General features: G+C 71.8%; 51 protein-coding genes and 3 pseudogenes (2 of these 54 only partly in view). 25 read left to right on the top strand and 29 right to left on the bottom strand.

The annotated features are described in order from the left end of the window. The 5 genes and pseudogenes from DK412_RS14175 to DK412_RS30200 form a co-directional block, all read right to left on the bottom strand. Positions 1–437, bottom strand: a pseudogene (locus DK412_RS14175) (ABC transporter ATP-binding protein) (it extends 273 nt beyond the left edge of the window). Further along, positions 434–1,216 carry an ABC transporter ATP-binding protein gene (locus DK412_RS14170; RefSeq protein ID WP_109972468.1) on the bottom strand — a complete coding sequence of 261 codons (783 nt, stop codon included), beginning with the start codon at positions 1,214–1,216 and terminating at the stop codon, positions 434–436. The pseudogene DK412_RS14175 and the gene DK412_RS14170 overlap by 4 nt, the downstream one beginning before the upstream one ends. Continuing rightward, on the bottom strand, positions 1,213–3,099 hold the full coding sequence (locus DK412_RS14165) for an ABC transporter permease (RefSeq protein ID WP_109972467.1): 1,887 nt from the start codon (positions 3,097–3,099) through the stop codon (positions 1,213–1,215). Before DK412_RS14165 ends, DK412_RS14170 begins: the two co-directional genes overlap by 4 nt. Positions 3,100–3,127: 28 nt before the next feature. Continuing rightward, positions 3,128–4,372: an ABC transporter substrate-binding protein gene (locus tag DK412_RS14160; RefSeq protein WP_109972466.1), complete on the bottom strand. Its 1,245-nt coding sequence runs from the start codon at positions 4,370–4,372 to the stop codon at positions 3,128–3,130. A gap of 156 nt (positions 4,373–4,528) precedes the next feature. Continuing rightward, positions 4,529–4,666 carry a hypothetical protein gene (locus DK412_RS30200; RefSeq protein WP_162596200.1) on the bottom strand — a complete coding sequence of 46 codons (138 nt, stop codon included), beginning with the start codon at positions 4,664–4,666 and terminating at the stop codon, positions 4,529–4,531. A 148-nt stretch (positions 4,667–4,814) separates the two neighbouring features. Between DK412_RS30200 and DK412_RS14155 the strand changes: the two genes are divergently transcribed. Further along, positions 4,815–5,075, top strand: a complete 261-nt coding sequence (locus DK412_RS14155) for a hypothetical protein (protein ID WP_109972465.1) — start codon at positions 4,815–4,817, stop codon at positions 5,073–5,075. Positions 5,076–5,180: 105 nt separating this feature from the next. On the opposite strand, the gene DK412_RS14150 is transcribed toward DK412_RS14155, so the two are convergent. From DK412_RS14150 to DK412_RS14120, 7 genes are all read right to left on the bottom strand, one after another. Further along, positions 5,181–6,221 carry a PAS domain-containing protein gene (locus DK412_RS14150; protein WP_109972464.1) on the bottom strand — a complete coding sequence of 347 codons (1,041 nt, stop codon included), beginning with the start codon at positions 6,219–6,221 and terminating at the stop codon, positions 5,181–5,183. Positions 6,222–6,316: 95 nt separating this feature from the next. Then, entirely contained in the window at positions 6,317–9,691 is a 3,375-nt protein-coding gene (locus tag DK412_RS14145) for an ATP-binding protein (protein WP_109972463.1), read from the bottom strand. Further along, complete coding sequence (locus DK412_RS14140; RefSeq protein WP_109972462.1) at positions 9,688–10,404, bottom strand: hypothetical protein; 717 nt, start codon at positions 10,402–10,404, stop codon at positions 9,688–9,690. Before DK412_RS14140 ends, DK412_RS14145 begins: the two co-directional genes overlap by 4 nt. Then, positions 10,401–11,399, bottom strand: a complete 999-nt coding sequence (locus DK412_RS14135) for a DUF559 domain-containing protein (protein ID WP_245447655.1) — start codon at positions 11,397–11,399, stop codon at positions 10,401–10,403. Before DK412_RS14135 ends, DK412_RS14140 begins: the two co-directional genes overlap by 4 nt. Positions 11,400–11,706: 307 nt before the next feature. Further along, positions 11,707–12,897, bottom strand: a complete 1,191-nt coding sequence (locus DK412_RS14130; protein WP_109972460.1) for an MFS transporter — start codon at positions 12,895–12,897, stop codon at positions 11,707–11,709. A 142-nt stretch (positions 12,898–13,039) separates the two neighbouring features. Then, entirely contained in the window at positions 13,040–15,205 is a 2,166-nt protein-coding gene (locus DK412_RS14125; protein WP_109972459.1) for a protein-disulfide reductase DsbD domain-containing protein, read from the bottom strand. 69 nt (positions 15,206–15,274) lie between these two features. Beyond that, the gene (locus DK412_RS14120) at positions 15,275–16,186 is read right to left on the bottom strand and encodes a LysR family transcriptional regulator (RefSeq protein WP_109972458.1); all 912 of its coding nucleotides are present in this window, start codon (positions 16,184–16,186) and stop codon (positions 15,275–15,277) included. 101 nt (positions 16,187–16,287) lie between these two features. Here DK412_RS14120 and DK412_RS14115 point away from each other — a divergent pair, with 101 nt between their 5' ends. After that, positions 16,288–17,439 (top strand): DSD1 family PLP-dependent enzyme, encoded by a 1,152-nt coding sequence (locus tag DK412_RS14115; RefSeq protein ID WP_109972457.1) that lies wholly within the window; start codon positions 16,288–16,290, stop codon positions 17,437–17,439. Positions 17,440–17,449: 10 nt separating this feature from the next. Beyond that, on the top strand, positions 17,450–17,842 hold the full coding sequence (locus DK412_RS14110; RefSeq protein WP_109972456.1) for a RidA family protein: 393 nt from the start codon (positions 17,450–17,452) through the stop codon (positions 17,840–17,842). Between the two features lie 242 nt (positions 17,843–18,084). Here DK412_RS14110 and DK412_RS14105 read toward each other — a convergent pair whose 3' ends face one another. Both DK412_RS14105 and DK412_RS14100 read right to left on the bottom strand, forming a co-directional pair. Then, the gene (locus DK412_RS14105; protein ID WP_109972455.1) at positions 18,085–19,437 is read right to left on the bottom strand and encodes a Gfo/Idh/MocA family oxidoreductase; all 1,353 of its coding nucleotides are present in this window, start codon (positions 19,435–19,437) and stop codon (positions 18,085–18,087) included. Positions 19,438–19,621: 184 nt separating this feature from the next. Further along, positions 19,622–19,831, bottom strand: coding sequence for a hypothetical protein (locus DK412_RS14100; protein ID WP_109972454.1), 210 nt, complete (start codon positions 19,829–19,831; stop codon positions 19,622–19,624). Between the two features lie 153 nt (positions 19,832–19,984). On the opposite strand from DK412_RS14100, the gene DK412_RS14095 reads away from it, so the two are divergent. From DK412_RS14095 to DK412_RS14070, 6 genes and pseudogenes are all read left to right on the top strand, one after another. Beyond that, the gene (locus tag DK412_RS14095) at positions 19,985–21,196 is read left to right on the top strand and encodes a putative DNA modification/repair radical SAM protein (protein ID WP_109972453.1); all 1,212 of its coding nucleotides are present in this window, start codon (positions 19,985–19,987) and stop codon (positions 21,194–21,196) included. Beyond that, positions 21,197–22,641: pseudogene (locus DK412_RS14090) on the top strand (UdgX family uracil-DNA binding protein). A gap of 125 nt (positions 22,642–22,766) precedes the next feature. Next, positions 22,767–23,102 (top strand): hypothetical protein, encoded by a 336-nt coding sequence (locus DK412_RS14085; protein ID WP_204165566.1) that lies wholly within the window; start codon positions 22,767–22,769, stop codon positions 23,100–23,102. Between the two features lie 186 nt (positions 23,103–23,288). Next, entirely contained in the window at positions 23,289–23,735 is a 447-nt protein-coding gene (locus DK412_RS14080; protein WP_109972451.1) for a hypothetical protein, read from the top strand. A 498-nt stretch (positions 23,736–24,233) separates the two neighbouring features. Further along, a complete protein-coding gene (locus DK412_RS14075) occupies positions 24,234–24,614 on the top strand; it encodes a hypothetical protein (protein ID WP_204165565.1) in 381 nt (126 codons plus the stop codon). Between the two features lie 149 nt (positions 24,615–24,763). Continuing rightward, a complete protein-coding gene (locus DK412_RS14070) occupies positions 24,764–25,099 on the top strand; it encodes a hypothetical protein (RefSeq protein WP_162596199.1) in 336 nt (111 codons plus the stop codon). Positions 25,100–25,103: 4 nt separating this feature from the next. Here DK412_RS14070 and DK412_RS14065 read toward each other — a convergent pair whose 3' ends face one another. The 4 genes from DK412_RS14065 to DK412_RS14050 form a co-directional block, all read right to left on the bottom strand. Further along, positions 25,104–26,765 (bottom strand): DEAD/DEAH box helicase, encoded by a 1,662-nt coding sequence (locus tag DK412_RS14065; protein WP_109972448.1) that lies wholly within the window; start codon positions 26,763–26,765, stop codon positions 25,104–25,106. Positions 26,766–27,164: 399 nt separating this feature from the next. Then, on the bottom strand, positions 27,165–28,022 hold the full coding sequence (locus tag DK412_RS14060; protein ID WP_109972447.1) for a transglutaminase family protein: 858 nt from the start codon (positions 28,020–28,022) through the stop codon (positions 27,165–27,167). Positions 28,023–28,183: 161 nt separating this feature from the next. After that, the gene (locus DK412_RS14055) at positions 28,184–29,518 is read right to left on the bottom strand and encodes an Nramp family divalent metal transporter (protein ID WP_109972446.1); all 1,335 of its coding nucleotides are present in this window, start codon (positions 29,516–29,518) and stop codon (positions 28,184–28,186) included. A 99-nt stretch (positions 29,519–29,617) separates the two neighbouring features. Next, complete coding sequence (locus DK412_RS14050; RefSeq protein WP_109972445.1) at positions 29,618–30,106, bottom strand: nucleoside deaminase; 489 nt, start codon at positions 30,104–30,106, stop codon at positions 29,618–29,620. A 44-nt stretch (positions 30,107–30,150) separates the two neighbouring features. Between DK412_RS14050 and DK412_RS14045 the strand changes: the two genes are divergently transcribed. Then, the gene (locus tag DK412_RS14045) at positions 30,151–32,142 is read left to right on the top strand and encodes a pseudouridine synthase (RefSeq protein ID WP_109972444.1); all 1,992 of its coding nucleotides are present in this window, start codon (positions 30,151–30,153) and stop codon (positions 32,140–32,142) included. Positions 32,143–32,151: 9 nt separating this feature from the next. Then, positions 32,152–32,709: a 16S rRNA (guanine(966)-N(2))-methyltransferase RsmD gene (gene rsmD, locus DK412_RS14040; protein WP_109972443.1), complete on the top strand. Its 558-nt coding sequence runs from the start codon at positions 32,152–32,154 to the stop codon at positions 32,707–32,709. Here rsmD and DK412_RS14035 read toward each other — a convergent pair. Then, the gene (locus DK412_RS14035; RefSeq protein WP_109975270.1) at positions 32,699–33,520 is read right to left on the bottom strand and encodes a trypsin-like serine protease; all 822 of its coding nucleotides are present in this window, start codon (positions 33,518–33,520) and stop codon (positions 32,699–32,701) included. The genes rsmD and DK412_RS14035 overlap by 11 nt on opposite strands. Before the next feature lie 289 nt (positions 33,521–33,809). Between DK412_RS14035 and DK412_RS14030 the strand changes: the two genes are divergently transcribed. The 3 genes from DK412_RS14030 (at position 33,810) to DK412_RS14020 (ending at position 35,673) form a co-directional block, all read left to right on the top strand. Beyond that, on the top strand, positions 33,810–34,487 hold the full coding sequence (locus DK412_RS14030; RefSeq protein ID WP_109972442.1) for a hypothetical protein: 678 nt from the start codon (positions 33,810–33,812) through the stop codon (positions 34,485–34,487). 139 nt (positions 34,488–34,626) lie between these two features. Beyond that, positions 34,627–35,103: a Rap1a/Tai family immunity protein gene (locus DK412_RS14025; protein WP_245447653.1), complete on the top strand. Its 477-nt coding sequence runs from the start codon at positions 34,627–34,629 to the stop codon at positions 35,101–35,103. A 249-nt stretch (positions 35,104–35,352) separates the two neighbouring features. Further along, positions 35,353–35,673, top strand: coding sequence for a hypothetical protein (locus tag DK412_RS14020; RefSeq protein ID WP_109975268.1), 321 nt, complete (start codon positions 35,353–35,355; stop codon positions 35,671–35,673). A gap of 240 nt (positions 35,674–35,913) precedes the next feature. On the opposite strand, the gene flaF is transcribed toward DK412_RS14020, so the two are convergent. Further along, entirely contained in the window at positions 35,914–36,279 is a 366-nt protein-coding gene (flaF, locus tag DK412_RS14015) for a flagellar biosynthesis regulator FlaF (RefSeq protein WP_109972441.1), read from the bottom strand. Positions 36,280–36,445: 166 nt separating this feature from the next. Here flaF and DK412_RS14010 point away from each other — a divergent pair, with 166 nt between their 5' ends. Beyond that, complete coding sequence (locus DK412_RS14010) at positions 36,446–36,700, top strand: hypothetical protein (RefSeq protein ID WP_109972440.1); 255 nt, start codon at positions 36,446–36,448, stop codon at positions 36,698–36,700. Positions 36,701–36,769: 69 nt separating this feature from the next. Here DK412_RS14010 and DK412_RS30630 read toward each other — a convergent pair whose 3' ends face one another. From DK412_RS30630 to DK412_RS14000, 3 genes are all read right to left on the bottom strand, one after another. Beyond that, the gene (locus DK412_RS30630) at positions 36,770–36,913 is read right to left on the bottom strand and encodes a hypothetical protein (RefSeq protein ID WP_177303226.1); all 144 of its coding nucleotides are present in this window, start codon (positions 36,911–36,913) and stop codon (positions 36,770–36,772) included. A 96-nt stretch (positions 36,914–37,009) separates the two neighbouring features. Continuing rightward, a complete protein-coding gene (locus DK412_RS14005; protein ID WP_109972439.1) occupies positions 37,010–37,330 on the bottom strand; it encodes a hypothetical protein in 321 nt (106 codons plus the stop codon). A 187-nt stretch (positions 37,331–37,517) separates the two neighbouring features. Continuing rightward, a complete protein-coding gene (locus DK412_RS14000) occupies positions 37,518–38,030 on the bottom strand; it encodes a metallophosphoesterase family protein (protein WP_109972438.1) in 513 nt (170 codons plus the stop codon). A gap of 720 nt (positions 38,031–38,750) precedes the next feature. Between DK412_RS14000 and DK412_RS13990 the strand changes: the two genes are divergently transcribed. The 3 genes from DK412_RS13990 (at position 38,751) to DK412_RS13980 (ending at position 42,729) form a co-directional block, all read left to right on the top strand. Next, positions 38,751–39,983, top strand: a complete 1,233-nt coding sequence (locus DK412_RS13990) for an FAD-binding oxidoreductase (RefSeq protein WP_109972437.1) — start codon at positions 38,751–38,753, stop codon at positions 39,981–39,983. Between the two features lie 215 nt (positions 39,984–40,198). Continuing rightward, complete coding sequence (locus DK412_RS13985) at positions 40,199–41,617, top strand: phosphatase PAP2 family protein (protein ID WP_109972436.1); 1,419 nt, start codon at positions 40,199–40,201, stop codon at positions 41,615–41,617. A 35-nt stretch (positions 41,618–41,652) separates the two neighbouring features. Further along, positions 41,653–42,729 (top strand): alkene reductase, encoded by a 1,077-nt coding sequence (locus DK412_RS13980; RefSeq protein WP_109972435.1) that lies wholly within the window; start codon positions 41,653–41,655, stop codon positions 42,727–42,729. 322 nt (positions 42,730–43,051) lie between these two features. On the opposite strand, the gene DK412_RS13975 is transcribed toward DK412_RS13980, so the two are convergent. After that, entirely contained in the window at positions 43,052–43,522 is a 471-nt protein-coding gene (locus DK412_RS13975; RefSeq protein WP_245447651.1) for a hypothetical protein, read from the bottom strand. 211 nt (positions 43,523–43,733) lie between these two features. On the opposite strand from DK412_RS13975, the gene DK412_RS13965 reads away from it, so the two are divergent. From DK412_RS13965 to DK412_RS31400, 5 genes and pseudogenes are all read left to right on the top strand, one after another. After that, positions 43,734–44,987, top strand: coding sequence for a sarcosine oxidase subunit beta family protein (locus DK412_RS13965; RefSeq protein WP_109972433.1), 1,254 nt, complete (start codon positions 43,734–43,736; stop codon positions 44,985–44,987). A 20-nt stretch (positions 44,988–45,007) separates the two neighbouring features. Continuing rightward, positions 45,008–45,310: a sarcosine oxidase subunit delta gene (locus DK412_RS13960; protein WP_109972432.1), complete on the top strand. Its 303-nt coding sequence runs from the start codon at positions 45,008–45,010 to the stop codon at positions 45,308–45,310. Beyond that, the gene (locus DK412_RS13955) at positions 45,310–48,294 is read left to right on the top strand and encodes a sarcosine oxidase subunit alpha family protein (RefSeq protein WP_109972431.1); all 2,985 of its coding nucleotides are present in this window, start codon (positions 45,310–45,312) and stop codon (positions 48,292–48,294) included. The genes DK412_RS13960 and DK412_RS13955 overlap by 1 nt, the downstream gene beginning before the upstream one ends. Further along, the gene (locus DK412_RS13950) at positions 48,287–48,856 is read left to right on the top strand and encodes a sarcosine oxidase subunit gamma family protein (RefSeq protein ID WP_109972430.1); all 570 of its coding nucleotides are present in this window, start codon (positions 48,287–48,289) and stop codon (positions 48,854–48,856) included. Before DK412_RS13955 ends, DK412_RS13950 begins: the two co-directional genes overlap by 8 nt. A 197-nt stretch (positions 48,857–49,053) precedes the next feature. Continuing rightward, a pseudogene (locus DK412_RS31400) lies at positions 49,054–49,212 on the top strand (serine dehydratase beta chain); the annotation flags it as partial. 270 nt (positions 49,213–49,482) lie between these two features. On the opposite strand, the gene tyrS reads toward DK412_RS31400, so the two are convergent. Then, entirely contained in the window at positions 49,483–50,757 is a 1,275-nt protein-coding gene (tyrS, locus tag DK412_RS13940) for a tyrosine--tRNA ligase (protein WP_109972429.1), read from the bottom strand. Positions 50,758–50,896: 139 nt separating this feature from the next. Between tyrS and DK412_RS13935 the strand changes: the two genes are divergently transcribed. Further along, entirely contained in the window at positions 50,897–52,036 is a 1,140-nt protein-coding gene (locus tag DK412_RS13935) for an anhydro-N-acetylmuramic acid kinase (protein ID WP_204165564.1), read from the top strand. Positions 52,037–52,048: 12 nt separating this feature from the next. Here DK412_RS13935 and DK412_RS13930 read toward each other — a convergent pair whose 3' ends face one another. Beyond that, the gene (locus tag DK412_RS13930) at positions 52,049–52,993 is read right to left on the bottom strand and encodes a glycosyltransferase (protein WP_109972428.1); all 945 of its coding nucleotides are present in this window, start codon (positions 52,991–52,993) and stop codon (positions 52,049–52,051) included. Positions 52,994–53,332: 339 nt separating this feature from the next. Between DK412_RS13930 and DK412_RS13925 the strand changes: the two genes are divergently transcribed. After that, the gene (locus DK412_RS13925; protein WP_109972427.1) at positions 53,333–53,539 is read left to right on the top strand and encodes a hypothetical protein; all 207 of its coding nucleotides are present in this window, start codon (positions 53,333–53,335) and stop codon (positions 53,537–53,539) included. A 354-nt stretch (positions 53,540–53,893) separates the two neighbouring features. Here DK412_RS13925 and DK412_RS13920 read toward each other — a convergent pair whose 3' ends face one another. The 3 genes from DK412_RS13920 to DK412_RS13910 form a co-directional block, all read right to left on the bottom strand. Next, positions 53,894–54,916, bottom strand: coding sequence for a glycosyltransferase family 2 protein (locus tag DK412_RS13920; protein ID WP_109972426.1), 1,023 nt, complete (start codon positions 54,914–54,916; stop codon positions 53,894–53,896). A gap of 444 nt (positions 54,917–55,360) precedes the next feature. Next, positions 55,361–55,552 (bottom strand): hypothetical protein, encoded by a 192-nt coding sequence (locus tag DK412_RS13915; protein WP_109972425.1) that lies wholly within the window; start codon positions 55,550–55,552, stop codon positions 55,361–55,363. Positions 55,553–55,869: 317 nt separating this feature from the next. Further along, positions 55,870–55,888, bottom strand: partial view of a PAS domain-containing methyl-accepting chemotaxis protein gene (locus tag DK412_RS13910; protein ID WP_109972424.1) — the final stretch only. Its footprint extends 1,457 nt past the window's final position; only the last 19 of its 1,476 coding nucleotides appear in the window; its start codon lies off the right edge, out of view — the gene reads right to left on this strand; its stop codon occupies positions 55,870–55,872.

Genomic DNA, 55,888 nt, shown 5'->3' with positions numbered 1-55,888 from the left:
CGTGAGCATCTGCTGCTCGCCGCCCGACATCGCGGCGGCACGGCGGGTGCGCATCTCGGCGAGGTTGGGAAGATCGAGAAGAGTTTGTCCGGCGTCCAGGCGGCGCGCCCGTCGGCCGGGACCTTCCGGCCGACCTCCAGGTTCTCCATCACGGTCAGGTCGGTGAAGATGCGCCGCTCCTCCGGCACGTAGCCGAGGCCGCGGCGGGCGACGCGAAACGGCTCCCAGCCGGTGACCGCCTGGCCCTCGAACCAGACCGTGCCGCCGGTCGGCGGCAGCACGCCCATGATGGCTTTCAGCGTCGTCGACTTGCCGGCGCCGTTGCGGCCCATCAGCGCCACCACTTCGCCGGGCCGCAGCCGCAGGGTGACGCCGAACAGCACCTGCGCCCGGCCATAGGAAGCCGTGAGACCGGAAACGTCGAGAAGCGCGTTCATGCCACCGCCTTCCGGCGGGCGCGCATCGCCGCCTCGGTGCCGGCTTCGCCGAGATAGACCTGCTTCACCCGCGGGTTGGCCCGGATCTCCTCCGGCGTGCCGGCGGCGATGATCTCGCCGCGCACCAGCACCAGCACCCGGTCGGCATGGGCGAAGACCGCTTCCATGTCGTGCTCGGTGTACAGGACCCCGATGCCGTTCGTCCGCGCCACCTCGGCGGTGAGCGCCATGAGGCCCGAGCGCTCCCGCGGCGCCATGCCGGCGGTGGGCTCGTCCATCAGCAGGAGTTTCGGGCGTGAGGCGAGGGCCACGGCCAGCTCAACCCGCTTCACGTCGCCGTAGGCGAGTTCCGAGACCGGCCGGTCGGCATCACTGCGCATACCGACCCCGGCAAGCAGCGACAGAGCCTCGTCGCGGTAGAGGGCGCGGGCGTCCCGGAACAGGCTGCGGGTCCGCCCGTGATGCGAGAGCAGCGCCATCTGGACGTTCTCGGCGACCGTCATCGACACGAAGGTCTGGGCGACCTGGAAGGTGCGCCCGACGCCGGCCTTCCAGATCGACCGGGCCGGCAGGCCGGCGATCGAGCGGCCGTCGAGCATGATGGTGCCGGAATCGGGCTTCAACTGCCCGCCGACCATGTTGAAGGTGGTGGACTTGCCGGCGCCGTTCGGCCCGATGATCGCCAGCATCTCGCCGGCGTCGAGCGTGAACGACACGTCCTTGGCGGCGGCGACGCCGCCGAAGCGCTTGGTCAGGCCCTCGACGAGGAGCAGGGTCATGCCTGGGCCTCCACCGGCTTAGGGCTCGGCTTGCGCTGTCTCAGGGCCTCGGCGGCGCCGGCGAGGCCGCGCGGGAAGGCTAGCACCGTGGCGATGATCGCGAGGCCGAGCAGCAGGCGCCAGAACTCGGTCAGCGGCATCACCGCGTCCTTCAGCGCGTGGAAGAAGGCGGCCCCGACGAGCGGGCCCATCACGGTCTGGATGCCGCCGACCAGCACCATCACCAGGAAGTCGATCGAGAGCGGGATGCCGGTCAGCGTCGGGTCGATCGAGCCCTTCATGAAGGCGTAGAGCCCGCCGGCGAGCCCGGCCGCGGCGCCCGCCAGAGTGAAGGCGAGCCAGCGATGGGTGCGGACGTCGAGGCCGATCGCCTCGGCGCGGGTGGCGGAATCGCGTGCCGCCCGCAAGCTGTAGCCGAAGGGGGCGTAGATCACCCGGCGCAAGAGCACGATTGCCGTGAGCGACAGGGCGGCGACGAGGTAGAAGTAGGTGGTGCGGCCAGACGCCCAGGACGAGGGCCAGACCCCGACGACGCCGTTGTCGCCTCCCGTCACCTCGACCCACTGGAAGCAGATCGCGTAGACGATCTGCCCGAAGGCCAGCGTCAGCATCGCGAGGTAGATGCCCGACAGCCGCACAATGAAGAAGCCGAACAAGGCGGCGCCCAAGCCCGCGGCAAGGGGGGCTGCGAGAAGCGCCAGCTCCATCGGCGCCTTGAACGGGCCGGTGACGAGAAGGCCGGCCGCGTAGGCGCCGAGGCCGAAATACGCCGCGTGCCCGAACGAGACGAGGCCGCCGACCCCGACGAGAAACTGCAGCGAGAAGGCGGCGAGCGCGAAGATCAGGATCTCGGTCGCGACCTTGACCTTGTAGGCGTCGCCGACGAGCGGCACCGCCAGCAGGGCGACGATGGCGAGCCCCGCGAGCGCGACTTCCGCCGGGCGGAAGCGGCGCAATCCCGGGATGCCCTCCGGCGGCATCACCCGGCCGGACGCGGCTTCCGGCCGGCCGAACAGGCCCCAGGGCTTGACCACCAGCACCACCGCCATCAGGGCGAAGACCAGGACCAGGGTCACCTTCGGGAAGATCAGGATGCCGAAGGCCTGGAGCTGGCCGATGATCAACGCCGCCACGAAGGCGCCCGGCACCGAGCCCATGCCGCCGATCACCGTGACGACGAAGGCGTCGGTGATGACCGAGAGGTCCATGTGGGCGTTCGCCGGGATGCGCGGAATTTGAAGAGCGCCACCCAACCCCGCGAGGCTCGCGCCGAGGAACAGCGTCAGGGTGAAGAGCCGCGCCTGGTTGACGCCGAGCGCGCCCACCATCTCGCGATCCTGGGTCGCGGCCCGGATCAGCACGCCGAAGCGGGTGCGGTGCATGAGAAGCCAGAGCAGGCCCAGGACCAGGGGACCGACCGCGATCAGCACCAGCTCGTAGGCGGGGAAGCGCTGCCCTAAGATCTCGACGCCGTGGCGGAGGGAGGGCGCGCGGGGGCCGGCGATGTCGACCGGGCCCCAGACCTTGAGCACCAGGTCCTCGACGATCAGCACCACGCCGAAGGTGGCGAGCAGCTGGAAGAGTTCGGGCACCCGGTAGATGCGGCGCAGCAGCAGGACCTCGACCGCGACGCCGATGACTCCGACGAGGAGGGCGGAGAGCAGCACGCCGAGGAAGAACGCGGCGGGGGAATAGGAGAAATCGATGAGCCGCGGCACGATCGTGACCGCGATGTAGGCCCCCAGCATGTAGAAGGAGCCGTGGGCGAAGTTCACGATCCGGGTGACGCCGAACACGATCGTCAGCCCGGAGGCGATCACGAACAGCGACGAGGCGCTGGCGAGCCCTGACAAGGCCTGGAGGACGAGGAAGGACGGGTCCATGGGGCCTCCGCTCCGGATCGTCGAGGGGTCAGGCCTTGCGGGCCGCCTTCACCTCGGCCTCGGGGAACATGTAGTCGGCCCCGTCGGCGTAGCGGACCTTCTTCATCGTGCCCTGGCGCCCGTTGAGCGCGGTCTCGCCGATCCAGGCGCCGAGCGTCGACTGGTGGTCGAGCGCCCGCATCGTCACCGGGCCGGCGATGGTCTGGGAGGTCAGGCCTTCGAGGGCCGCGATCATCGCCTCGGTCTCGGTGGATTTCGCCTTCTCCAGCATGTCGCGGATCATGCCGACGACGACGTAGCCGAGGAGCGAGCCGAGGCGCGGCGTGTCGTTGAACCGGGCCCGGTAGGCGGCCACGAACTCCTTGTGGCCGTGGGTGTCGATCGTCTCCCACGGGTAGCCGGTGGTGACCCAGCCCTCCGGCGTCTCGTCGCCGAGCGGGATCATGTATTCGGGCTCGCCGGTGAGCAGGCTCGCGACCTTGCGCTTCTCGAACAGCCCGCGGGTGTTGCCCTCGCGCACGAAGGCGGTGAGGTCGGCGCCGAACAGCACGTTGAACAGGCCGTCGGCCTTCATCTGCGACAGGGCACCGACGGTTGCGCCGGCATCGACCTTGCCCAGAGCCGGGAACTGCTCGCCCACCACCTCGAAGCCCGGCACGGCGGCCGCCATCAGGCGCTTGAAGTTGGCGGCGGCCGACTGGCCGTACTCGTAGTTCGGCGCCACGATCGCCCAGCGCTTGACGCCGCTGTCCTTGACCGCGTCGACCAGCATCCGGGTCTGCATGTAGGTGTTGGGCCGCACCCGGAAGGTATAGCGGTTGCCGCTGCCCATGGTGAGCGCGTCGGTCAGCGGCTCGGTGGCGAGGAACAGGGCCTTGCGCTGGTTGGCGAAGTCCGCGACGGCCAGGCCGACGTTGGACAGGAAGGTGCCGCACAGGAAGGCGACGTTCTCGCGCGTCAGCAGCTCCTCGGCCACGCGCGTGGCGTCGCCCGGGGTCGAGCCGTCGTCGCGAAACACGATCTCGATCGGGCGGCCGCCGAGCGCCTTGATGCCGCCGGCCTTGTTGACGGCGTCCTGCGCGAGCTGCATGGCATTGCGGTAGGGCACCGCGAAGGCCGCCATGCGGCCGTAGGAGTTCAGCTCGCCGATCCGGATCGGCCCCGATCCTTGCGCGATCGCCCGGGAGGCTGAAAAGCCCAACGGGGCCGCGGCGAGTCCGCCGAGGAGCGTACGGCGGGACAGGGGACGAAACGTCTCGTCGCGGGTCGACATGGCGCGAACCTCCGGCCCATCCCGGAGCGACTTGTCGTCACCAGGATGCAAACTCGTTCGTAGGCGAACGATACTTGGCCTGGGCCGGGACGCAAGAGCCTGATCTGCGGAAAATCAGGGCGGCATCCGCCGCGCAAATGCGCAGGGGCGTCGTTGTCAGAAGCCCGCCTCGCGCGCGAGCCAGGCGTCGAGGGCGCGCTCGCGCTCCGCCTCGATCATCGCAGCGGTCCAGGCCGCCTGCTCGATGCGCGCGGTCTCGCCCGGATCCTCGTCGCGCTCCGGTGCCTGCTGCATCGCCGCTCTCCCGTGTTCCATCCAGTGATGAGAACAAAATAGGAACGGAAATCGGAAGCGGCAAGTCTTTCGCGCTGTGGATTCCGGTGGAGCTTGGCCGGGCCGTCGCGCGTTGCCGCCCCACGATCCCTCGGAGAAGGAACACCCCATGCGCACGACCCTGCTCGCGCTCGCCGCCACCCTCGCCCTCACCGGCGCCGCCGCGGCGCAGACCGGCATGCCCGGCTCGGCCGAGCGCACCGTGAACGCTCCCGGCAGCGTGCGGGGCAACGCCGAGACGCGCATGCCCGAGCGCGACCTGACCACCGGCACCGTGACGGCGCCGGGCGCCGCCGCCCGCACCGACGACCTGCCGAGCCACAGCGGCGGCAACGCCGCGGCGACGAGCCCGGCCAACCGGGCCCGCTGACGAAGACGGGGGTGGGCGGCGAGGCGCCGCCCGTCCTCGGGAGAGAGACCGATGAACCTCCAGCCGCGCGGCATCGTCCGCGCGGCTCTTTCAACGATGGGACAGTCAGAACTTCGCCACCGCGAGCGTTCCGTCGTCGAGGGTGACGAACCGGATCCCGCCCGCCCGCAGGGCCGCGACGGCCTTGTGGCGGGAACGGGCGCCCTGGGCCTCGGCATTGGCCTCGAGGCGCTGCACGGTCGAGAGCGACAGGCCGCTCGCCTCGGCGAGCTGCATCATCGACCAGTCGAGCAGCCCGCGCGCCGCCCGCAAGTGATGACCCCGCACCGCCTGCTCGAGGGCGTGCGTGAGCCGGAGATCGCGCGGCGCGGCCGCGCCGCGGACCGGCGCGCCGGAATCGTGGATCGGGTACTTCACCCCGGCCCGGCCGAGATAGCGCCCGGTCTCGTCCCAGAGCGGGACGCCGACGATGCGGAACTGCCACAGCTCGCCGTTGGCCAGACGCTCGTGCGCCGTACCCTGGAAGTGCAGCCGGCGATCGTGCAGGTCGTAGGCCCGATCGCGGAAGGTCTCGCGCTCCTCGGGTACGATCATGACGAACGGGTCGACGCTGATCTCGTGCAGGGACGGCCCGTGGACCCGCGCCACTTCCGCGGGGAACTGGTGCAGGTCGTCGGTGTCCACGCCGTAGGTCGTGGCATAGGTGGTGAGGTAGAGCGCCTGGCGCCGGCGCTGCTCGGTGGCGTGGATCTGCCTCAGCCGCTCGCGGTCGGTGACGTCGAGGGCGACCCCGCTCAGGGCGAGCGGCCGTCCCTCCGGCGAGACCCGGATCTCCGACAGGACCGACAGGACGCGCAGCTCGCCGCTCGGCCGGATCAGCCGCAGGAGCGCCGTCGGGGCGACGTGGCCCTGCAGGGCGTCGCCCGGGGTGGCGAGCCGCGACCGGTCCTCGGGATGCACGAGGTCGAGGAAGAGGTCGTAGCTCGCGGCGATGGCGGCGGGATCGAGCCCGAGCAGCCGGAAGAAGCCCGGAGACCAGCGTTGCTCGCCCGTGGCGAAGACCCAGTGCCAGCCCCCCGCGAAGCCGGATTCCTCGATGATGTGCAGGAAGACGTCGGACGAGGACCTGAGATCGGCGGCGTCCATGCGGGGTGCGGTCGAGACGGGGGACCGCAGACATAGGGGACCCGGCGGCGGACCTGAAGCCGGTCCGCCGCAATGTCACGGTTAAGCAGGCCGGCTCAGCTCGCCGAGCGCCGGGCCCGGGCGACGACCTCGTGCGGCGCCGGCGGGTTGGCCGGATGGTGGCTGAGGCAGAGCGGCGTGCGCAGCTTGGCCGGCTTCCCCGAGCCCTCGGTGGCGAAGTAGAACTCGCCCGCCCCGAGCCGGCCGAGGTCGGGCGCCGCCCCGCCGCTCGCCGCCATGATCTCCTGGGCGGCCGCGATGGTCGCCGGCGCGCTCTGGCGGCCGAAGAACTGCGTCGTGCAGTTCGACACGACCTGGTTGTGGATGCCCTTGGGCACTTGCGTCGCCACGATCATCCCGAGGCCGTACTTGCGCCCCTGCGCCACCAGCTTGATGCCGCTGCCGAGGCTCGGCGGCGTGCGGCCCGAGGGCAGGAAGGTCTGCGCCTCGTCGACCACGTAGAGCAGGCCGCGCGGCGACGGGTTCTGCTTGATCCAGCCGAACAGCGCCATCTGCAGCCGGTTGACGAAATCCTCCCGCGCCGCGTCCGAGGCGAGGCCCGACAGGTTGACGACCGAGATCCGGGTGCGACGGCGATCCGGGCCGAAGAACAGCCGGGCGGGGTCGAGCACCACGCCCTCGACCCGCAGGAGCGGGTTGGTGGCGACGGCGGCCAGCAGCTGGTCCGCCATGGCGGCGGCGAGGGTCTGCGCCTTGCCGATCTGGCTGGTACCGTCCGGCAGGTCGGCGAGCAGGCCGGTGAAGGCGGCGAGGGTGCCGCCGCCGCGGGCGGCGAAAGCCCGGAGCGCGTCGGCGAGCACGCCGCGCTGGAGAGTCCTGGTGGCGCCGGCCAGCGGCCCCAGGGTCTCGGTCGCCATCTCGATCGCCTGGGCGCGCTCGTCGCGGTCGTCGCTCGCGGCGAGATCCGGCATCACCGAGAGGAAGAGCGGGTTGCCCGCATGGACTCCGGGCGTCCACACCACCACCTCGACCCGCTCGGCGTAAAGGGCGGCCTTGCGGTCGTCCTCGGGCGTGAACTTCTCCGGCCGCTCCGGCCACGGGTCGCCGAGGCGCGACAGGTCGTTGTTGGGATCGACCACGATCGCCGGGATGCCGGCGAGCGCCGCCTCCTCGACCAGGCGCCGCAGCAGCACCGTCTTGCCCGAGCCGGACCCCGCGATGATCGCGGTGTGGCGCGGCAGGAGCCGCAGCGGCAGCGCGACGGGCGGCGCGTCGGGGGTGAGGCGGTGGCCGACCGGGATGGCGTCGGGCACGGGTTCGGGGGCTTGCGCCTCGGGGAATGGCGGCTCGGGGACTGGCCGCTCGGGGACTTGGGCCTGCGGGGAAACGGCGCGCCGGGGCGCGGGCCCGGCGGGCGGCGTATCGGCGATCCGCGTCACCGTCTCGATGGCGTGGGCGGGCACGGCGCGGCGCGCCCGCGCGGCCTCGACGCTCATGGCTTCGACGTGCATGGCCTCGACCCGCATGGCCGGCTCCGTGCCGGCCGGCCGATGCGGCGGACTCGAGGGCTCGGCCTGGGCCGACGCCGCCTCCGGTTCCCCGGTCGGCGGATCGATCTCCCGCCGGGGCTGGCGGGGCGGCAGGGGCGGCAGGGGGGCGCGACCACGCCTCGCCGGTTCCGTGCCGTCGCCCGACAAGCCGATCTGGCGGAAGAACCCGGTCCCGCGCACCGGCAGCGTCGTGCGCATCCAGCTCTCGAACCGGTCGGCCTGCCCGTCCCGCACCGCCGCGTCGCGCAAGGTGCGCAGGGCCACGAAGATGCGCAGGTCGTCATCCGACGGATCGATCAGCTTGCCGCCCGCGGCGACGAAGCGGCTGACCAGGGTGCCGGTCTTGGTGCCGGCCGGCACCGGGCCGCGGCGCACCACCAGCAATTCGCGGCCCGGGATCTTCGCCGAGATGCCCGAGGCGGTGAGCGCGGCGCGCAACCGCGCCTGGAACGCGATCGGATGGGGCTGCAGCAGGGCGCGGTAGCAGACGTGGCGCTCGCGGTCGTTCTCATCGCGGTGGAGGAAGGTGAGGCGGCCGTGCAGCGGCGGCAGGCGCTGCTCCGGCTCGCCCTTGCTCACCACGTCGACCGCGTCGTGGGGATCGTCCTCCAGGGCGTAGAGGTCGAAGGCCGTGCGCAAAAGCTCGCCGAGCCCCGCATCCTCGTCGTCGAGGATGCCGGTGATGTCGGCGTTGCGGCGGGCCTCTTCGAGGTCGAAGGGATCGGTGACGACCGTCGGACCGCTGCCGCTGTTTGATTCGATGAGGTTGTCGCAGACCGCGACGGTCCCCTCCGCCAGGCAATCGCGGCGGAAGGCGTCGCAGCGCATCAGCAGCGTGCGCGGTCGCATCGCGTTTCGGGCCGCGGCCGCGATCGCCGCCTCGCTGAACGGCCAGGTCGGGGAGGGCGGGGTGAAGCCGGCTTCCGCGTAGGCGGGCGCGAGGCGGCCGCGGATGAGCGCGGCCGCGGCGGCGGGCTTGTTCATCCCGGTGAGCAGCACCGGCGGCTCGAACCGGTCCATGGCCGATTTCAGCCCGCGCTCCTCCAGCCGCCGCCAGGAATCGGTCAGGCAGGTGACGAGCGTCATGCCGCGGCCGCCGCCGTCATGCAATTCCATCAGGCCGGCGGCCAGCATCTCGGCGAGGCCGGGGCCGGGCTCGAAATCGTCGTCGAGGGTCAGGCGGCTCGCATCGACCACGCCGTCGATCTGGTCGAGGGCGACGAGGGTCGGGCCGCTGAGGCCCATGATCCAGGCCATGCCGCGCACCAGCTCGATCGGCGGGGGCGGGGGCATGGTGAAGCCGAGGGCGGTGCGGGCGGCCGCGTCGGCGTCGTAGCCCTGCAGCCAGGCATGGGCGAGGCCGACCGCTGCGAGGTCCTGCGAGCGCAGGAGGCAGAGGGCGCGAAACACGTCCTGGTGCTTGAGCGCCCGCACGGTGTCGACGTGCATCAGCGCCCGCACGAGCAAGTCGACGATCTTGCGGGTGTCGATGTTGGGCGTGTTGAACGCCTGCTCGACCTGCTCCTCGACCTTGAAGCGGCGGGCGACGCCGGCCAGCACCGCGTCGGACTGGCGCCGGCCGTCCGGCATCGGCTGCATCAGGGCGGTGAGATAGCTCAACGCCGCGCTGCGCCAGAAATCGGTGAGGCCGAGCACGTCGAGGAGCACGAACCAGCCCTGCGAACGCCAGACCTCGCGCCGGATCTGGCCGACGAGGTGGGTCTTGCCGATGCCCGGCTCGCCGACGAGCACCCGGCCGCGCGGGCGGCTGCCGGCCGTCTGCGCGTGGAGCGCCTCGATGACCCCCGGGATCAGGGCCTCGTTGGGCGCGCCGGTCGGCTCGGCGTCGAGCCAGACGCTGTCCAGGGTGCGCACCCAGTCGAAATTGACGCGGCGCAGGGCGTCGAGGGCGTCGCTCATGCGTTGATCCAGATCTCGTGGAAGGGCTCGCCCGCCGGTGCGAAGGCTGCCGCGCGCTCGGCCGCGTCGAGGGCCTTGGGGTCGCTGATCCGGGTGAGCCGGATGGTCTCGTCGCCGGCGAGGATCGCCGCCAGCCCGGCATCGACGGCGGCGCGGTCGAGATCGGCGAGCGCCGCCCGCAGGGCGCTGAGGCGTACCGGCGCGGCCTTCCGGCCGCCGGTGCAGGCGAGGTAGGCTTCTTCGATCCGCGCGCGGAGCCGGTTCGGGGCGGAGTGCGCTTCCGGTGGCGCAGCGGCTATCGTGTTCGCGGTTGTCTCGGTTTTAGGAGCCGGCTTAGCCTTCGGGGCAGCCTTCTTCCGGACTTTTGGCGCCTTCGGCTCCGGCGCCACTCGTTCCGGGGCCGGGCCGACGAAATCGGCGAGCGCCGCGCCCGTCGCATCGAGGTGGTGGTGGAGGCGCGTGAGCCAGTCCTGGAGCACCCGCATGGCCGGCGGCAGGGGATCGCGCAGGTGCTCGCCGGCCCAACGCCATCCGCCGTCGGTCACGGTCAGCCGCGAGGAGCGGCCCTCCTTCTCGACCGTGATCAGCCCGGCTCTCACCAGGGCGTCGCGCTCGGGCTTCTTCGGCAGGATCTCGCTGTTCAGGGCGGTGCCCTGCCGGCCGAGCAGGCGCCAGAGGATCATCGCCTGAGCCGGCGTCGGCGTCTCGCTCATCGGGTCGTGTCTCCGGGAGAGGGAAGGGTGCGGCGCAGCCGGACGACGGCGCGGATCTTCTCGACCGCGAATTGCAGGTCCTCGGCGACCTGATCGTTGGTGAGGCGCAGCACGAGGTAGCCGGCGACCATGAGTTCGTAGTCGCGGTGGCGGTCCTGGCCGAATTTCGGGCTGGCCTGGTGCTCCGGCCCGTCGATCTCGACGACGACGCGGTGCTCGCGGCAGACCAGGTCGACCCGCGGCTGCCGGCCGTGACCGGCCACGCGCACGACATTGTTGCCGGCAAACAGCCCGGCGAGCTCCGGATCCTTCGCCAGGGCCGCCTCGATCCGCCGCTCGGCCTCGCTGGCGTGGTGGGCCTGCGAGCGCGCAGGGATGAAGCGCTTCTCCACCGGCTCGGGCGCGCGGCCGATCATGCAGGCGCCGTAGAGGATGCGCTCGTAGGGCGGGGCGTCCGGCGGCTCGGCGGGCAGGGCGAAGACGCAGGCCGCGCCGTGGCCGGCGCACCATTCCAGCGCCTCGATCACCGGGGCGGCGCGGGCCGGCGCGACCGGGTCGACCTCCGCCACCAGGATCACGCTGCCCGGATCGACCGCCTGCAGCAGCTGCGCGAATTCGAGCGCCGGCGCCACCCGCCGGAACCGCGGCGGCCGCCCGGCCGCCGCGAAGGTCGCGGCCGCCTTCAGCCAGGGGCCCGAGACGGCGGGTGCCGATCCGTCCCGCCCCGGCCAGTCCGGCCAGCGGGCGAGCGCCAGGTCGGCGAGATCGTCGAGCAGGCGGTCGATCACCGCGCGGGCGGTCCGCAGCTCCTCGGCGGCGACCAGCAGCACCGCGCGGCCGATCTCGCGCGTCGCCAGCACGGCGCCGACGCCGTCGCGGGTCAGGCCGACGACCGCGAGACGCTCGCCCTCCCTAAGGCCGGCGACGCGCTCCGCGAGTCGATCGGGCGTCAGGCGCGACCGGGCCGTGGCTGTGCTCTCTCCGGACTTGCGCACGACGAGACCGCGTCCCCCCCGATCGGCCGGCGACGCCTGGCGCGCTTCACGGCTGTCCTGAGGGAATATGCAGCACAGGTTGCCGGCCATTGCCAGGGGGTTGTGCGGCGGCGGGCGGTGGAACGGTGTTTTCCGTCACGCGGTTTTCGAAAAGCCCGGACGGAACCCTCCCGCTCCTCGGGACAGGGCCATCGCAGATGACGTGTCTGCGCTTCGATCTGCGCCGAGGACGAGTTCGAAGAGCGGCCTCTCCGACCAGGAGGCTGCTGCGAGCCCTTAGATCGCTGGGCCGGCTTGGGATTTCGGTTCAGCGATCGAGCTGGTGCGCCACCACGCCCACCCCGGCGACCGCCAGCGCCAGCGCCGCCCCGATCACCGGCAGGTGGCCGTAGGGCACGCCGACCGTGATGGCGACGCCGCCGAGCCAGGCGCCGAGCGCGTTGCCGAGGTTGAACGCGCCCTGGTTCACCGTCGAGGCGAGGTTGCGGGCGCCGTCGGCGGCCGTGAGCACCCGCAGCTGCAACGGCGCCACCAGCGCGAAGGCGAGGACGCCCCACAGGCCGATGAGCGCGGTGGCGGGCATCAGGGCGGCGCTCGCCGGGACCAGCGCCAGGAGCACGAGGGCCAGCGCGACACCTAAGCCGATCACCGAGGGCATCTGCCGCCAGTCGCCGAGGCGGCCGCCCAGCACGTTGCCGAGCGTCAGCCCAACGCCGAACAGCAGCAGCACGCCGGTGATCGCCGACGGGGTCGCGCCGGCGGTGGCGGCGAGCAGCGGCGCGACGTAGGTGAAGACGCTGAACAGGCTGGCCGACGCGAGCACGCTGAGCAGCATCGCCAGCACCACCTGCGTCCGGCGCAGGACCCGCATCTCGGACAGGAGGCTGCCGGTTTCGTGGGCGAGGTGCCGCGGCAGCCAGGCGAGGAGGGCGGCCGCCGCCACGAAGCCGATGCCGACCACGGCCCAGAACGTCGCCCGCCAGCCGAGAGCGTGGCCGAGCGCCGTGCCGAAGGGCACGCCGAGCACGTTGGCGAGGGTGAGCCCGGTGAACATGATCGCGATGGCGCTGGCCTTGCGATGCGCCGGCACGAGATCGGCCGCCACCACCGAGCCGAGGCCGAAGAAGGCGCCGTGGCACAGAGCCGTGACGATGCGAGCGAGCATCAGGAGACGGTAATCGGGAGCGAGCGCGCAGAGCGCGTTGCCGAGGATGAACAGGCCGACCAGCACCAGCAGCGCCCGCCGCCGGTCGAGGCGCGACAAGGCCACTGCGACGAGCGGCGAGCCGAAGGTGACGCTGAGCGCGTAGCCCGAGACCAGCAGGCCCGCCCTCGGGATGCTCACGCCGAGATCGGCCGCCATCTCGGGCAGGAGCCCCATGATGACGAATTCGGTGGTGCCGATGCCGAAGGAGGCGGCGGCGAGCGCCAGGAGGGCCAGGGCCGCGGACCGCCCGGTCGCGGCGGCACCGGCGGTGTCGTCGAGTGTGTGCTGCATCGCCGTCCTCGCTGTTGCGTTGCAGCATAGGCCGGAAGGCCCGCCCGGCTTAAGCCCACCGGCCGCATGGCAGGTTTGCGGCGCCTCGGCTTGGTCGACGAGCCCGAATGGCTCCGGCTGGACTGGTCTGCTCGACGGATTCTTACGGCAGCGCGGCCCGCGGCCCGGTCCCCGTCGGCAGGGCCGCCAGCGCGTCGCGCACCGTCGCCTCGGTGAGGATCTGCGGCAGCACCGCGACGCCGCCGCGGCCGTCATAGAGCAGGTAGAGCGGCACGCCCGAGCGGCCGTTCGCCTCCAGCACCCGGGTGATCTCCGGGTTCTGGTTGGTCCAGTCGCCCTTGAGCTGGGCGACGTCGTGGGCCTTGAAGGCCTCGCGCACGGCGGCCGCCCTCAAGGTCGCGCGGTCGTTGACCTGGCAGGTGATGCACCACGCCGCCGTCATGTTGACGAAGACCGGGCGGCGCTCGGCGAGGAGCGCGTCGAGCCGGGCTTGGCTGAACGGCTCGATCCCGTCGGCGCTCGCGACCGCCACCGGGCCGGCGCGGTCCCGGTCGAGCGCCACCAGCAGCCCCGCGAGGCCGAGGAGGCCGAGCATCAGCGCCGCGAGGCCCGCCCGCCGGGCGAAGCCGTCCGCCGTCGCGGTGCGAGCCGCGAGCCAGGCGCAGAACGCCACCAGCACCAGGCCGGTGAGCCCGGCCATCAGCCCGGTCGGCCCGACCTGCTGGCTCAGCACCCAGGTGAGCCACGCCACCGTGAGGTAGAGCGGGAAGGCCAAAAGGCCCTTGAGGGTCTCCATCCAGGCGCCGGGCCGCGGCAGGCGGCGCAAGGCGGCCGGCCAGGCCGCCAGCAGGGCGAAGGGGAGGGCAAGGCCGAGGCCGAGCGCCGCGAAGACGGTGAGCGCCACCGCCGCTCCCTGCGTCAGGCCGTAGCCGACCGCCGCGCCCATGAACGGCGCGGTGCAGGGCGTGGCGACCACCGTCGCCAGCACGCCGGTGAAGAACGAGCCCTCGAGCCCGGCGCGCCGGGTCAGGCCGTCGCCCAGGGCCGCCGCCCGGCCGCCGAGATGCCAGACCCCCGACAGGCTGAGGCCCATGGCGAACAGCCCGTAGGCGAGGCCGGCCACCACCAGGGGCGATTGCAGCTGGAAACCCCAGCCGATCTGCGCGCCGCCGGCCCGCAGCGCGATCAGCAGGCCCGCAAGCCCCAGGAAGGTCGCCAGCACGCCCGTCGCGTAAGCGAGGCCGTGCAGCCGCACCCGGCCCGGGCTCTCGCCCGAATGGCGCACCAGGCTCAGCACCTTGATCGACAGGACCGGGAAGACGCAGGGCATCAGGTTGAGCAGGAGCCCGCCCAGGAAGGCGAGGAGGGCCGCCTGCCACAGGCCCTCGGCCTCGGCCGGCGCGGTGGCGGCGACCGGGGTGGGGGCGACGGGCGCGGCGGGGGCGGCGCTCGCCGGCGCGGACGCCGCGTCGCCGAGCGCGTAGGCGCGGCGGACCGAGCCGGATCCGGTGTCCTCGGTGAAGGTCAGAACCCCGTCGGCCCGGGGCGCCGGTGCGTCGGCGGCGGCCTGGCTGCTGCGCTGGAGCCGCAGGCGCAGGCCCGTTGCGTCGCCCGTCGCGACCTGCTCCGCGGCGTGCTCCAGGGCGGTCTCGGAATAGGGGAAGAACGCGACGTCGCGCGCCTTGAGATCGGGCGCGTCGACAGTCAGGACCGGCGTCGCGCCGTCCTGGACCATCCGGACCGGCCAGGGCGCCGGGACCGGCAGCCGCTCGCGCCCTTGCGCGAACAGGGCGGCGTGGCGGGGATCGGGCCGCGGGCTGGTCCCGGCGGGCGCCACCGGCAGGCTCGTCGAGAGGCTGGCCTCGCCCGGCACGCATTCGCGCTCGCAGACGAGGTAGGAGACCTTGGCCCGGAGCGGGACCGGTCCGGGCCCGAGGGTCTCGGGCGCCGTCACCGGTACCGTCAGCAGCACCTCGCCCTCGTAGCCGAAATTCATCAGGTCGCCGACCGGGATCCGCTCCGGCGCCGGCCACGCGATCGCGCCCGCGGAAAACCCCGCCGGCAGCGTCCAGGCGATCTCCGGCGGCAGGCCGGAATCGCCGGGATTGCGCCAGTAGACGTGCCAGCCCGGCTTCATCGTCAGCCGCAGGCCGGCGGTGAGCGTGGCGCCCGGCGCGACGGCGCTCTCCTGCGTCACCAGCTCGGCCCGGACGAGATCGGCGTATTTCGAGGGCTTCAGGCCCTGCGCCTCGGCGGCGAGGGCCAGGCCGGAAAGGAGAAGGGCGAGGAGGGGCGCGAGGCGGGACATGGGTCCCGGGTTACCCGGACTCTGGGGCGCTGGCGAGGCCGGCCGGATCGCGTTCGCGTGAGGCGGCGCTCAGGCCCGCCAGGGCGGGGGATCGAGGGCGGCGGCGAGCGCGTCGAGGAAGCGGCGGGTGCGGGCGGCGCGGGCGCGCCGGGGCGCGCCGAGAAGCGCCGTCACGGGAGCGTCGGGCAGGGCGTGAGCGGGCAGCAGCCGGACGAGACGCCCCGCCCGCAGGTCGTCGGCGACGTCCCATTCCGAGCGCAGGATGATCCCGCGCCCGGCGAGCGCCCAGCCGCGCACCACCTCGCCGTCGTTGCTGGACAGGCGCGGCTCGATCCGGACCCGCTCGTCCCCGCCGTCGCGGTGGAAGCGCCACAGGGTGACGTCCTCGTCGTTCTCGCGCAACGCGATGCAGGCATGGGCGCGCAGGTCGGCCGGGCCGGCCGGCGTGCCGCGGGCGGCGAGATAGGCGGGCGCGGCGCAGACGACGCGGTCGTTGGGGGCGAGGCGCCGGGCGATCAGGCCGGGCGCGGCTTGCGCGATCCCGCCGACATGGATCGCGAGGTCGAAGGTGCCGGCCGGCACGCCGCCGAGGCGGTCGGAGAGCGTCAGATCGAGGGCGACCTCCGGGTGCGCCGCCTGAAATGCTGCGGCAACCGGGGCGACGTGGCGGCGGCCGAAGCCGAGCGGCGCCACGATCCGCAGGTGACCGACCACCTGCCCGCGACGGGCGGCCAGGGCCTCGTCGAGCTCGGCCAGCGACGCGAGGATCTCGCGGCCGCGCTCGGCGAGCAATTCGCCCTCGTCGGTCAGCGCGAGGTGGCGCCCGGCCCGGTCGACGAGATGCATGCCGAGCCGCTCCTCGAGGGCGCGCAGGCGCTGCGTGACCGCCGGCGGCGACACGTCGAGGGCCCGCGACGCGGCGGCGAGGGAGGGCGCCTCGGCCACGGCGAGGAAGAAGCGGACGTCGTCGGTCGCAAGCATTAAGGATGACCTTAATGCAGAAGGCAGGCAGCGTTAATGGCGCCGCCCATCGTTCCATGGTCTTCAGGGAGACACGACGCGATCACGACGAGCGTACCACCATGCCCGAGACGAGCCGGACCCCCTTGGACCGCCTGGAGACTCCCTGTCTCCTCCTCGATGAGGCGCGCCTGCGCGCCAACGTCGCGCGGATGCGCGCGCATCTCGATCGTCTCGGCGTCGCGCTCCGGCCGCACCTGAAGACCGCCAAGTCCCTCGACGTCGCCCGCATCGCGATGGCCTCGCCCGAGGGCCCGGCGACGGTCTCGACCTTGCGCGAGGCAGAGTACTTCGCGGCCGGCGGGGTGCGCGACATGATCTACGCCGTCGGCATCAGCCCGGCGAAGCTGCCCCGGGTCGCAGCGATCCGGGCCGGCGGCGCCGACCTCGCGATCATCCTCGACAGCACCGAGCAGGCCGAGGCCGTGGCCGAGCACGCCCGCGCCCGCGGCGACGCCGTGCCGGTGCTGATCGAGGTCGATGCCGACGGCCACCGCTCCGGCGTCGCGCCGGGCGACCGCGACACCCTGGTGGCGATCGGCCGGCGGCTGACCGCCGGCGGCGCGGCCCTGCGCGGCGTCCTGCTGCATGCCGGCGACAGCTACGCCTTGAGCGATCCCGCCGCGCTCGCGGCGGCGGCGGAGGCCGAGCGGGTCGCAGCGGTGACGGCGGCCGAGTCTCTCCGGGCGGCTGGGCTGCCCTGCCCGGTGGTCAGCGTCGGCTCGACCCCGACCGCGCGCTTCGCCCGCGACCTCACCGGAATCACCGAGGTCCGCGCCGGCGTGTTCATGCTCGGCGACCTGTTTCAGGCCGGTGTCGGTTCGGTCGCGGTCGAGGACATCGCCCTCTCGGTGCTCGCCACGGTGATCGGCCACCAGCGGGCGAAGGGCTGGATCGTCGTCGATGCCGGCTGGATGGCACTGTCGCGCGACCGCGGCACGGCGCGCCAGGCGGTCGACCAGGGCTACGGCGTGGTCTGCGACGCGGCCGGGCGGCCCTATCCCGACCTGATCGTCCGCGACGCCAACCAGGAGCACGGCATCCTGGCCCTGCGGCCGGGCTCGGGCGCCGCGCTGCCGGACCTGTCCATCGGCGCACCGGTCCGCATCCTGCCCAACCACGCCTGCGCGACGGGGGCGCAGCACGACCGCTACCACGTCCTCGACGGGGCGGGCCGCGTCGCGGCGGAATGGCCCCGCATCAACGGCTGGTAGGAGACGAGCCATGACCGAGTCGATCACCCGCATCGCCACCGCCGCCGCGCCGCAGCCGGCCGGGCATTATGCGCAAGGCACCGCCTGGCGCGACCTCGTCTTCGTCTCGGGCCAGCTCGCCGCCCGGCCCGACGGCAGCCACACCGCCGACCAGCTCTTCGCCACGCAGGTGCGCCAGGCGCTGGCGAGCTTGCTCGCCATCCTGGCGGAGGCGGGCAGCGGGCCGGAGCATGTCTTGCGGGTGACCGCCTACATCGTCGGCGTCGAGAACTGGCCGGAATTCAACCGGGTCTACACCGAGATGCTGGGGGAAGCGCGGCCGGCCCGCACGGTGGTGCCGGTGCCGGAGCTGCACCACGGCTACCTGGTGGAGGTCGAGGCGATCGCGGTGCGGGGCGGGTGAAACGGCCGGCCTCTCGGCACGGCCAACCGGCGTCCCATTTCACAGGGTCATCCCGGGGCGCGGCGAAGCCGAGAACCCGGGATCCCTAAACGCTGACGCTCCAGGAGGCCGACGGCGTTCCGCCAAGGCCTGCACCGTCAGTGGTTATGGATCCCGGGTTCCGCCGTCGCGGTCCCGGGAGGACGCGGAGGGTGGAAGGCCATAGCGGGAACCGAACACTCCCGCGGGTACGAGGTGCCGCCTCAGCCGGCATCCTCCGGCTCCGGGCCGCGGGTCAGATCGAGGGCCTTGCCCGACGGATTCTTGGCCTCTCCCTTGCCGTCATCCTTGCCCACGATTCGCTCCGGCGGCTTCAGCGCCACGGTGGTGCCGGTGCGGGCGGCCTCGTAGATCGCCTCCATCAGGATCTGGTCCTGCAGGCCCTCCTCGCCGGGCGTGCGCGGCGTGCGGTTCTCGAGGAGACAGGTCGCGAAATGGTCGATCTCGAGGGCGAACTGGTTCTTCGCGCCCAGCACCCGCTCCTCCTTCGCCTCGGCCTTGCCCTCGCGGTGGTTCAGGAACAGGCGCTGGCCCTCATACGCGAAGGCGTTCTGGAGCTGGATCGCGCCGCCCTCGGCCTGGACGGTCAGCGAGCGGGTCTCGTGCGCGCCGTAGCTGGTGGAGCAGAGCGCCAGCGCGCCGGAGGGGAAGCGCAGGGTGAAGGCGACCGTCTCCTCGACCTCGCGGTAGAGCGGGTCGTCCGGTGAATGAATCTGCGCCTGGACCGAGACCGGCTCCTCGCCCATCAGCGCCCGCACGCCGTTGAGGCAGTAGAGCCCGATATCCGGCAGCGCGCCGCCGCCGGCGAGCGCCTTCTTCATCCGCCACTGCTCGGGCAGGCTCATGGTCTGGGTGTTGGTCGCCTCGATCAGCTTGACCTTGCCGTACTTGGCGCTGCGCACCAGCCGCACGACCTCGCGGTTGTAGGGCTCGTACTGGCAGCGATAGGCGATCATCAGCTTCACGTTCGCCTTGGCGCAGGCATCGATCATCGCCCGCGCCTCGGCGGCCGAGGCCGCCATCGGCTTCTCGCACAGCACGTGCTTGCCGGCGCCGGCCGCGGCGATGACCTGGTCGCGGTGGAGCGCGTTCGGGGTGACGATATAGACTGCCTTCACCTGCGGGTTGCGGGCGAGCGCGTCCCAGCCGTCGTAGCCGTAGACCGCCTCGGGCCCGATCCCGTGTTGCGCCGCCACCGCCTTGGCCTTCTCGGGCGAGCCCGACATCAGGGCGACGAGCTTCGCCTTGCGGCACTCGCCGAAGGCGGGAAGGATCTCCTCCAGCGACAGCCGGCCCAGGCCGACGACCGCGAAGCCGATCCGCTCCCCCGGCGGCAGCGGGGCCGGCGGTGGGGCGGAAGGCCGGTCGGACGGGCCACGCCAGTTCGGGAACGTCACCTTGCCGTTCTCGACCTTGCCGGTATCGACCGGCCGCTCGGGACCGGGCACCCCCGATCCGGACGCCCCTTGCGCCGCCGCGCTGCCGAGCCCGACCAGGGTGGCGCCGCCGGCCATCATCAGGCTCCGGCGCGAGAGGGCGGTGACATCGTCCGTCATCGGGCAACCATCCGTCGAGGGCAGAGAGCCTGCGCAACGTGTTGGGGGTGGTGGGGTTCCGCTGCCGCTGCGCCCAGCTCGACCACGCGACGGCAGCTCTGGCGATGCCTCTCGAGGCCTCTGTCATGCAGAAAGGCCGGCCCTCCCGGACCGGCCTTCCCAAAAACTCCGATCCGACGATCGCTCACTCGCCCGCCATCATCTCCGGCGAGAAGTGCCCGCACCAGTCCTGGGCCGAGACCACCGGCCACAGGCCGTGGCCCTGCGGCTCCGGCTGGCTCACCGGCGGGTTGAAGCGGCACAGACCTTCCTCGCCCTGGGCGGCGGCGCCATTCAGCTTGTGGTCGTCGAAGTAGCGGCAGCTGCGGCAGTTCGCGGACGGATTCGTCGCCATGAGGCGTCTCCTTGCGAATTAGACAATTTCCAATCGGGCAGACAACGGGAGGGGCGGCCGGCGGGTTCCCGAGCGGTCCGATGCGGCTTTCGACCACGGGCCATCCGCCGCTTCGGCCTTGAACAAATCAGGAACGAGAGCCAGGTTGCGGGCATGGACGATGCCCTCAAGAAGAAGCTCACGGTTCTCGCCGACGCGGCGAAGTACGATGCCTCCTGCGCCTCTTCGGGAGCGCCGAAGCGCAAGGCGGAGGCCGGCGGCCTCGGCTCCACCACCGGGGCCGGCATCTGCCACGCCTACACGCCGGACGGGCGCTGCGTCTCGCTCCTGAAGATCCTGCTCACCAACTATTGCCTGTTCGACTGCGCCTACTGCGTCAACCGCCGCTCCTCGAACGTCCGGCGGGCCAAGTTCTCGGTCGAGGAGGTCGTGACGCTGACGGTCGAGTTCTACAAGCGCAACTACATCGAGGGGCTGTTTCTCTCCTCCGGGATCATCCGCTCGCCCGACCACACGATGGAGCAGCTGATCCGGGTGGCCAAGACCCTGCGCCAGCGGCACGGCTTTCGCGGCTACATCCACCTGAAGACCATCCCGGAGGCGAGCCCATGGCTGATCGAGCAGGCCGGTCTCTACGCCGACCGGCTCTCGATCAACCTGGAACTGCCGACCGAGGCGAGCCTGGAGCGGCTGGCGCCGGAGAAGGACGGCGCCGCGATCCAGACCGCGATGGGCCAGATGGGCGAGCGCATCCTGCAGGCCAAAGAGGAGAAGCGCCGCTTCGCCCCCGCCGGCCAGTCGACGCAGGTGATCGTCGGGGCCGATGCCAGCACCGACGAATCGCTGATCCGCACCAGCGCCCGCCTCTACGACCATTACGGCCTGAAGCGGATCTACTACTCGGCCTTCAGCCCGATCCCCGACGCCGCCTCGATCCTGCCGAGCAAATCCCCGCCGCTCCAGCGCGAGCACCGGCTCTACCAGGCCGACTGGCTGATGCGGTACTACGCCTTCTCGCCCGACGACGTGGCGGGGGCGACCGAATCCGGCATGCTCGCCCTCGACGTCGATCCCAAGCTCGCCTGGGCGCTGAAGAACCGAGAGCGCTTCCCCGTCGACGTCAACCGGGCCGACCGGGAGATGCTCCTGCGGGTGCCGGGCCTCGGCGTGCGGGCGGTCGACAAGATCGTGGCGGCGCGCCGGCACGCCACGTTGCGCCTCGACGACGTCGCCCGCCTGACCTCGGGCCTGAAGCGCGCCCGGCCGTTCCTGGTCGCGGCCGATTACGCGCCGACCCGCCTCACCGATCGGCTCGACCTGCGCGCCCGCCTCGTCGAGCCCCCGCGCCAGCTGAGCCTGTTCTAGATGCGCGCCCGCACGATCCGCCTGGCGCCCGGCGCCGACCTCGACGGGTTTCGCGCGGCGATCCGGCACCTCGTCCCGGCGGGGGTGGCGCCGGAGTCGGTGACCTGGGTCGAGGGCGAGGCGGCCTCGCTGTTTCCCGAGGACGATGCGGGCGAGCCCGGCCCGGCGCTCGCCCTGCCGCGGGCGGTGGCGGCCCTTGTGGCGCCGGTCGTCATGCACCGCGATCCCGAACGCTACGGCCTGCTCCACCGGCTGATCTGGCGGGTGGCGGAAGGAGAGCGGCACCTCGCCGAGGTGGCGAGCGACCCGCTGGTCCATCGCCTGAACCTCATGCGCAAGGCGGTGGCGCGCGACCTGCACAAGATGCACGCCTTCCTGCGCTTTCGCCGCGCCGGGGCGGGGGAGGGCGGGCGCGAGCGGTTCGCCGCCTGGTTCGAGCCCGAGCACCACATCCTGGCGGAGGCGGCGCCGTTCTTCTCCGCGCGCTTCCCCTCCTTCGACTGGTCGATCCTGACCCCGGACGGCTCGGCCCACTGGGACGGCTGCGCCTTGAGCTTCGGGCCGCCGGGGCGGCGCGAGGATGTGCCGGAGCAGGACGCGTTTGAGGCCGGCTGGACCGATTATTATGCTAGCACCTTCAACCCCGCCCGCACCAACCTGGCGGCGATGCGGGCCGAGATGCCGAAGAAGTACTGGCACAACATGCCCGAGACGGCGGCGATCCCCGGCCTGGTGCGGGAGGCCGGCCGGCGGGTCGGAGAGATGATCGCCCGGGCCCCCGAGGCGCCGGTCAAGCGTGTGCCGGCCCGGGCGCTCGCCGCGATGGCGGCGCAGGAGCCCGCCTCCCTCGCCGCGCTGAACGCGGTGATCCGCGCCTCCGAACCGCTGGTGCCGGGCGCGACGCAGGCCGTCCTCGGCGAGGGGCCGCTCGGCGCGGCGATCGCCTTCGTGGGCGAGCAGCCGGGCGACCAGGAGGACCTCCAGGGCCGGCCCTTCGTCGGCCCGGCGGGCCAGCTCCTGGCGCGGGCGCTGGAAGAGGCGGGAATCGACCGCGACCGCGCCTATCTCACCAATGCGGTCAAGCACTTCAAGTTCGAGCAGCGGGGCAAGCGGCGCATCCACCAGAAGCCGAGTGCCGGCGAGGTCGCGCATTACCGCTGGTGGCTCGACCGCGAGCTCGCCTTCGTGGCGCCGCGTCTGGTGGTGGCGCTCGGCGCCACCGCCGTGCTGGCGCTCACCGGCCGGCCGGTGCCGGTCACCCGCGCCCGCGGGCCTGCGACGTTCGGCGACAAGCCCTATGCGGGCTTCGTCACCGTCCATCCCTCCTACCTGCTGCGTCTGCCCGACGAGGCGCGGGGGAGGCCTATGCGGGTTTCGTCGCGGACCTGCGGCGGGCCTCCGCGCTGTCGGCGGATCCGGCGCCCCGCCTCGGTTTGCTCGGTTAACGCGAGGGGTGCTTTGCGGCAACCAACCGCGTGCTGCCGAGTTTGTCGCCAGACCAAACCGGGAAACGAGGACCATGAGGCTGATCGTGTCCGCCCTCGCGGCGGGAGCTTGTCTGGCGGGCGCCGTGGCGCCGGCCATCGCCCGAACCAGCGCCAAGGCGCCGGACCGCTTCGACGGCACCTGGAGCGTCGAGGTCATCACCGAGAGCGGGGCTTGCGACCGGGCCTACCGCTACGGCGTCATCATCCAGAACGGCCAGGCCCGCTATGCCGGCGGCGGCGACTTCACCGTCTCGGGTCGCGTGCAGCCGAGCGGCGCCGTGCGGGCGACGATCAGCCGGGGCGATGCCGCGGCCCAGGTCGTCGGCCGCCTCGGCGGCGAAGGCGCCGGCAACGGCACCTGGACCACCTCCGGCTCCACCTCCTGCAAGGGCCGCTGGAACGCCGAGCGCCGCGGCTGATGGGGAATGCGCCGCGGCTGACCGAGAGGACGCTGCCCCCCACCGGGTAAAATTTGCCGCTCAGCTTCGGGGCAGCGGCCGCCCCGTCCGAAAACCTGCATTTTCTCCGGGTTTCGCCCAAGATCCGCCCATGATCGGCACGAGGCTTGCCGGGTGAGTGGCGGTTGATTCGGCCGAGGCCCGGATATGAGAGTTCTGCTGTACGGCGCGATCTGCACCCTGGCGGCGATGGAGATCGCCGCCGCGGCCCATCCGGCCGTGGCGGCCCCGAGCCCCCGCGCCGAGCACCGGCGCGCGGTGCTCGGCCCCCTCGAACAGGCTGCGACGGAGTGCTTCGCCGAGACCATCGGCAACAACCCGGCGGCGCTCGCCCATGCCCGGGCCGGCCGCTGGTACGAGGCGGCCGGCGTGATTGGCTTCCTGTGCCGGCCCGAGGTCGATGCGATGACCAAGGCCCGCGACCACCTCGAGGGCCGCGGCGCCGGCGGGCGTTACTTCACCGGGCAATATACCCGCCATCTCGGCCAGGAGCTGGCCCGGCGCCTCGAGCCGCTGCTCACCACCAAGGCCGTCGCCACCGCCGAGCCGAGAGCCGACAGCGAAGCGCCGGCGGCGCCGGCCGGGGAGCCGTGAGGACGGCTGCCAAGTCCGACCGCTGAAGGCGAGAGCAAGGCTTCGATCGTCCGTCTTTGGCATGACGACGATGAGATACAGGTTGTGTACGGTACCAAGAGAGCGTGTCCGAGTTGCCCGCCGATATCGGCACTCTCCGCGTCTATTCCGGGGTCGCGCAGCGGGGCCCGGAATCCAGAAGCTCGGGTGTTTCCGACGAAGGCGGAACGATCTCCGCTTGATCCTGAACCATCCGCGGTTCTGGATGCCAGGCTCCGCTGTCCGTCCCCGGAATGACGTGGAAAATGTCGGCTCCGTGGAAGGCAAGCAAGTCGGCTCCGACATCGTCGCGGGACACCCGCGCCGCCGCCGCGGATGCCAAGAGAAAATTCTTACAATTGTCGAGAGCGCCGATACGGCGTCTTAAGATAAGATTGACAGGCCCGGCCGGCGTTAAGATTGAGGTAGGACCCATCACGGCTAGCTGATCGGGAACGGATCGCCCGAAAGGATTTCGCCGTGATCGAGACCACCACCATCGCCGCGGCGCTTCCGCCGGCCGCGATCGAGCCCGTCGTCCGGACCAGTCCCGCGCGCACGCCCGAGCCCGACCCGCCCCTCGACCCGGCGGTGACCCTCGACCTGAGCCCGGACGCCCGTCGGACCATCGCGCGCGACTCCGCCGCGTCGACCGGCGAAACCCCCGAGGGCAAGGCCGACCGTGCCCATTACCGGCGCGATCCCGACAGCAAGCAGATCGTGTTCCAGGTCGTCGGCTCGGACGGGTCCGTCGTCGAGCAGCTGCCGTCGGAAGCGGTCATGCGGGCACGGACCTATGCCCGCGAGGCGGAGGCCGCCCGGTCGGCGGAGATCGGGACCTCGGTGGCGCGGTCGGCCTGAGGGCCGCGATGGCGGCTTCGGTCCGGCCCGGCACCGCGTTTCAGGATCGACCGGCCCGATGGTCGAGCATCGCGACCGCCCCATATGGTAGCCTCGTGGTCCGCGAGCCGACGCGCCCGGGCGACGAGGCGCATTTGGAGCCGGACGCCATGGCGACGACGCCCCCCTCCCTCGATGCCGCGACCTATGCCGACCTGCGCCAGGCGGTCGGCGACCAGGCGATGCCGGTGCTGCTCGGACGCTTCCAGGCCCAGCTGCGCGACTGGACGGTGCGAGGCGAGCCGGCGGCGCTCGGCGCCGCGGCGCACGGGGTGATCGCCTCCTCGGGCCTGATCGGCTTCACCCGGCTGTCGCGGCTCTGCGCCGCGCTCGAGATCGCCTGCCAGGGCGACGATTTCGAGGCGATCCGTGCGCTCTCCGCCGATGTCGCCGCCGAGAAGGCCTTCGCCGAGGCCGAGGTCGCCCGGCTGATCGCGGCCGGCTGACGAATCACGCCACCCGCCGCGTATCGGTCCAGGTCGCCCCGTCGGCGAGGCGGTAATCGACGGCCTCCGAGAGCCGGCCGGTCGGCACCACCCGGACCGCCTCCGGCCGGGACAGCTCGTCGCAGCGCGCCAGCGCCTCGTCGATGTCGAGGGGAGGGGGCATCTCGCCGCCCAGGCGGCGCCACCACTGCACCGCCTTCTCGCGGGCGAACCCGGTCGCTTCGAGGTCGAGGCGCACCGTCATCGCGTCCTCGTCGCCCTCCAGCGCCACCGCCAGCACGTCGGGGCCGCGGTGGCGCGTCTCGCGCCGGAAGCGCCAGCCGGCCACCGGCCACCACCGCGCATGGGCCTCCCGCACCACCGCGACGGTGTCGGCGGAGAGGACTGCGGTCTCGTCGTCGGCCACCGCTTCGTGCGGCATCTCGGCCTCGTCCCCCTCCTCCTCCTCCGGCTCGACCCAGCAGCCCTCGCAGGTGCTGGCATTGAGCGCGATCAGCGCGCCGCAGCCCGGGCAGGGCTTGGCCCGGGGCGCGCCGGTCTCGCCCAAGAGCCGCGCCCGGGCGACGGCATTGGCCGAGAGCACGTCGATCGGCCCGTGGCGGCGCACGAGGCCGGCGTAATCGAGGACCAGGGCGTCGGTCTTGCCGGGCGCCCGGCGCAAGGCCCGGCCGACCTGCTGGACGTAGAGGCCGGTGCTCTGGGTCGGGCGCAGCAGCGCGATCAGGTCGACCTCCGGCACGTTGAAGCCGGTCGCCAGCACGCCCACCGAGGTGAGGCAGCGCAGGCGCCCGGCCCGGAAGTCGCGCACGATGCGGTCGCGCTCGCGCTTGCCCGTCTCGCCCGAGATCGACTCGCAGGAGAACCCCTCCGCCCGGATCGCGTCGCGCACCGCGTCGGCGTGCTTCACCCCGGCACAGAAGGCGAGCCAGGCCCGGCGCTCGGCGCCGTAGGCGACCATCTCGGCGACGGCCGCCTTGGTGATGACGTCGCGGTTCACCGCCGCCTCCAGCGCGCCGGGCACGTAGTCGCCGGCGCGCAGCGGCACGCCGCTGACGTCGAGGATCGTGGCGGTGGCCTTCGAGACCAGGAGCGCGAGGTAGCCCTCACGGATCAGGTCGCCGACCTGCGCCTCGTAGACGAGCCGATCGAAGACGCGGCCCTGGCCCTCGTCGAGGCGGCCGCTGTCGAGGCGGTAGGGGGTGGCGGTGAGGCCGACGAGGCGCATGTCGGGCGAGCGCGCCCGCACCGCGTCGAGGAAGCGGCCGTAGCGGGTCTCGGCATCGCGGGGAATCAGGTGGGCCTCGTCGACGATCACCAGGTCGAACCCGCCCGTCGCCTCGACCCGGTTCCACACCGACTGGATGCCGCAGAACAGGATTGCCTTCGTCTCCTCGCGCCGCCCGAGCCCGGCCGAGACGATGCCGGCCGGCGCCTCCGGCCAGAGGGCGAGGAGTTCGGCGTGGTTCTGGGCGATCAACTCGCGGGTATGGGTGACGACGGCGATCCGCGCGCCCGGATCCCGGGCCATCGTCTCGCGCACCAGGGTGGCGATGACGAGGCTCTTGCCGGCCCCGGTCGGCAGCACGATCAGGCCGTTGCGGCCACCGCGCGCCCAATCGGCCTGGAGCGCATCGAGGCTCGCGCGCTGGTAGGGACGAAGCAGCATCGCGCCGCCATAGCCGGAGAATGGCGGCGCATCCAGGCTTGACAGCGGGGGGAGGTGGGTAGGCGGGTCATCAGGGCTGCCGGCGAATCAAAGAGCCGAACAGCACACAGGATGGCGCGGGATCCCCTCTCCCGTTTGGGAAAGGGGCAGGGGCGACCGGAGATCGCGCAGGGTGACCCGTTTCAGTGTAGAGCGTCGAGTGTGGTGCTGGCAGTTCCACGGTTCAGGATTATTGCGGGAGCCGAGCCACCCTCACGCGGGATCTTCGATCCCCCCGGCCCCTCTCCCTCACCTTGCAGCGATACCGGGCAAGGATCTCTGGCAAGCCCGGTATCGCCTGGAGAGGGGAGAAGCGCTCAATCGTCGACCAATCGAATATCGAATCCGGCGGACGGCGTCCTACTCCGCGGCCTGCAGCCACTCCGTCGGCTGCACCGCCTGCGGCTCCTCGCCCACCACCTCGTCGGTATGGACCTCGAACTTGGCGAGCCAGGCCGGGCCGAAGCTCGTGGAGATCGCCACGTCGGTGGCATCGCGGCCGCGCGCCATCACGATGCGGCCGATCCGCGGCTTGTTGTGGCGCGCGTCGAACGTGTACCAGCGCCCGCCGAGATACACCTCGAACCAGGCGGAAAAATCCATCGGATCGGGCACCGCCGGCACGCCGATATCGCCGAGATAGCCGGTGCAGTAGCGCGCCGGGATGTTCATGCAGCGGCAGAAGGTGACGGCGAGGTGAGCGAAGTCGCGGCAGACGCCCTCGCGCTGGTTGAAGCCGTCGAGGGCCGAGCGGGTCGAATCGGCGCGCTGGTAGTCGAAGCGGATGTGGTTGTGGACGTAGTCGACGATGGCCTGCACCCGGGCCCAGCCCTCCGGCGTATTCCCGAACAGCTGCCAGGCGGTGTTCGACAGCTTGTCGGTGTCGCAGTAGCGGCTGGCGAGGAGGAAGGGCAGCACGTCGTCGGGCAGGTCCTGCACCGGATGCTGCACCGCGTCCGGCGCGTAATCGTCGACCTCACCGCTGTCCTGGACCAGGAAGTCGGCCGAGAAGGTGATGCGGCCGCCCGGGGCGGTGACGCGGGTGCAGAGATTGCCGAAGGAATCGACGAACTGGTGCGCGGGGACCGGCGGGTCGATGGTCATGGTGTCGGGCGTGATCAGGTCGCCGGCGCGGTCGGGATGCACGTTCAGCATCAGGACCATCGGGGTCGGGCCGGGCGTGTCGAAGGCGATCGAGTAGCCGGTGCGGATCTTCATCGTGGCGTCCACGCAAGTCGAAAAACGTGGTGCATAAAGTCCGAATCCGCGCCGTTGTTCCGAGTTCTCGCCCAGTTCGCCCCGCCGGTTTCGCCCAAATGTTGTGCAGGCGCCGCACCTCTGCGCTTGCGTCTGCTTCCGGACTCTCACCGTTCCCGGCGTCAACCGCCCCCGAGAGTCGAGGCGAGGAGCTTCAGGTTCAGGATCACGATCACCGCGGCGATGGCCCAGGACAGGATCTTGAGCCAGGCCGGGATGACGAAGACGCCCATCTTGTTCTTGTCGGAGACGAAGCGGACCAGCGGGATCACCGCGAAGGGCAGCTGCATCGACAGAACGACCTGGCTCAACACCAGCAACCGGGCGGTGCCCTCGTCGCCGTAGAGCCCGGTGACGATCACCACCGGCACGATGGCGATGCCGCGGGTGACGAGGCGGCGCGCCCAGTCGGGCAGGCGCAACCGCAGGAACCCCTCCATCACGATCTGGCCGGCGAGGGTCGCGGTGACGGTGGAATTGAGGCCGGAGGCCAGGAGCGCGAGGGCGAACAGGGTCGAGGCGAGGCCGACGCCGAGCAGCGGCGAGAGCAGGGCGTGCGCCTCCTCGATCTCCTGCACGCCGGTATGGCCGGAGCCGTGGAAGACCTTGGCCGCCATGATCAGGATCGCCGCGTTGACGAAGAGCGCAAGGGTGAGCGCGATCGTCGAATCCGCCACCGCGAAGCGCAGCGCGCTGCGCCGGCCGGCCTCGTCGCGCGGATAGGCGCGGGTCTGCACGATCGAGGAGTGCAGGTAGAGGTTGTGCGGCATCACCGTGGCGCCGAGGATGCCGATGGCGAGGTAGAGCGCCGCCGGATCGGTGACGATTGGAGCGGACGGCACGAAGCCGCCGAGCACCTCCCGCACGGGCGGCGCCGCCATGGCGATCTGGATCGCGAAACAGGCGAAGATGATCGTCAAGAGCGCGATCACGAAGGCTTCGAGCGCGCGAAAGCCCCGGCGCATCAGGAGCAGGATCAAGAGGACGTCGAGGCCGGTCAGGATCGCGCCGGCGATGAGCGGCAGGCCGAACAGCAGCTTCAAGGCGATGGCGGTGCCGATCACCTCGGCGAGGTCGCAGGCGATAATCGCCGCCTCGCAGGCGAGCCAGAGCGCGATGCCCACGGGACGCGAATAGGCGTCGCGGCAGGCCTGCGCCAGGTCGCGGCCGGTGGCGATGCCGAGCCGCGCGGCGAGCGCCTGGAGCACCACCGCCATCAGGTTCGAGAGCAGGATGACGGCGAGCAGCGTGTAGCCGAACTGCGCCCCGCCGGCGATGTCGGTGGCCCAGTTGCCCGGGTCCATGTAGCCGACCGAGACCATGTAGCCGGGGCCGAGGAAGGCGAGCAGCCGCCGCGGCCAGGAGCCGGTGGCCCGCACCGGCACGCTCGCGTTCATCGCCCCGAGGCTCGGCTCCGCCGCCTCGCTGCCGGCGCGCCACGCCCATCCGTCCCGCATCGACTCAGCTCTCCATCGCTCCAGCCACGCTCATATAGCCACTGCTATATTGATTTGAGAAGGCTGAATTCGAGGGGGCGATCGGGTCCGATCGCCGCGTCAGGGCCGCCGGTCGCGAAAGAAGTCGCGCAGGAGCGCGGCGGCCTCGCTCTCGCGAAAGCCGCCATAGACCTCCGGGGCGTGGTGGCAGGTCGGCTGGTTGAAGAAGCGCGGGCCGTTCTCGACGGCACCGCCCTTCGGGTCGGCGGCGGCGAAGTAGAGCCGGCGGATGCGCGCGGAGCTGATGGCGCCAGCGCACATCGCGCAGGGCTCGAGGGTCACGTAGAGGTCGCAGCCGGTCAGGCGCTCGTCGTCGAGCGCCGCGCAGGCGGCGCGGATCGCCAGGATCTCGGCGTGGGCGGTCGGGTCGCGGTCGGCCCGGGGGCGATTGCCTGCCACTGACAGCACGATCCCGTCGCGCACCACGACGGCGCCCACCGGCACCTCGCCGCGGGCCGCCGCCGCGCGCGCCGCGTCGAAGGCGAGGCCGAGGGGATCCGGACGCGCGGCCCCGCTCTTGATCGAGGCCGCCCTTGCAAAATCGCGCATCGGTTCCACTCGCGTCGCCCCACCCCGTCTGGTATCAGGCGCGCATGAACGACATCAACGACGACGAGACCGGGGCGCCGCAGCGGCGTCGCGGACGGGACGAGGCATCCGCGGGCTCCCCGGAGGGGCAGGCTTCCAACAAGCGTGGGACGGCCCAGGGGGCTGCCAAGGCCGCGGCGCCGGCCGAGCCGGAGCCGGAGCGCATCGCCAAGGCGATCGCCCGGGCGGGCGTGGCCTCGCGCCGCGACGCCGAGGCGATGATCGCCGAGGGCCGCGTGACGCTGAACGGCGTGCGCCTCGACTCGCCGGCCGTGAACGTGACACCCAGCGACCGCATCACCGTCGACGGCGAGCCGCTGCCGACCCGCGAGCGCACCCGGCTGTGGCTGTTCCACAAGCCCCGCGGCGTCGTCACCACTGCGCGCGACCCCGAGGGGCGCCAGACGGTGTTCGAGGCGCTGCCCGAGGACATGCCCCGGGTGGTGGCCATCGGCCGGCTCGACATCAACACCGAGGGCCTGCTGCTCCTCACCAATGACGGCGGGCTCGCCAAGGTCATCGCCCATCCGGAGACCGGCTGGCTGCGCCGCTACCGCGTGCGCGCCTTCGGCGACGTCGACCAGGCGATGCTGGACGGCCTGCGCAAGGGCGTGACCATCGACGGGATGGAGTACGGCCCGGTCGAGGCGACCATCGACCGGGCGCAGGGCGACAACGTCTGGCTGACGCTCGGCCTGCGCGAGGGCAAGAACCGCGAGGTCAAGCGCATCCTCGAGCATCTCGGCCTGTCGGTGAACCGGCTGATCCGGCTCTCCTTCGGGCCGTTCCAGCTCGGCGAGCTCGAGGTTGGGCTGGTGGAGGAGATCCGCACCCGGGTGCTGAAGGACCAGCTCGGCACCGCGCTCGCCGAGCAGGCCGGCGTCGACTTCACGAGCCCGGTGCGCGAGCCGATCGCGCCGTTCGGCTCGCCGAAGGCCGCCGCCCGGGCCGCGCAGGAAGGCGCGCCCCGCGGGCGCGACCCGGCCCGGCCGCAATTCGGCAAGCCGCCGGCCGCGCCGGCCGGCCGCCGGGCGCCGGTGCGCACGGTGTGGCGCGACCAGGAGGCCGAGGCCGCCGGCGACCTGCCGAATCGCGGACGGGTTCACCGGCGCGGCGACAGCCCGCAGGAGATCCGCGCCGCCACCGCGGACGCGCCGCGCAAGCGCGTCGGCGCCATCGCGAGCGGCGACCGCCGGGTGCTGGTCGAGCGCCTGGTGGCCCAGCCGCAGGAGGAGGCGGCGCCGCACCGCCGCACCCGATTCCGCGGCGACGACGCTCCCAACCGGGAGCCGGGCGGCGACGACCGTCCGATGCGCCGCGACCGCGACGGCGGTTTTTCGCGGGGCGGCGCCAAGGCCGGCCTCGCCGAGGATGGCGGCCGCGGGCGCGGCTTCGGCCGCTCCGGCGGACGCCCGGAGGGCGCCGAGGGCCGCGGCTTCGGCGGCAAGAGTGTTGGGGGCAAGAGCTTCGGGGGCCGTGGCGGCGAAGGCCGGTCGTTCGAGGGCCGCTCCGGCGGCGAGGGCCGCGGCCCCGCTGGCGGCGGTCGCTCGTTCGAGGGACGTTCGGGCGGTGAAGGCCGGTCGTTCGGCGGCGGGAATCGCGGCTTCGGCGGCAAGGGCGAGGGCCGTCCCGGTGGCGGTGGCCGGTCCTTCGAGGGCCGTTCGGGCGGCGGCGAAGGCCGCGGCTTCGGCGGCGGTCGCTCGTTCGAAGGGCGCTCCGGCGGCGGCGAGGGGCGCTCCTTCGGCGGAAAGCCCGGCGGCGGCAAATCCTTCGGGGCTAAGCCGGGCGGGGCCAAGTCGTTCGGCGGTAAGCCCGGAGCGGGCAAGTCCTTCGGCGGCAAGGGCGAGGGCCGTCCCGGCGGTGGCGGCGGTCGGCCGGGGGGTAAGCCGTTCGGGGCCAAGCCCGGCGGCGGCTTCCGCTCCGGCGGCGCCGGCGGTGGCGGAAAGCCCGGCGGGCGCGGCGCGCGTCCCGGCGGTGGCCGGCCGCCGCGCGGCTAGGCCCGGCCGATGCGGATCGTCGGAGGAGACCTGCGCGGCCGCGGCCTCGCCGGGCCGCGCAGCGACGCGATCCGGCCGACCTCGGACCGGCTGCGCGAGGCTTTGTTCAACGTGCTCGCGCACGCCTACGACGATCCGGTCCCGGGCGCCCGCGTCCTCGACCTGTTCGCCGGCACCGGGGCGCTCGCCTGCGAGGCGATCTCCCGCGGCGCGGCCTTCGCGCTCCTCGTCGACGACGGGGCGGAGGCCCGCGGCGTGATCCGCCACAACCTCGACACCCTCGGGCTCGGCGGCAGGACGCGGCTGTTTCGCCGCGACGCCACCCGCCTCGGCGCGGCCCCGCCCGGCGAGCCGTTCGGCCTCGTCTTCTGCGACCCGCCCTACGGCCGCGACCTCGCCCCGAAGGCATTGGGCGCGGCGCGCGAGGGTGGCTGGCTCGGGCCGGACGCCCTCGCGGTGGTGGAGGAGGCGGCCTCCGCCGCCCTCGCCGTCCCCGACGGCTTCTCGGAGCTGGAGCGCCGGACCTACGGCGACACCCAGGTGGCGTTCTGGCGTCTCACTTCCTGACCATCTCGTCGAGGGCGCCGGCGAAGCTGCCGGCGGCGACCCCGACGCCGCTCGCCGAGCGATAGGCGCTGCCGACGCGGGTTCCCCCGGTCACCGCGGTGTGGATCCCGACCAGGGCCGCGCCGCCATCCGCGTCGAGCAGCAGCACCGGCGCGCCGGACTCCCCCGACATCGACTCGCACAGGTCGCTCAGCAGGCCGGCGGCCGGCGCGTCGATCCGGGCCGCGCAGCCGCGATGGATCACCGGCAGGAAGGGCCGGTCGGCGGCGTAGCCGGCAAGCGCCACCACCGCACCGGGCCGGCTCCCCGGCAGGTCGGCATTCGGCAGCACGCGCCACGGCACCGGTCTCACGCCGAGGGGCTGGCGCAGGGTGAGGATCACCCAGTCCCGCCCGATCATCGCCGGTGCGATCGATCCGTGAGCCGGTCGCGCCGCCGCCCGCAGGTCGATGCCGGGCGCGAGCCGGAACGCCTCGACCTCGGCGGTGCCGGTATTCAGGTCGCGGGCCTGGCCGGCGACGAAGTGGATCTGGTGCGGCTTGACCCAGCTATCGAGGCGCACGTCGAACAGGCAATGGGCGGCGGTCAGGACGTGGCGCGGTCCGACGAGGGTGCCGGTGCAGTGGCTGCGATGGGCCGGCCCCTGCACCACGTTCACCCGCCCGATCGCCGTGAACGGCCAGGCCGTCGGCTCCATCGGCACGCGCTTGTCCGCGGGAGGGGCGGGGACCTGTGCGGCAGCCGGGGTGGCCCATCCGAGCGCCAGGGCGAGGACGAAGGCCGGACGCGCCCGGCGTCCAGGCGCCGGCATCGTCGTCGATCTGCTGAGCATCATCGATTCTGTGCGCCTCGCGCCGGTTCGAAGTCAGTGTTCGAGAGTCGATATCCAAGACGAGGGCCGAAGATGGCAAGGTGTCGAGCTGCCGCCCGGCCACGGCCCGTCCCCGCCTCATCCGATCGGGGAGGGGACCGGGCGGCGCGATCATAAATTGTTCATCTTTGGCCGAAAGCCCGGAACTGTCAGGCTGCCGTCGAGGTTAATCCGCCGCGTACCAGTACAGATTTCTCAAGTCCGCTGCCACACTCACTGGAGGGGCTCGATGCCGCTGCACCAGACCATGCCGGCTGCCCGGCTGCGCGCCCTGCTCCTGGCGATGACGTCGGGATGCCTGCTGATCGCCTCGAGCGCCGGGGCCCGGGCCGAGAATGACGGCCTGGATTTCCTCCGCCAGATCTTCGGGGGGCCGTCCTCCTCCGCCCCGGCGCCGGTGGCGCAGCCCTACGCGGTCCAGCCCTACGACGCGCCGATCCGCCAGCGGGCGAGCCGGCGCAACCGTCTCGCGGTCCAGGCCAAGGCGTTGCGCGGTCGCACCCGCTACGTCGCCCTGCCGAAAGCCGAGGTGAAGCCGCAGAAAGAGGTGAAGCCGCTACAGATCGCGGTGTCGCCGCTCAAGTCGCTCGATGCCCGCACCGCGCTCCTGCGCGACCCGACCCTGCGCCCCGGCGACATCGTCATCATGCCCGAGGGTCCGCGGGTGTTCCGCGGCGAGGCCGAGTCCGACAAGCACAAGATGAGCGACTTCCAGGACGTGAACCGTCCCGGGGTCGTGGCGGCCAAGACCCGCAAGGAACTCCTGGCGATGACGGCGCCGATCGGCGCGCTGCCGGCCGACGCCGCCCGCCGGATGATGGCGCAGTACCAGAAGGCCTCCGCCCCGGCGGTGTCGACGCCGCGCGTCGAGGCGGCGCTCGCCCGGGTGGTCTACCCGGCGCGCTGACTTCCTCAGGCCCGCGCTCGCGGGGCCTGCGGCAACGTAGGTGTGACTCGGTGCATGCGGCGCGGGGCGGAAGCCCGCCCCGCTTGCTAGGATGCGGCGGGCCGCAGGCAGGCGGCCTCCCGCGTCGAGTTGTGTCCGCATGTCGATTCCGAGCAGGGTTCCGAGCCGTCCGGCCAGGTTCCCGAACCGCGCGCCGTCCTCCGGCGAGATCCTGCGGCTCCCCCACCTCCTTCGCTCCTTGGCTCTGGTGGCTGTGCTGGCGGCCGGAACGTTCCCCGCGCCGGCGCATGCCGCCGAGGGCGCCGTGCTGGTGGCGCAATGCAAGAGCCTGCTGCGCGGGGCCAAGGTGCGGGGGGGCGAGGTCGAGTTCCGCCAGGATCCGGAGACCGTCGGCTGCTGGGCCTTCATGGGCGCGGTGCAGGATCTCGCCGGCGTCGCCGATTCGGCCAACCAGCCGCCGATCCTCGGCGCCTGCCTGCCGCCGGACGGCAACCGGCTCCAGCTCGTCCGGGCGGTGGTGGCCTACGGTGCCGCCCACCCGCCGGCCCTGCGCGAGAACGCAGGCGTCCTGGCGCTGCTCGCCCTGCGCGACGCGTTCCCGTGCCGGAAAGACTAGGATTGCCCGGCTCTCACGGTCCGGCGACGGTTTCGCGGCCGTGAGCAGGATCGCATTGTTGCCGGTGACGCCCAGCCGGCGGCGATCGATCCGCCGATATTATTCTCCGCGCCGAAAGGTTCCCGGCGATATTTGCTGCGGCTCCGCTTGCTCCCGCCGATGCGCTTCATACTCTTACCGAGTAGACGGGACGAGGCGCGGCCGATGGCCGGTCTCCGCTCCCGCGACCCGCTCGATCGGAGGATGAACATGGCCAAGGCCGACAGGCACAACATGGGTCCCGGGGCGCAGGGCAAGGGCTCCGGCACCGGCGCCATGACCGAACTGCCCGAGGGCATCCTCGAGGAGAACATGGTGCTGAGCAACCGCGACAAGGCCCAGCACGGGGCGGCGCGCGGCCTCGACAGCAAGCACGTCCAGACCGAGCAGTACCACGACCACGCATCCAACCGGCGCAACTTCGACCAGACGATGCCCGACGGGGGAGAGCAGAACACCAGCGGCCTGGAAGCCCCGATGACGACGGTGTCGGGCGACGACAGCGCGCTGGCGCGGCGCCAGCCGAAGTAGGGCGGCGGGGTCGTCCGCGTCCGATCGAGCCCTCGTCCCACAACGGGGCGGGGGCTTCTTCGTGAGCCGACGCAGGCCCCCATCCCATCCACGACCGCAGATGAGGGTGTGAGTGGGATAAGGTCAAACAGGTTTCGACATCTTCCAAGTCATTCCGGGGCCGCAAGGCGAGCCCGGAAAAACCTGGAGGATCGATAGATCCCTGGGCAGTTCACTCTGCCAGCCTCACCCGGACGGCGATCAGGGATTGCCGCGCAAACCACTCGCCAACTCGCGATTGATGTTGATCAGGGCCGTCAGCTTGTCGGCGCTGGGATCGATCATCGCGTCGAGGGTGCGGGTGAACACGAAGGCGCCGAGGCGGGCCATCGCGGATTTCAGCTCCTCCGGCAGCGGCGCGTCCGGCTCCGTCGCCGCGGAGGAGAGCAGCGTCCAGACCTTGCGGTTGAAGCCGAGCGCGTCGTTCAGCGTCGTCTGCTGGACGTCCCAATTGTCCTGGATCATCTGCAGGCGGGCCGCCGCCTTGATCAGGACCGCGGCCTCTGCCTCGCGGGGTGTCAGCGCCACCTGGGCCGTTCGCGCGTAGGCGTTCGCCGCGTAGCTCATCGTCTGCCTCTCCGGCTGGCCGCTGAAGCGGGCCCGGAGGCAGGTCTGCCATCGATTTGTTAAGCTAGGGTTGTGAAACAAGGCGGACGTTGCGGCACCCGGAATGCTCCACAGGCCGGTGATTCGCCCTCAAACCGCTACGATGTCGGCGCAAGGACCGGCCGCTATGCTGAATTTTCTCCTCGGCGCCGTCGCGGGCGCATTGATGGCCGCCGTCGCGACGGTGGCGGCCCTGCGCAATCCGGACGTTCAGGTGAGGATGGGCCTCGTGCGGCCGGAGCCGGTCACGATCCAGACGCGGCGTCCGGATCCGGTCTGCCCACCGCCGCCGGTGCAGACCCACGTCCAGGCCGGGAGCCCGCAGGTCGGCCAGCCGGACATGCTGTTCGCCCGGCGCCGGTTCTGGTCGGTGGCGCCGTAAGGGCCGGTAGCCCGACGATCGACCGTCGTCGGTGGATGAGCGCCTTCGAGAAAGGCCTCCCGGCCCGCCTCAGACGCTGCTGAGCAGCAGCATCACCACCGTCGTGGCCGCGGTCGAGCCGAGGAAGCCGCAGAGCGCCGCGGTGAAGGAGTGCGCACCGGCGGTCGGGGCGGAGAGGCGGGACTCGGACGAGGTCTGGCTGGCGCTGGTCATGGCGAGGATTCCGATCCGGCGCGCCGACATCGCGGCAGCGCCTGGTGAGAGTGATGGGTTAATCGCGGGTGAAAAGGTGTGCGCTACGGCACGCGCTCAATCGCAGCGGAAGAACCGCTTCTCCTGGCGCACCGAGCGCAGCGCGCTCTTGAGATCGACCGAGGCGACACCGAGGCCACACTCGTCGAGACGGTCGCGGGCGTCCTCGTAGCGATCCTCGGCATCGCCGAGGTTGTCGCAGACCCGGTCGCGGTCGCCGATCCGGGCATCCTGCCGGGCCTGGAACCGCAGGGCGCCGGCCTCGTCGATCTTGCGCTGGGCACCGATGCAGGCCGGCTGGGCGAGCGCCGGGCCGGCGAGCAGGAGGAGAGCGGCGGCGAGCGGCCAGCCGAGCGGGAGACGACGCGGTGTGGTCATCGCTGAACTCACGAACGATGTGGGATCCGCAGCTGCGGCGATCTGCCTCATGGTGAGGCGTGATGCCAAGCTTGCTTTATTGTGACCGAGGAACGTCGAGGGCGCCCGCGGGGTTCCGCGCAAAACTGCTCAGATGGGTCGCACGGGGCGCGTCGGGCCCGAGATGGCGAGATCGGGGCGAGCCGCGTCAGGTCGTCGTGCGCCCTCGCCGCGTCGCGCGGATCGTCTCCAGCGTCACCGGCCGGAACTCCCAGGCATCGACGCCGACGTCGTATTGCCGGGTCGCGGGTTTGAGCTTGCCGTGCGAGTGGCCGTGCAGGTTCACGACGCCCCGGCCCATCCGGTTCCAGGTCCGGAAGGCATAGTGGCACAGGACGAGGTGCTGCCCGTCGACGTCGATCTCGGCGTAATGCGCGGTGCTGAGCCACCCGCGCGCGGCGAGCGTCGACGGGCCGTCGTTGTTGCCGACGATCAGGTGCTTCTGCCCGTTGAGGCCTGAGAGCAGGGCCTGGACCCGCTCCCGCGGCGGTCCGAGCGCGAAGTCGCCGAGATGCCAGACCGTGTCGTCCGGTTCCACCACGGCGTTCCAGTTCTCGACCAGAGCCGCGTCGTGGGTCGCGAGATCGGGAAAAGGCCGCCGGTCGATGCGCAGCACCCGCGGGTCGCCGAAATGGGTGTCGCTGGTGAAGTAAGTCGTCATGGGAGCGGGTCGTCGTGCGGGGCGGGGCTGCCCTCCGGAAAGCGCGGCGGGCGGCGGGGTTCCGGCCTAAGCGGATTTCGCAAGAGGGGTCGCCGGTTTTACGACAAAAATCTGCGAAACGACAAAAGCCTAAGGTCAAAACCCGATCAGCTTGGCCGCATGAGGGGCCGCTGAGGGTGGTTAGCTGTCTGTCCAACTCGGGCGCATTTTCGGCGGGTAGTCCAGAAATCTGTCCTTGGGCTCCCAATTTTCTCGCCATTCGGTTTGGCAAGTTGAGGAAAAGCCCTCTTTCCAGGACACTCGGTTTAGCGGAAGCTCGTATATCTTGAAGCCTTCCGGGTATTCGCAAAAGCCAGGCTGGTTTATCAATGTAGCAATTGCTTGCTCGGCTTTCTCCCTTGTTGAAAACGTGCCGATGGAAAGCTCGGTATCCTCGCGGTCGGGATACTCGCGCTCATACCAGAGTGGATAAACTATTGTCGTCATAATACCCCCGTAGATAGTCCGCTTGATCGTGCCGAAAGGTGGAAGCGTCTGCAATGAGTCGGAAGCAGCCCCTCACACGGTCAGGCTGATTGGGTTTTGACCCTAAGCGGACGAAGCGTTGGCCTGCCAACGCAAGCCGGCTTCGCCGTTGCACGGCCGCGCGTCCCGCGTATCGTGGCCGCGTCCTGCCGGACGGCGGGCCTTCGAACCCTTCCCACCTTCAAGGCGGTGAGCTTGCGCAGCGCGATCGTTCTGGGCGCCGGCATGGTCGGCATCGGCACCGCCCTCCACCTGCAGCAGCGCGGCTGGTCGGTCGCCCTCGTCGACCGCGGCGCGCCGGGGCGGGAGACGAGCTTCGGCAATGCCGGGATCATCCAGAGCGAGGCGGTCGAGCCCTACGCCATGCCGCGCGATCCTGCGACGCTGTGGGCGATCGCCACCGGCCGCAGCAACGACGTCCATTACGAGATCCGCTCCCTCCACCGGCACGCCGGGCCGCTCCTGCGCTACTGGTGGCACTCCAGCCCCCGCCGCCACGCCGCCGCCGCACGGGCCTATGCGAGCCTCGTCGCGCATGCCGTCCCAGAGCACGCGGCGCTGATCGAAGCGGCGGGGGCCGCCGACCTCGTCCGCCGGGGCGGCTTTCGCATGCTCCTGCGCGAGCGCCGCGCGATGGACGAGGCCGTGGCGGAGGCCGAGCGCCTGCGGGCGCGCTACGGAATCCGCGCGCGGGCGCTGTCGCCGAGCGACCTCGCCGCGGCCGAGCCGGCCTTGAAACAGACGGGGGCGGGGGCGATCCACTGGGAGGATCCGTGGTCGGTCCGGGATCCGGGCGCGCTCGTCTCGGCCTACGCCGCCCTGTTCGCCCGGCGCGGCGGGACGCTGCTGCGGGCCGAGGCGGACAGCCTCGCGCCGGCCGGGCGGGGCTGGAGCGTGCGGAGTCCGGACGGGACGCACGAGGCCGAGGCCGCGGTGGTGGCGCTCGGGCCGTGGTCACCTGATCTCCTGCGCCGCTTCGGCTATCGGATCGCGATGGTGCGCAAGCGCGGCTATCACCGCCACTGGCGCCCCGCCCGCACCCTGGAGCTGCCGCTGCTCGACGCGCAGAACGGCTACGTCCTCGCCCCGATGGCGGCGGGCCTGCGCCTCACAACCGGAGCCGAGCTGGGGGGGCCGCAGCCTGCGACCGGCCCGGTCCAGCTCGCCCGGGCCGAGGCCGCCGCGGGCGGCCTCCTCGATCTCGGCGCGCCGCGCGAGAATGCGCCCTGGTCGGGCATCCGCCCCTGCATGCCCGACATGCTGCCGGTCGCCGGAGCGGCACCGCGCCACCCGGGCCTGTGGTTCCATTTCGGTCACGGCCACCAGGGCTTCACCCTCGGCCCGGCTTCCGGCCGCCTCCTGGCCGAGGCGATGTCGGGCGAGACGCCGATGGTGGAGGCGACGCCGTTCAGGCCGGGGCGTCGCTGACGGGCAAGGCACGGACGGCGCTGACCCCTCGGCCATAGTATGGGTTTCGCCGAAAAGCCTATCAGGGCTGGTCCGATCGGCGTCGTACGAAGGCTTTTCGGCGGCGAGGCCGGGCCTCCGGCCGGGATCCCCGCCCAGGACCGGCAGCGCCCGGGCTGGACAGGACGCGGCTGTCGTCGTTTCCTGGCATCCGAAGAAACCGTCGGGGGGACGTCATGCGCAGGGCCACGATCCAGGGGGCGGCGATTCTCGGCCTGCTGCTGCCGGCAGCCGCGACGGCGCAGACCGCCACGAACCTCGTCGCCCTCCAGGGGCTCGCCCCGGTGAGCGCCCTGCAGCAGACGCCGGAGGGGAAGGCGGCGCTCGCCGCCAACCTGCAGGTGACCGGCGACATCCAGTTCGGCAGCCACCCGCAGCCGCATCTCCTGCCGCTCGACCAGCAGCGCCAGCTGGCGCTCCGCGACTGCTTCATCACCGACGGCAACGCCACCGAGCTCGCCGACGGGCTCGGCAGCCGGCTCGGGGCGATCTACCAGGACAAGGCGCGCTACGCCGACTACAAGACGTTCAGCAACGTGACCCAGTCGGTCGCCGACCTGCTCGGCTACACCAACAACATCACGAAATCCGATTCGAATTCCGGAAAATACTTCTTCGCCAACGGCACCACCGACGGCAAGAAGCCCGTCTCGGAGGCGGCCGCCGGCATCTTCGCTGGCCGGGGCGGCGTGCCGGACGTGTTCGGCAAGGCCTATGGCCGCCCGGCCGGCAGCACGGGGGCGGACGCTTATGGCAATTCCCGGCCGTTCCAGACCCTGCCGCAGCTCTACGCCTATCGCGGCGACGACTACTTCACGCGCACCTCGCACAGCCTGGACTGGCTGCACGGGCCGAGTCAGAACCTGACCGACAGCCCGTCCTATCCGAGCGGCCACACCACCTTCGGCTACACCGAGTCGCTCGTCCTCGCGCTGCTGGTGCCCGAGCGCTACCAGCAGATGATCGTGCGGGCGGCCGAGTACGGCAACAACCGCATCGTCGTCGGCGCGCATTACGCCATGGACGTGCTCGGCGGGCGTGCGGTGGCTTTGCACGCCGTCGCGCACCTCCTCGCCAACGATCCGGCCTATGTCGGCCAGATCCGCAAGAACCCGGCGGTGCCCGTCGAGATGAGCCCGCAGACCAAGGACACGGTCGCCATCACCGATTACCGCGCGGCCCTGGAGGCGGCGCGCAACGACCTCGGCCTGGTCCTGAAGGACGCTTGCGGCGACGCAGTGGCGGCTTGTGCGGCCACCGATACCGGGCGGTTCAGGGATGCCGCGGCGAACGAGGCCTTCTACAACACCACGCAGACCTACGGCCTGCCGGTCGTCCACCCGACTACGGCGAACACCGTCGAGGACGTCGGCAAGCTCGCTCCCGAAGCCGGTCACCTGCTGACCGCGGCCTTCCCTGCCTTGAGCCTCGCGGAGGCGAACGCGATCCTGACCGAGACGCAGGGGCCGGGCGGCGGCTTCCTCGACGACGGCTCGGCCTTCGGGGTCTATTCGCGCCTGAACCTCTACGCCGCCGCCGGCAAGGCGGCGTCGCTCGCCGCTTCGAAGCGCCCGCAGCAGCAGACGACCCGCTGACCTCCTCATCCTCGACCTGCGCAGCGGAGTGAACGATGCCCAGCCTCCTCGACCCGATCCGCCTCGGCGCGCTCCACGCGCGCAACCGGGTGCTCATGGCGCCGCTCACCCGGGCGCGCTCCACCCGCGACCACGTGCCGACCGCGATGATGGTCGATTACTACGCCCAGCGCGCCTCGGCCGGCCTCATCATCTCCGAGGCGACCGGGATCAGCGCGCAAGGGCTCGGCTGGCCCTACGCGCCCGGGATCTGGAACCTTGAGCAAGTCGAGGCCTGGCGGCCGGTCACCGCCGCCGTGCATGCGGGCGGCGGATTGATCGCGTGTCAGCTCTGGCACATGGGGCGGGTGGTCCATCCGAGCCTGCCCGGGCGTGGCCAGCCGGTCTCGTCCTCGGCGACCACGATGCCGGGCATGGCGCGCACCTACGAGGGCAAGGCGCCCCATGTGGAGGCGCGCGCGATGACCGAGGAGGACATCCGGGCGGTCCTCGACGACTACCGCAAGGCGGCCCGCAACGCGCTGGAGGCCGGCTTCGACGGCGTGCAGATCCACGCCGCGAACGGCTACCTGATCGACCAGTTCCTGCGCGACAACGCCAATTTCCGCACCGACCGCTACGGCGGTTCGATCGAGAACCGGATCCGGCTCCTGCGCGAGGTCGTGGCGGCGGTGGCCGAGATCGTCGGCCCCGAGCGCACCGGCGTGCGCCTGTCGCCGAACGAGGAGCGCCAGGGGGTGAACGACAGCAACCCCGAGCCGCTGTTCGAGGCGGCGTCGGCGGCGCTCTCCGAGCTCGGCATCGCCTTCCTGGAGGTGCGCGAGCCCGATTACGACGGCACCAACGGCAAGGCCGAGCGCCCGCCGGTGGCGCCGCGGATGCGGGCAGCGTTCCGGGGCGCCTTCGTGCTCAATTCCGACTATGACGGCACCCGCGGCCAAGCCGCCCTCGATGCCGGCGCGGCCGACGCGATCGCGTTCGGGCGTCCCTTCATCGCCAACCCCGACCTGCCGCGGCGGATCGCGGACGGTCTGCCGCTGTCGGCCGACGATACCGAGACCTGGTACACCGGCGGGGCCAAGGGCTACGTGGATTACCCGCCGGCGGCGTGATGGAAGATACGCCTCCACAGATGTCCGGCAAAAGGAAGAGGCGCGATTTCTCCTCTCCCCGCGGGCGGCGAGAGGGCCGAACCCTCGTCTAGAGGTTCGGCGAGCCCGCAGGGCAAGGGTGAGGGGGGCCGGAGGAGCCTCATCCGTCATCGCCGCCGCCTGCGGCGGCGTCGTCGGCCTGCGCGACATCTCGTTCGACGTGGCGATGCCGGGCCCGTGGTCGCGCACGGTCAGGGACAGCATCATGTCGGCTGCCGTGCCGCCGGCGCAGGTGAAGCGGTTGCGGTCGATCTCGAGCAGGTCGGAGCCGATCCCCAGCCCGTCATGCTCGGAGGCGAGGCTCGCCTGGTTCTCCCAGTGGATCGTCGCCCGGTCGCCGTCGAGGAGCCCCGCCTTGGCGAGCCCGTAGGTGCCGGTGCAGACCGCCCCGAGCGCCGCGCCGCGGATCGCGCTGCGGCGCAAGGCCGCCTGGAGCGCCCGGTGGGCGCGGCGGTGGATGTCGATGCCGCCGCAGGCGGCAGACGATCGCCATGGCGAGGGGAGGCGCCTCGCCGAGGCTCCCCGCGACCCGCACCTCGACGCCGTTCGAGGCGGTGCAGCTCTGCCCGGTCTCCGACCACAGCGAGTAGCGGTAGAGTTCGCGCCGCGCCGCCCGGTTGGCGAGGCGCAGCGACTCGATCGCCGACGAGGCGGCGATCATCGAGGACTGCTCGACCAGCATGAAGCCGACCGTCGTCACGTCCTCGGCGACGCCGCCGTCCTTCGCCATGATGTCGGCTTGCCCGACCGCCATCGTCCACATCCGTCGAAACTTGAATCGAGGGCTTGCAGCGCCGCCTTGAGACTGGCTCCAGGCTGGCGCGCGGGGCAAGCAGGAAGGATGTCCCGGGAGGATGGACCATCGCCCTTCGTGTGAAGTCGCAAATCCCAAACCCGCGGTCGCCGTCGCGCAAGCCGCAGGCCGGCGCCGCTCCGATGATCCGGCAACACAGGAAGGCCGAAAGATGCGCCGATTCTCCCTCTCGTCGCTGCTCTCCGAATCCCTCAAGGGGCACCGGGGCTGGGGCCGCCAGTGGCGGGACCCGCAGCCGAAGCCGGCCTACGACGTCGTCATCGTCGGCGGAGGCGGACATGGCCTCGCGACCGCCTACTACCTCGCGACGGTCCACGGCATCACCAACGTGGCGGTGGTGGAGAAGGGTTGGATCGGCGGCGGCAATACCGGCCGCAACACCACGATCATCCGCTCGAACTACCTCTACGACGAGAGCGCCGCGCTCTACGAGCACGCGCTGAAGCTCTGGGAGGGCCTGTCCCAGGAGTTGAACTACAACGTGATGTTCTCGCAGCGCGGCGTCCTGATGCTTGCGCACACCCAGCACGACGTGCAGTCCTTCAAGCGCCACATCTACGCCAACCGCCTCAACGGCATCGACAACGAGTGGCTGTCGAAGGAGCAGTGCAAGGAGTTCTGTCCGCCGCTCGATATCGGCGAAAGCCTGCGCTACCCGGTCCTCGGTGGCGCGCTCCAGCGCCGGGCCGGCACGGCGCGCCACGACGCGGTCGCCTGGGGCTACGCCCGCGGGGCGGATGCGCGCGGCGTCGACATCATCCAGAACTGCGCCGTCACCGGCATCCGCCGCGACGCGTCAGGGGCGGCGATCGGCGTCGAGACGACGCGCGGCTTCATCAAGGCCGGGCGGATCGGGGTGGTGGCCGCCGGCCACACCTCGACCGTGATGGCCATGGCCGACGTGCGCATGCCGCTCGAGAGCTACCCGCTCCAGGCGCTGGTGTCGGAGCCGGTCAAGCCCGTCTTCCCCTGCGTGGTGATGTCGAACGCGGTGCACGCCTACATCTCGCAGTCGGACAAGGGCGAGCTGGTGATCGGGGCGGGCACCGACCAGTACACGTCGTACAGCCAGCAGGGCGGGCTGCACATCACCACCCACACCCTCGACGCGATCTGCGAGCTGTTTCCGCAATTCACCCGGATGCGGATGCTGCGCTCCTGGGGCGGCATCGTCGACGTGACGCCGGACCGCTCGCCGATCATCGGCAGGACCCCGGTCGACAACCTGTTCGTCAATTGCGGCTGGGGCACCGGCGGCTTCAAGGCGACGCCGGGCTCGGGCCACGTCTTCGCCCACACCCTCGCGACCGGCGAGCCGCACCCGATCAACGCGCCCTTCACCCTCGACCGGTTCCGCACCGGGCGCCTCATCGACGAGGCCGCCGCCGCGGCCGTCGCGCACTGATTCCTGGAACGAGGCGCCCGATGCTGCTGATCGCCTGCCCCCATTGCGGCAACCGACCCGAGACCGAGTTCCGCTGCGGCGGACAGGCCCACATCGCCCGGCCCGCCGACCCGGCGGCGCTGACCGACGCGCAATGGGCCGAGCACCTGTTCGTGCGCGCCAATCCGCGTGGCGTCCATGCCGAGCGCTGGTGCCACGCCCATGGCTGCGGGCGCTGGTTCAACGCGCTCCGCGACACCGTGAGCGACCGCTTCCTCGAGACCTACCCGGCGGGCGGACAGCCCAGGACCATCGGCGAGACCACCAGCGAGGCGAGGGCGTGATGGTACAGCCGTTCAGAGTGTCCCGGGGCGGCCGCATCGACCGCGCCCGCCCGGTCCGCTTCACCTTCAACGGCCGCACCGTCGTGGGCTTCCACGGCGACAGCGTCGCCTCGGCGCTGCTCGCCAACGGCATCCACCTCGTCGGGCGCTCGTTCAAGTATCACCGCCCGCGCGGCATCCTGAGCCACGGCTCGGACGAGCCGAGCGCGCTGCTCTCGGTCGATCGCGGGCCCGGCCGGATCGACCCGAACAACCGCGCCTCGGTGGTGGAGGCGAGAGACGGGCTGAAGACCCTGTCCCAGAACCACTGGCCCTCGCTCGAACACGATATCGGCGCGGTCAACGACCTGCTCTCGCCGGTCTTCGTCGCGGGGTTCTACTACAAGACCTTCATGTGGCCCAAGAAATTCTGGGACAAGGTCTACGAGCCGGTGATCCGCGCGGCGGCCGGCCTCGGCACGGCGCCGGCCGTGCCCGATCCGGACCGCTACGCCAACCGCCACGCCCATTGCGACGTGCTGGTGGTCGGGGCGGGACCCGCCGGCCTCGCGGCGGCGCTCGCCGCCGCCCGCACCGGCAAGCGGGTCATCCTCGCCGACGAGGGGCCCGAGCCCGGCGGCGCGCTGCTGCACGACGTCGATGCCGAGATCGACGGCCGGCCGGCGGCGGAGTGGCTGGAGGCGGCGCTGGCCGAGCTCGATTCGCGCGAGACCGTCATCCTGCTCTCCCGCACCACCGCCTTCGGCTACTACAACCACAACCACGTCGCGCTCGCCGAGCGGATCACCGACCATCTGCCCGACCCCGGCAGCGCCCCGCGCGAGCGGCTGTGGCAGGTGCGGGCCGGCGAGGTGGTGCTGGCGACCGGCGCCCACGAGCGTCCGCTGGTCTTCGCCGACAACGATCGCCCCGGCATCCTGCTCGCCGAGAGCGTGCGGGTCTTCCTCAACCGCTACGGCGTGGCGCCCGGCCGGCGGCTCGTCGTCGCGACGAGCGGCGCCTCGGCCTACGCGACCGCCGTTGAGGCCAAGGCGGCGGGCCTCGCCGTCACCGTGGTCGATCTGCGCACCGAGGAGGAATGCGGCCCGGAACTGGCGCGTGCGCGCGGCGCCGGTATCGAGGTCCTCACCGGCCACACGGTGATCGGTGCCAAGGGGGGCAAGCGCGTCACCGGCCTCGTCGTCGCACCGGCCGACCGGGCCGGGCGTTGCGGGGCGCATCGCCTGCTGCCGTGCGACTGCGTCGGCATGTCGGGCGGCTGGACGCCGGCGGTGCACCTGTTCTCCCAATCCCGCGGCAAGCTCGCATTCGACGCCGCCATCGACGCCTTCGTGCCCGGCACCTCGGTGCAGGCCGAGCGCTCGGCCGGTGCCGCCAAGGGCGTGTACGACCTCGCCGGATGCCTCGCCCAGGGTGACGCGGCCGGCGCCGCGGCGGCCGGGTCCGAGGAGCGGCGCCGCTTCACCGCGAGCCCGACCCCCACCGGCTTCCGGCCGGTCCGCGCGATGCCGACCGATGCCGATCCGGCCAAGGTCCGGGCCTTCGTCGATTTCCAGAACGACGTCACCGCCAAGGATATCGGCCTCGCGGTGCGCGAGGGTTTTCGGTCGGTCGAGCACGTCAAGCGCTACACCACGACCGGCATGGCGACCGATCAGGGCAAGACGTCCAACATGAACGCCCTCGGCCTCGTCGCCGGGCACCTCGATACCACCCTGCCGAGCGTCGGCACCACGACCTTCCGGCCGCCCTACACGCCGGTCACCTTCGGCACCCTCGTGGGACCTGCGCGCCACGCCCTGTTCGATCCGATCCGCACCACGCCGATCCACGACTGGGCGGAGGCGCGCGGCGCCAAGTTCGAGAACGTCGCCCTGTGGCGCCGCGCCTGGTACTTCCCGAAACCCGGCGAGACGATGCACGATGCGGTCGCCCGCGAGTGCCGGGCGGTGCGGCAGAGTGTGGGGATCTTCGACGCCTCGACGCTCGGCAAGATCGAGGTGGTGGGACCCGGCGCGGCCGAGTTCATGAACCGGCTCTACGTCAATCCCTGGCTGAAGCTCGAGGTCGGGCGCTGCCGCTACGGGCTGATGCTGAAGGAGGACGGCTACATCCTCGACGACGGCGTGATCGCCCGGGTCGCGCCCGATTGCTTCCACGTCACCACGACGACCGGGGGGGCCGCCCGGGTGCTCGCCCATATGGAGGATTACCTCCAGACCGAGTGGCCGGATCTCAAGGTCTTCCTCACCTCGACCACCGAGCAATGGGCGGTGATCGCCCTCCAGGGGCCGAAGGCGCGGGCGGTGATCGCGCCGCTGGTCGAGGGGATCGACCTGTCGCCGGAGGCCTTTCCCCACATGGCGATGCGCTCCGGCACGATCTGCGGCGTGCCGACCCGGCTGTTTCGCGTCTCGTTCACCGGCGAGCTCGGCTTCGAGATCAACGTGCCGTCCGACCATGCCCTGACGGTCTGGGAGGCCGTCTGCGCCGCCGGCGAGGCCCACGGCATCACTCCCTACGGCACCGAGACGATGCACGTGCTGCGGGCCGAGAAGGGCTACATCATCGTCGGCCAGGAGACCGACGGCACGGTGACGCCGGACGATGTCGGCCTGTCGGGCATGATCGCCAAGGCGAAGAAGGACTTCGTCGGCAAGCGCTCGCTCGCCCGGCCCGACGTGGTGGCGAGCGGCCGCAAGCAGCTCGTCGGCCTCGTCACCGACGATTCCAGGCTCGTCCTCGACGAGGGCGCGCAGCTCGTCGCCGATCCGGGCCAGTCGATCCCGATGCGGATGCTCGGCCACGTCACGTCGAGCTATGCCAGCCCGACTTGCGGGCGCTCGATCGCGCTCGCCCTGGTGGCGGACGGGCGCGCGCGGCTGGGTGGCCACCTCCACGCTACGACGCCGGAGGGCTTTGCCCGCGTCACGGTCGTCGATCCGGTCTTCCTCGATCCCACAGGCGAGCGCATCCATGCTTGAGGCCCTCTACCGCACCGCCCGCGCGCGCCCCCTCGGCCGTTCCCCGGCCGCCGACCCGGCCGGGTCCGGCATCGTGATCCGGCCCGCCGGGCCCGAGGCGCGGTTCTCGTTGCGCGTCCGCGGCCCCGCCGCCTCGGCGGCGGGCCTTCCCCTCGACCGGCCGATCAACACGGTGAGCGGCGACGCGCGGCGCTGGATCGCCCGGCTCGGCCCCGACGAGTGGCTGATCGGCACCGACGAATCCGAGGCCGACACCCTGCCGGGGGCGCTCGGCGCGGATCTCGGCGAACGGTTCCACGCGATCGTCGACATCTCCCACCGCAATGTCGGCATCGATGTCGGTGGCGCGCGGGCCGCTTTGGCGCTCAATGCCGGCTGCCCCCTCGATCTCGGCGAGACCGCCTTCCCGGCGGGCTCCGCGACCCGCACGCTGCTCGGCAAGGCGGAGATCGTGCTGATCCGGCACCACGGCCCAGGGCTCCCGTATCGCGTCGAATGCTGGCGCTCGTTCTCGGCCTACGTCCACGGCTTCCTGGTCGAGGCGGCGCAGTCGGCGGGTTGAGCGCTTGTTCGGTCGTGTGGTTCTGTCGATCTGACGCACACATCGACCCACGCTCCACGTCATCCCGGGGCTCGACGAAGTCGAGAACCCGGGATCCATAGCCGCTGAGGTGGCCTGACGAGGCGGGCAGCGTTCCGCTTCACCCTGGACCGTCGCGGTTGCGGATCCCGGGTTCCGCTGCGCGGCCCCGGGATGACATGCAGGGTGTCAGGTCGGTCCGCTCCATCATCCAGGCTCCGAGGCGACCCCTGATCAGTGCCTTCGACCTGTTCAAGATCGGCATCGGCCCGTCGAGCTCGCACACGATCGACCCGATGGTGGCCGCGCGTCGCTTCCGCGCGGATCGCCTCCAAGACGGATGTGGCGCGGATGAGCGTCGAGCTGTTCGGGCAGACCGGGCACGACATGCAGGCGAAGTACAAGGGGACGTCGCTGGGCGGACTGGCGGCCAATGTGGCGGCGTGTTGACGTCCACCGATCCGCTACTGTCGAAACAGCCTCCGGAACAAGATATGGCGCGAGATCCCCTCTCCCACACGGGAGAGGGGAGACCTGCGCTTTATCTTCCAAGATCTCTCAAGAGGCCTTGCTCGCGCCGGAAAAAGGGTTGCGCCGCCGATCGACCCTTACACCACCCGCAGCAGCACGTGCTTCTTGCGCCCGAAGGACAGCTTCACCACGCCCTCCGGGGTGACGTCGCCGGCACCGATCACCGCGCGCTCGTCGGTGACGGGCGCGTCGTTGACCTTGAGCCCGCCGCTCTTCACCTGCCGCCGCGCCTCGCTGGTCGAGGGCACCAGCGCCGCGTGATCCGGCCCGAAGGCCGAGAGCACGCCCAGCCCCGCCTCGATCGCCGCGCGGGAGACCTCGACGGTGGGCAGGCTTTGCGCCAGCGCGCCCTCCTCGAAGGTGCGCCGCGCCGTCTCGGCGGCGCCGTCCGCCGCCTCGCGGCCGTGCAGCAGGGCGGTCGCCTCGGTGGCGAGAACCTTCTTGGCCTCGTTGATCTCCTGGCCGCCCAGGGCCTCGAGCCTCGCCACCTCGTCGAGCGGCATCAAGGTGAACAGGCGCAGGAAGCGGCCGACATCGGCGTCCTCGGTGTTGCGCCAGAACTGCCAGTAATCGTACGGGCTCAGCATGTCCGGGTTGAGCCAGACCGCGCCGGACGCCGTCTTTCCCATCTTGGCGCCGGACGCCGTCGTCATCAGCGGGCAGGTCAGGGCGTGGAGCTGCGGCGTGCCGAGGCGCCGGCCGAGATCGATGCCGGTGACGATGTTGCCCCACTGGTCCGAGCCGCCCATCTGCAGCGTCACGCCGTAGCGGCGGTTCAGCTCGACGAAGTCGTAGGCCTGCAGGATCATGTAGTTGAATTCCAGGAACGACAGCTCCTGGTCACGCTCCAGCCGCAGCCGCACGCTGTCCATCGACAGCATCCGGTTGACCGAGAAGTGCCGGCCGATCTCGCGCAGCATCTCGATGTAGTTGAGCGTGGTCAGCCACTCGGCGTTGTCGGCCATCAGCGCGGCGTTGGAGCCCGCTCCGAAATCGAGGAAGCGCGAGAAGGTCTTGCCGATCTCGGTCTTGTTGGCCTCGATCTGATCGAGCGTCAGGATCTTGCGGCTCTCGTCGCGGCCCGACGGGTCGCCGACGCGCGTGGTGCCGCCACCCATCAGCGCCACCGGCTTGCCGCCGGTCGCCTGGAGCCAGTGCAGCATCATGATCGAGAGCAGGTGGCCGATATGCAGCGACGGCGCCGTGCAATCGTAGCCGACATAGGCCGTCAGCCGGCCCTCGCGGGCCGCCTCGTCCACGCCCGAAAAGTCGGAGCATTGGTGGACGTAGCCGCGCTCCAGGAGAACGCGGAGGAAGTCGGAACGCGGCGCGAAGTCGGTGGGCGCGGCCATGGTACTCTCGATCGGTCTCGTGGAAGGCAATCTGCCGTGGGCTCGGCGACAGCGCGGCGCCGCCATGCTAGCTCCGTCGGATTCGGAACGGGTCGGTGCATAGCAAAGCCGGCCCCGAAAGGCACGGGGGCGATTCGGAATGGCGATGCGGCGCGCGATCGGGCTGATGAGCGGCACCTCCCTCGACGGCGTCGACGTCGCGCTGATCGAGACCGACGGCGAGACCATCCGGGTCGCGCGCAGCCACAACGGATACCTCGAGCCCCTCGGGCCCACCGGCTATCGTGCCTATTCCGACGACGACCGGGCGCTCCTGCGCCAGGCCCTGATCGATGCGGAAGCCGTCACCGAGCGCAGCGAGCGCCCGGGCTGCTTGTCCCAAGCCGAGGATCTGGTGACCCGCCTCCACGCCGAGGCGGTTGAGAATTTCCTCTCCGAGAACGGATTGAGCGCCGCCGACATCGACGTGATCGGCTTCCACGGCCAGACCGTGGTGCACCGGCCCGACCAGAAGATGAGCGTGCAGATCGGCGACGGCCAGGCGTTGAGCCGCCGTCTCGGCATCAAGGTCGTGTCGGACCTGCGCAACGCCGACATCGAGGCGGGTGGGCAGGGGGCGCCGCTGGTGCCGGTCTTTCACCGGGCGCTCGCCCAGGCCTCGGGCTTCACCGACAGCCTCGGCATCCTGAATATCGGGGGCGTGGCCAACGCGACGCTGATCGCCCGGGACGGCAAGATCCTCGCCTTCGATACCGGCCCGGGCAACGCCCTGATCGACGACTGGATGCGCGAGCGCACCGGCCACGCCCTCGACGACAACGGCCGCACGGCGGCTCGCGGCCGGCCCGACGAGCCGCTGCTCGCCTGGCTCCTGATCCACCCGTTCTTCTCGCGCCGGCCGCCGAAGTCGCTCGACCGGAACTGGTTCTCGCACAAGCTCGCCGGCCAGCTCTCGACCGAGGACGGCGCCGCCACGCTCACCGCCTTCACCGCCCGGGCGGTCGCCCGCGCCCTCGACCACGCCTCCGACCCGCCGACCCGCTGGATCGTCGCCGGCGGCGGAGCCCGCAACGGCGAGCTGCTGCGCCAGCTCAACTACTACCTGCGCGCCGAGATCACGACGGCGGACGCGATCGGCTGGTCCTCCGCCTTCCTGGAGGCCCAGGCCTTCGCCTATCTCGCGGTGCGCTCGGTGGAGGGCCTGCCGATCACCTTCCCGTCGACGACCGGCGTGAGCCAGGCGATCACCGGCGGGGTGCTGGCGCGGCCGGAGGGGTAGGGGAGCCTGCCTTCACCGCGACGGCACCCATTGCCGCGACAGCGCGTAGAGCCGGTGCCCGAACGACCACGTGCGCAGGAAGCGCCGGGCGTAGCGCAGAGGATCGTCGGCGAGGCGGCAATGGCGCCGTAAGGTGTCGCGCGCGGCGTCCGCGTCGCCGCTGTCGAGGAGCTGGCGGGCGTATTCGAGCATCAGGAAGTTGCGGTAGCGCCCGGCGGAGCGCACGAGGTGGCGCGGCACCGTGCCGTGGCGCAGGAGCGCGGTGAGCGTCCGGTCGAAGGGCGGCGGCAGCGGGCGGCGGCGCATCTGGCCGGCGAGCGCGCTGGTCGGATGGCCGTCGCGGTACACCGCCGTGGGCTCGGCGACGTAGCGGAACGGACCCTCGAGGGCGAGACGGCACCAGGTGTCGGTGTCCTCCCCCATCACGGCCCCGACCGGAAACAGGCCGGCCCGGATCAGCGCGGCCCGCTCCACCAGGAGGCTGCTCGGATGCACCGCGTAGGGGTAGGTCGCGAGCACGAAGGCGAAGGGATCGTCGACGCGCTGGTCGGGCACGTCGGCCTTCATCACCGGCGCGGAGCGGCTGGCCAGCAGGTGGTTGGCGAAGACCGCGACCGCATCCCCCCGGGAGGCCGCCGCCATCAGGTTCTCGAGGTGCCGGCCGGCCCACAGGTCGTCGGCGTCGAGGAAGGCGATCCAGTCGCCCCGCGCCGCGGCGACGCCCCGGTTGCGCGCTGCCGACGCGCCGGCATTGGCCTGGCGGATCAGGCGGATCCTGCGGTCCGTGAACGCCGCGACGACGTCGCCGCCGCCATCGGTCGAGCCGTCGTCGACCACGATCACCTCGAACAGCGGATAGGTCTGCCGGAGCACCGCCTCGATCGTCTCGCCGATCACGTCCGCCTTCTGGAACAGCGGGATCACCACGGAGACGGCGGGGAGGGGGTAGGAGGCCATGGCGGGAGTCCCGGCTAGGGCGCGGGAGGCCGCGCCGTGTCCGGATCCTGATTAGCAGGCGGGCCTTGGGCCGAGAGCCGCGCCTTCCGGCCACCGGCCACCGGCCGTCAGGGGGAAAGGAGCTACGGCGAAGGGTGGAGGCGGCATCGGCCGCGGCTCGCCCGGCGATTCCCACCACGGTGCGCGGCCGGTCGACGTCGGGCCGCCGCGCCGGCCTTCAAGATCGATGGCCGCGCGTTGGGATTCTGGTGCAAGAGATTGGGACGCCGAGGCGTTTCCCGGGTCCGGCATCCATGTTTGAACTAACGCCGTCGCCCACCCAGCAACGGCACACGGATTATGTCGAAGAGAAGCGTCTCCCCGATCCCGGCCTGGCTGCGCCGTCGCGGCTATTCCCCGCGCGCGAAGCTGGCGATCGCCTCCGCGGTCGAGCGCTCGGCCCGCCGGCGCGACGCCGCCGCGGAGCCGGGGAGCCGCTGCCAGATCATTCCCTTCCCCGTGCGCACGCTGCCGCCGGTCCAGCGCGACGCGCTCGGCGCTGCGTGAAGCTGACGGATAGGGACTTTTTGCGCGCGAGATCCCTCGCAAGTGCTGCCGGCGCTTGAATCCCTCCGCGTCATTCCGGGGCCGCGCAGCGGAGCCCGGAATCCGGAATCTCAGGTGTTCCAGAAGAAGGCGGAGCGATCTCCGCCCTGTCCTGAACGCTCAGCGGTTCTGGGCGTGCCCGCGGCACTCCGGGCTCCGCTGCGCGGCCCCGGAATGACCCTGTGGGTGTGAGATCGGTGAGAATCATCAAGCCGGCTTCAGAAATCCGGCGGTGCCGATTCCAGGCTCCGCTTCCACGGCTGCGGAACGGCGCCGCGGACGGGACCGTCCAGAGGGCCATCCCCCGCGCCCGTCCTACACCGCGTCCGGGCGCTCGATCGGGGCGACGAAGCGGCCGAGCGACAGGCCGAGCCGCTTCGTGACGACCGGGCGCACGGCCTGCCAGGCGCGCGGGCCCATCGCCAGCTTGGCGGCCTGCAGCCACCACAGCCGCGTGCGGCGCACCGCCGGGCTGAGGCCGGCGGCATGCGCCATCATGTGGCGGGCGCCCGCGGCGTCGCCCCGGTCGAAGGGCTGGCTGGCGTGGCGCACCGCCGCCATGGCGAGCCCGAGGCGCATCGGCGCCTCCATGTCGGCGACCGGCGCGGCCTCGGGGTAGCCGAAGACGGTGTCGAACATCAGCTTGCGCTGGTCGATGTCGCGCAGCATCTGCTCGTAGTAGAACGACGACATGTTGCTGCCGTGCTGGCGCCAGACGCCCTGCGGCCGGTCGATCCGGGCGACCGATCCGTGCAGGGCGAGCCGCAGCCACATCTCCTGGTCGCCCGAATGGGTCAGCTCCGCCTTGTAGCCGCCGACCCGGTGCTGGATCGCGGTGCGCACCACGGCGGTCGACGTGTGGATCGGGTTGATGAAGCGGTTGAGCGCGAAGAACTGCCGCGTGTCGTAGACCGTGTGGCCGGCCTCGCGATCGGCCGGCGGCATCTCCGGGCGGGGCTTGCCCTCCTCGACGCTGAGATACGGACCGTAGACCAGGCTCAGCTCCGGCCGCGCCTGCATCAGGTGCGCCGCCCGGGACAAGGCCCCGGGCGTGACGAAATCGTCCGCCGAGAGCAGGAGCAGGCATTCCGCCCGCGCCCAGGCCAAGCCCTCGTTGTAGGTGGCGATGTGGCCGTGGTTGGTCGCGTGCCGGACGTACTCCACCCGGGAATCGGCCCGGCACAGGGCTCCCGCCACCTCCGGCGTGTGGTCGGGCGAGGCGTCGTCGAGGATCAGGACCCGGACGTCGCAATCCTCGGTCGCGAGGACGCTGCCGACGCTCTCGGCGAGGAAATCCGCGTAGCGATAGCAGGGAATGATGACGTCGACGCTCGGCATGTCCGACCCTTCGGCATGGCCGACCCTGGCTGGCCGGTCCCGGTTGCACGTCTCGGCTGCGCGCGTGTCGCGGGAGGTCAGCCGGCGCGAGACGACCGCACCCCGCGGTCCTCCACGCTTCAGTGTCTCTCGCGACACTCCCGGTCACCGGCGTCGCGCGCTGGGGCGGCGCCAGTGCGGCGGGAGTGTCGTGAGGTGCACTGGGCCGCGATCAGACCATGGGTCGGGGGCGGAGCAACCTTGTCGAGTCGGAGGAGCCGGACCGCATTTCGGGGGCGGCGCTTACGCCGATCGGCGGGTTCGGCTGGGCCGTCATCCGCGCCGGGATGCCCGCACGGGCGCGGAACGGGCGGGGACGAGACCGGCCTCGCCCCCGCGCCCTCATGCGATTTCCGATTGCTTCAGGCGATCCCGTCGGATCGCTGACGCAATGCAGAAATCGTGTCACTGGCCCGGATGCACGAACAGGTCGTCGAACTCGCCGGGCTGGTAGTGGCGGCCGGTGATGTCGGTGATCACGATCCACTCGTGGCCGTCCGCCGCGAGTTCGTCCGCCTTCTCCAAAGCCGCCTCCGGTGAGGAGCGCTGGTACGAAAGGTGCCCGTCCGGGGTGTGGGCCGTCACGACGAGATGCATGGCTCTCCTTGCTTGCGCGAACAGCCATACTACAGGAACATGCCTCGCGGGGCGAGTCGGGTCGTCCGCGCGCGTGGGGCAGGCCGGCCGGGCCGCGTGAGGCCGCCGCGTCGCCCGGGCCGATCGGGTCGCGGCCGAGCATCCTGCCCCACCGTCACGGAGCGGCCTCACTCCGGCGCTAGCACGGCCGAGCCGTCGCCGCTCCCCTGGAGGCCCAAAGATGCCCGTCCTGTTCGCCGCAGCCTCGTGCCTCGCCCTCGGGATCGCCCTGGTCGTGCTCCTCGGGCTCAGCGCCTGAGCGACGCCGGCGCCCGACCTCAGAGCAGCGCCCGCGCC

It is taken from the genome of Methylobacterium sp. 17Sr1-1, assembly GCF_003173775.1.
Taxonomy (GTDB): domain Bacteria; phylum Pseudomonadota; class Alphaproteobacteria; order Rhizobiales; family Beijerinckiaceae; genus Methylobacterium.
The sequence above is the reverse complement of the archived record's forward strand: the minus strand, read 5'-3'. Positions and strand labels throughout refer to the sequence as shown.

Coding starts and splice junctions, on each gene's coding strand:
- DK412_RS14170 (WP_109972468.1), bottom strand. CDS start 1,216: ATGACCCTGCTCCTCGTCGAGGGCCTGACCAAGCGCTTCGGCGGCGTC.
- DK412_RS14165 (WP_109972467.1), bottom strand. CDS start 3,099: ATGGACCCGTCCTTCCTCGTCCTCCAGGCCTTGTCAGGGCTCGCCAGC.
- DK412_RS14160 (WP_109972466.1), bottom strand. CDS start 4,372: ATGTCGACCCGCGACGAGACGTTTCGTCCCCTGTCCCGCCGTACGCTC.
- DK412_RS30200 (WP_162596200.1), bottom strand. CDS start 4,666: ATGCAGCAGGCACCGGAGCGCGACGAGGATCCGGGCGAGACCGCGCGC.
- DK412_RS14155 (WP_109972465.1), top strand. CDS start 4,815: ATGCGCACGACCCTGCTCGCGCTCGCCGCCACCCTCGCCCTCACCGGC.
- DK412_RS14150 (WP_109972464.1), bottom strand. CDS start 6,221: ATGGACGCCGCCGATCTCAGGTCCTCGTCCGACGTCTTCCTGCACATC.
- DK412_RS14145 (WP_109972463.1), bottom strand. CDS start 9,691: ATGAGCGACGCCCTCGACGCCCTGCGCCGCGTCAATTTCGACTGGGTG.
- DK412_RS14140 (WP_109972462.1), bottom strand. CDS start 10,404: ATGAGCGAGACGCCGACGCCGGCTCAGGCGATGATCCTCTGGCGCCTG.
- DK412_RS14130 (WP_109972460.1), bottom strand. CDS start 12,897: ATGCAGCACACACTCGACGACACCGCCGGTGCCGCCGCGACCGGGCGG.
- DK412_RS14125 (WP_109972459.1), bottom strand. CDS start 15,205: ATGTCCCGCCTCGCGCCCCTCCTCGCCCTTCTCCTTTCCGGCCTGGCC.
- DK412_RS14120 (WP_109972458.1), bottom strand. CDS start 16,186: ATGCTTGCGACCGACGACGTCCGCTTCTTCCTCGCCGTGGCCGAGGCG.
- DK412_RS14115 (WP_109972457.1), top strand. CDS start 16,288: ATGCCCGAGACGAGCCGGACCCCCTTGGACCGCCTGGAGACTCCCTGT.
- DK412_RS14110 (WP_109972456.1), top strand. CDS start 17,450: ATGACCGAGTCGATCACCCGCATCGCCACCGCCGCCGCGCCGCAGCCG.
- DK412_RS14105 (WP_109972455.1), bottom strand. CDS start 19,437: ATGACGGACGATGTCACCGCCCTCTCGCGCCGGAGCCTGATGATGGCC.
- DK412_RS14100 (WP_109972454.1), bottom strand. CDS start 19,831: ATGGCGACGAATCCGTCCGCGAACTGCCGCAGCTGCCGCTACTTCGAC.
- DK412_RS14095 (WP_109972453.1), top strand. CDS start 19,985: ATGGACGATGCCCTCAAGAAGAAGCTCACGGTTCTCGCCGACGCGGCG.
- DK412_RS14080 (WP_109972451.1), top strand. CDS start 23,289: ATGAGAGTTCTGCTGTACGGCGCGATCTGCACCCTGGCGGCGATGGAG.
- DK412_RS14070 (WP_162596199.1), top strand. CDS start 24,764: ATGGCGACGACGCCCCCCTCCCTCGATGCCGCGACCTATGCCGACCTG.
- DK412_RS14065 (WP_109972448.1), bottom strand. CDS start 26,765: ATGCTGCTTCGTCCCTACCAGCGCGCGAGCCTCGATGCGCTCCAGGCC.
- DK412_RS14060 (WP_109972447.1), bottom strand. CDS start 28,022: ATGAAGATCCGCACCGGCTACTCGATCGCCTTCGACACGCCCGGCCCG.
- DK412_RS14055 (WP_109972446.1), bottom strand. CDS start 29,518: ATGCGGGACGGATGGGCGTGGCGCGCCGGCAGCGAGGCGGCGGAGCCG.
- DK412_RS14050 (WP_109972445.1), bottom strand. CDS start 30,106: ATGCGCGATTTTGCAAGGGCGGCCTCGATCAAGAGCGGGGCCGCGCGT.
- DK412_RS14045 (WP_109972444.1), top strand. CDS start 30,151: ATGAACGACATCAACGACGACGAGACCGGGGCGCCGCAGCGGCGTCGC.
- rsmD (WP_109972443.1), top strand. CDS start 32,152: ATGCGGATCGTCGGAGGAGACCTGCGCGGCCGCGGCCTCGCCGGGCCG.
- DK412_RS14035 (WP_109975270.1), bottom strand. CDS start 33,520: ATGCCGGCGCCTGGACGCCGGGCGCGTCCGGCCTTCGTCCTCGCCCTG.
- DK412_RS14030 (WP_109972442.1), top strand. CDS start 33,810: ATGCCGCTGCACCAGACCATGCCGGCTGCCCGGCTGCGCGCCCTGCTC.
- DK412_RS14025 (WP_245447653.1), top strand. CDS start 34,627: ATGTCGATTCCGAGCAGGGTTCCGAGCCGTCCGGCCAGGTTCCCGAAC.
- DK412_RS14020 (WP_109975268.1), top strand. CDS start 35,353: ATGGCCAAGGCCGACAGGCACAACATGGGTCCCGGGGCGCAGGGCAAG.
- flaF (WP_109972441.1), bottom strand. CDS start 36,279: ATGAGCTACGCGGCGAACGCCTACGCGCGAACGGCCCAGGTGGCGCTG.
- DK412_RS14010 (WP_109972440.1), top strand. CDS start 36,446: ATGCTGAATTTTCTCCTCGGCGCCGTCGCGGGCGCATTGATGGCCGCC.
- DK412_RS30630 (WP_177303226.1), bottom strand. CDS start 36,913: ATGACCAGCGCCAGCCAGACCTCGTCCGAGTCCCGCCTCTCCGCCCCG.
- DK412_RS14005 (WP_109972439.1), bottom strand. CDS start 37,330: ATGACCACACCGCGTCGTCTCCCGCTCGGCTGGCCGCTCGCCGCCGCT.
- DK412_RS14000 (WP_109972438.1), bottom strand. CDS start 38,030: ATGACGACTTACTTCACCAGCGACACCCATTTCGGCGACCCGCGGGTG.
- DK412_RS13985 (WP_109972436.1), top strand. CDS start 40,199: ATGCGCAGGGCCACGATCCAGGGGGCGGCGATTCTCGGCCTGCTGCTG.
- DK412_RS13980 (WP_109972435.1), top strand. CDS start 41,653: ATGCCCAGCCTCCTCGACCCGATCCGCCTCGGCGCGCTCCACGCGCGC.
- DK412_RS13975 (WP_245447651.1), bottom strand. CDS start 43,522: ATGGCGGTCGGGCAAGCCGACATCATGGCGAAGGACGGCGGCGTCGCC.
- DK412_RS13965 (WP_109972433.1), top strand. CDS start 43,734: ATGCGCCGATTCTCCCTCTCGTCGCTGCTCTCCGAATCCCTCAAGGGG.
- DK412_RS13960 (WP_109972432.1), top strand. CDS start 45,008: ATGCTGCTGATCGCCTGCCCCCATTGCGGCAACCGACCCGAGACCGAG.
- DK412_RS13955 (WP_109972431.1), top strand. CDS start 45,310: ATGGTACAGCCGTTCAGAGTGTCCCGGGGCGGCCGCATCGACCGCGCC.
- DK412_RS13950 (WP_109972430.1), top strand. CDS start 48,287: ATGCTTGAGGCCCTCTACCGCACCGCCCGCGCGCGCCCCCTCGGCCGT.
- tyrS (WP_109972429.1), bottom strand. CDS start 50,757: ATGGCCGCGCCCACCGACTTCGCGCCGCGTTCCGACTTCCTCCGCGTT.
- DK412_RS13935 (WP_204165564.1), top strand. CDS start 50,897: ATGGCGATGCGGCGCGCGATCGGGCTGATGAGCGGCACCTCCCTCGAC.
- DK412_RS13930 (WP_109972428.1), bottom strand. CDS start 52,993: ATGGCCTCCTACCCCCTCCCCGCCGTCTCCGTGGTGATCCCGCTGTTC.
- DK412_RS13925 (WP_109972427.1), top strand. CDS start 53,333: ATGTCGAAGAGAAGCGTCTCCCCGATCCCGGCCTGGCTGCGCCGTCGC.
- DK412_RS13920 (WP_109972426.1), bottom strand. CDS start 54,916: ATGCCGAGCGTCGACGTCATCATTCCCTGCTATCGCTACGCGGATTTC.
- DK412_RS13915 (WP_109972425.1), bottom strand. CDS start 55,552: ATGCATCTCGTCGTGACGGCCCACACCCCGGACGGGCACCTTTCGTAC.